Genomic DNA, 55886 nt, shown 5'->3' with positions numbered 1-55886 from the left:
AACCGGGTGGTGATCACCGCGACCCAGATGATGGAATCCATGATCAATGCGCCGCTGCCGACCCGTGCCGAGGTGATGGACGTCGCCAACGCCGTGCTGGATGGCACAGATGCGGTGATGCTCTCCGCCGAAACTGCCGCCGGCCAGTTCCCCATCGAGACAGTGACCTCCATGGCAAGCGTCTGCGTGGGCGCCGAGAAGCACCCGAGCCTGAACGTTTCCAACCACCGCATGAGTTACACCTTCACCTCGGTGGAGGAAGCCGTCGCCATGTCCACCATGTATGCGGCCAACCACCTGGAAGGGGTCAAGGCGATCGTGGCGCTGACCGAATCCGGCACTACCCCGCTGCTGATGTCCCGCATCAGCTCCGGTCTGCCGATCTTCGCCCTGTCACCGCACAACAAGACTCTGGCCTGGACCAATCTCTACCGCGGCGTGACCCCGGTGCTGTTTGACGGCGACGAGACCAAGCCGGTCTATGAAGTGTGCCGCGATGCGCTGGACGTGCTCAAGGCCAAGGGGCTGCTGCAAAGCGGCGACATGGTTCTGCTCACTCACGGCGACAAGATGGAAACCGTCGGTAGTACCAACACCTGCAAGGTGATGATGGTCGAATAAGGCCTTTCATCCGCCAAGGCAACCAGAAAGCTGTTCACCGCGAGGTGAGCAGCTTTTTTTATATTCGTCTGCCGTACCGGTTACGAGGACTCATTGGCGAAGAGGCCGGGGATATAATGTGGCTCTCTGGCCTAAGCGGCACCCCACGGCTAAAACATGGTATGGTTTGCTGTCACAGCTGAAGACAGATTGCTTGTTACACCGCGAAGCATACGAGGAGATCTGGCATGAATCCGGGTAAAAAATGGGTGATGGCCCTGTCGCTGGGGCTGGTGTTGTCACCGGCTCACGCGGACTGGGCCAAGTTGAAAGAGGCGGCGTCCGATCTTGGCACTGCGGTCAGCGAGACCAGCAAGGAGGTCTGGCAGGATGTCAGCGATTTCTCCAAGAAGAGCTGGGCCTCCGTCTCCGCCTGGGGCGAGGATGCCTTCAATACCGCCGGGGTCTGGACTGACAAGAGCATCGCCACCGGCAAGGAGTGGCTGGCGGTCGCCGACAAGAAGCTCGACGAGATGCTCGAACCCGAGACCCCGGAAGAGGCGCGCCTTGCCCTCAACACCATGGCCGATACCGCGCTGGTGAGGTTGTTCAATGAGCAACCTTCGGCCAAGTTGCTGTTTGACAAGGCATATGGCTATGCGGTGTTCGATTCGCGCAAGTTCTCCCTGATGCTCCATACCAACCAGGGGGCCGGGGTGGCAATCGATCGCACCACGGGCAAGCACACCTACATGAAGATGTTTGGCGCGGGTATTGCCGCGGGTCTGGGAGGCAAGTTTTACCAGCAGGTGATCCTGTTTGAAGACAAGGCGCGGTTTGATGCCTTCGTCACCCAGGGATGGGAAGCGACCTCGGAAGTGGGGGCCGTGGCCGGCAAGGAGAGCGCCGAGCTCACTGCCAAGTACAACGGTGGCATGGCCATCTACCAGATCGGCGAGAAGGGGTTGCTGCTGGACGCCAATATTTCCGGCTCCAAATACTGGATAGACAAGGATCTGACCCAGTGATTGCGCAGGCTTTGAGCAACCGCATCTTTTTCTTCGCTCACAGTGAATTGTTGTCTGTTTAAATGACGCAACTTGCAGTAAAAAGAGGGCCATCGGCCCTCTTTTTCATGGGCGCAAGCAGGATTTGTCAGCAGAACAAGGAGAGTGGCATGACACAAGCAGCAGAACAGGGCGGGATGGACGCGGCCCCGAGCTGGGACAAGCAGAGCGTCTATCTGCGTCTGCAGGATGGGATCCCCATGGCCTTCTGGGTCAAGGGGGAGCAGGTCTCTCCCCTCGAGCCCAGCCCTGAAGGATCGCAATATCGCGGGCATTTCGGCTGGGGGCGTGCCGATGAGGCGACCATGGCCCTGGCGGATGCCATCGTTGCCAGGCTGGTGGTGGAGAGACTGATCCCTCCCGAGCTGGCGGCGAGCCGCGCGGGTTACCTTCACAACGAAGTGCTGGTCAAGCTGCCCGCCGGGGAACACTACGATCTGCATCTGAGCTATCTGAGGTTGTTGTTGGGCGAGGGGGCCGTGCCGCGGCCGTAACTGGCGCCGGTTCGTCATCGCCTTCTGCGACCACCCAATCCCCTGGCCTGAGGGCATTTTTCCTAATTGGCACTCTTATTGCTTGGAGCCTGTCAGCGTCAATGATTTGTCTGGGGATGAAAAATGGAAATTAGTGCAAGCAGCCTGATGCAAGAGATGCAGGCCCTCAAGATTGAGGCAGGCGCCACACCGCTGACACAACCCGGTCGCCAGGTGACTTCCGATTTTGGCCAGTTGCTGCAGCAGGCACTTGGCAACGTCAACGAATTGCAAGGGGCTGCCAACGATCTGCGCACCCGTTTCGATATGGGTGACAAGTCGGTGGATCTGTCGGAAGTCATGATCGCAGGCCAGAAGTCCTCCATTGCCTTCGAGGCAACGGTACAGGTCCGCAACAAGATGGTCGATGCCTACAAGACCATCATGAACATGCCAGTGTAAGGATTTGAATCGTGGCTACTGACCAAAACGGCGAACTGCTGATGAACGATGAGGGCACCGCCGCCCTCGATGAAAATGAGCAGAAGAGTTCGGCGCTGGGCTTTCTGTCCAACACCGACGTGCTGCGGCAAATCACCCTGATCCTGGGGCTGGCCATCTGCCTGGCCATCGCCGTCTTTATCCTGTTGTGGGGCAAGGAGCCGGACATGCGTCCCCTCGGCACCTACACCACCCAGGAGCTGGTCAAGACCCTCGATTTTCTCGATCAGCAGAAGATCCCCTATCAGGTAGATGGCAAGAGCGTGCTGGTCAGCGCCGAAAACTACCCCAACATCAAGCTGGCCCTGACCCGTGCCGGTCTGGTCAATGCGAGCGACATGACCAATGACGGCGAAGATATTCTGCTCAAGGATTCCAGCTTCGGCGTCAGCCAGCGGATGGAGAGCGAGCGCCTGAAATTGAGCCGCGAGCGCCAGCTGGCCAGCGCCATCGAGCAGTTCCAGAGCGTGGCCAGTGCCCAGGTGCTGCTGGCCATCCCCAAAGAGAACGTGTTTGCCCGCAACGAGCGCAAACCCAGCGCGACCGTGGTACTCAAGCTCAAGGGCTCTGCCCTCAATCAGGGGGAGGTGGACTCCATCGTCGACATGGTCGCCTCCGCCGTGCACGGCCTGGTGCCGACTCGCGTCACTGTGACCGATCAGAACGGCCGTTTGCTCAACTCCGGTTCCCAGGATCCCGTCTCTGCCCAGACTCGCAAGGAGTTTGCGATGCAGCAGAAGCAGGAGCTCGAATACAAACAAAAAATTGACGCCATCCTGATCCCGGTGCTTGGCGCCGACAATTATACGGCGGAGGTCGATCTCTCCCTTGACTTCTCCCAGCAGGAGCAGACCCGCAAGACCTACAATCCCGACCTGCCGGCGGTGCGCTCCGAAATGACCCTGGAGGAGAACAGCTCCAGCGGCAGCAACGGCGGCATCCCGGGGGCTCTCTCCAACCAGCCCCCCGCCGCGTCCAACATTCCCGAGCAGGCGACCGGTGGCGAGTCCGGCTCCGCCGCCTCGGGCCGCTCCCGCAAGGAGGCGACCCGCAACTTTGAACTCGATACCACCGTCAGCCACACCCGTCGCCAGATGGGGGGCATTCGCCGCATGACCGTCTCGGTCGCGGTGGATTACAAGTCGGTGACCGGTGCCGATGGCAAGGTCACCCGCGAGGCGCGCACCCAGGCCGAGCTCGACACCCTGCGCCGTCTGCTCGGCGGTGGCCTCGGCTTTGACGTGACCCGGGGCGACACCCTGGAAGTGGTCGCCATTCCGTTCAACCGTCCCGAGCTGGAAGTGATGGGTGAGCCGCCGCTCTACGAACAGCCCTGGTTCTGGCGCGCAGTGCGCATCGCCGCCTCCGTGCTGGTCATCATCGTCCTTATCGTCACCGTGGTGCGCCCCATGCTCAAGCGCCTGCTCTACCCGGATGCCAAGCCGGAAGGGGAGCTGGATTTCGACAACCACACCGTGCTGGGTGGCGACGACGAACTGAGCCTGTTGGCAGCCCAGGCAGAAGCCGAGCCCGTGTTTGGACTGCGCGATGGTCAGCTCAAGCTGCCTGATCTGCACCGGGATGAAGACTTGCTCAAGGCGGTCCGTGCGCTGGTGGCGAACGAACCGGATCTGGCCGCTCAGGTCATTAAAGAATGGGTAACCAAAGATGCCTGAAGAGAATAAAAGCCAGGTCACCGGCAACGATATCACCGAAAGCCAGCGTCTGATCCTGGATCAGATGTCCGGCATGGAGATGGCGGCGGTATTGATGCTGAGCCTCAACGAGGAGGATGCTGCCCAGATCTTCCGCCACCTCGAACCCAAGCAGGTGCAGCGGCTCGGCATGTCGATGGCCTCCATGTCCGATTTCAGCCACGATCGGGTGGCTGCGGTGCACCGCCAGTTTATCGACGACATCCAGAAGTACACCAATATCGGTATCGGCAGTGAAGACTTCGTGCGCAAGGCGCTGGTGGCGGCCCTTGGCGAAGACAAGGCGAGCAACCTAGTGGATCAGATCATTCTGGGCTCCGGTGCCCGCGGCCTCGATTCCCTCAAATGGATGGATGCTCGCCAGGTGGCCAGCATCATCCAGAACGAGCACCCGCAGATCCAGACTATCGTGCTCTCCTATCTCGAGCCCGAGCAGTCCGCCGAGATCCTGAGCCAGTTCCCGGAGCAGGTGCGCCTGGATCTGGTGATGCGTATCGCCAACCTGGAAGAGGTGCAACCGGCGGCACTGCAAGAGTTGAACGACATCATGGAGAAACAGTTCGCCGGTGCGGCGGGCGCCCAGGCGGCCAAGATGGGCGGCCTGAAGGCGGCAGCCAACATCATGAACTATCTGGACACCAACATCGAAGGCCAGCTGATGGACTCCATCCGCGAGTCGGATGAGGAGATGAGCCAGCAGATCCAGGATCTGATGTTCGTGTTCGAAAACCTCATCGATGTGGACGATCGCGGCATCCAGACCATGCTGCGGGAAGTGCCCGGCGATCTGCTGCAACGGGCCCTCAAGGGCTCCGACGATCAGATGCGCGAGAAGATCTTCAAGAACATGTCCAAACGGGCCGCCGAGATGCTGGCGGACGATCTGGAGGCCATGGGCCCGATCCGGGTCTCCGAAGTGGAGGCGGCCCAGAAGGAGATCCTCTCCATCGCCCGCCGTCTGGCGGATGCCGGCGAGATCATGCTGGGCTCCGGTGGCGGCGACGAGTTCCTCTAAGCCATGATCAACAAGTGGTATGGTGATGGCGGGCCAGCAACTGGCCGCGACGAGGAGCGCTGCTGAAAGATGAACAACAAACTGCGTGGCTATGTGCGCCCGGACAACGATAACACCCAGGTAGAGACCTGGGGTTGGCCCGAGATGGAGGTCGAGTCCGAAGTCGAGACCAATGCGCTGGGACTCTCCCCTGACTGGTACCAGCAGGAAGAGGAGGTGGTGGAGCCGGAGCCCGAACAGGAGCCGACTCCCAGCATCACCGCCGAGGAGCTGGAAGCCATTCGCCAGGCTGCCTGGGAAGAGGGAATGGCCGAAGGCCGTGAGGCAGGATTTGCCAAGGGGCTGGAAGAGGGCAAGCTGGAGGGACTGCAACAGGGGCATGCTGCCGGCCTCGAACAGGGGCGCGAGGAGGGGCTGGCCATGGGCCGCGAGCTGGTGGAGCAGGAGATAGCCCACTGGCAGGAACTGGCCTCCCGATTGGCCAATCCCCTGAATGAGCTGGATCAGGCCGTGGAGCAGCAGCTCATCGCCCTGGTACAGCAGCTGGCCCGTGCGCTGATTCGCCATGAGGCCGAGACCTCGCCCCGTCTGCTGCTGGAGGCGCTCAAAGAGGGGCTGGCCCTGCTGCCCGCCGCCGAGCAGGGGGTCACCCTGATGCTCCATCCCGACGATGTGGTACGGATCGAGCAGGCGTTCGGGGCCGAAGAGTGCGCCAAGCGCCACTGGCGACTGCAAAGCGATCCCACCCTCTCCCCCGGCGATCTGCAGCTGGCGACCGAACTCTCCAGTATTGATCTGACCTTGGCTGGGCGTATTGATCAGCTGCTGCGCAACTTTCTGCGGGACAACGCATCCCGGGATCCCCATTCATGACAGCGTCCGGGTTGGCCGAGGCCGGCCCGGGCGTTTTTTCGTATCAGAGGAGGCCAGATGAGCGGCTCGTTGCTCAACCGGTTGCAAGGGTATCGGGTTCGCGATAGCGCGCCCAAGCCGCCCGTCGCCGGAAAATTGACCCGGGTGGTGGGGCTGACTCTGGAAGCCATAGGTTGTCGCGCCGCTATCGGGGCCCTCTGTCGCATCGATACCCTGGATGGCACTCTGGAAGCGGAAGTGGTCGGCTTTTCCGGTGATCGCCTCTACCTGATGCCGAGCGAGCAGCTCAAGGGGGTGATCCCGGGAGCCCGTGTGGTACCCATCACCGAGGAGCACGGCATTCCGGTCGGCATGAACCTGCTCGGCCGGGTCATCGATGGCATCGGCCAGCCCCTCGACGGCCTCGGTCCCATCCTCTCCTCCCACTCGGTGCAGTTCGCCCAGCATCGCATCAACCCGCTTTCCCGCCGTCCCATTCATCAGCCGATGGATGTGGGGGTGCGCGCCATCAACGCCGTGCTGACCGTGGGTCAAGGCCAGCGGATGGGGCTGTTCGCCGGCTCCGGCGTCGGCAAATCCGTGCTGCTCGGCATGATGACCCGCGGCTCGGTGGCGGACGTGGTGGTGGTGGGCCTCATCGGTGAGCGGGGCCGGGAGGTGAAAGAGTTTATCGAAGAGATCCTGGGGGAGGAGGGGCGTGCCCGCTCCGTGGTGGTGGCGGCCCCTGCCGATGCCTCGCCCCTGATGCGCCTCAAAGGGTGCGAGACGGCGCTCGCCATCGCCGAGTATTTTCGCGATCAGGGGCTCAACGTGCTGCTGCTGATGGATTCGCTCACCCGCTACGCCCAGGCTCAGCGCGAGATCGCGTTGGCGGTGGGCGAGCCCCCGGCGACCAAGGGGTATCCGCCCTCTGTGTTCGCCAAATTGCCGGCGCTGGTGGAGCGGGCGGGCAATGGCAGCGACGGCCAGGGCTCCATCACGGCGTTTTTTACCGTGCTGACGGAAGGGGACGATCTGCAGGATCCCATCGCCGATGCGGCGCGAGCCATCCTCGATGGCCACATAGTGCTGTCGCGCGAACTCGCCGATTCGGGCCACTATCCGGCCATCGACATCGAGAAATCCATCAGCCGGGTCATGCCCATGGTCACCTCGCCGGAGCACATGGAGCTGGCGCGCACCCTCAAGCAGTTCTACTCCCTCTATCAGCAAAACCGGGATCTCATCACCATCGGCGCCTACAGCCAGGGCTCGGATCCCCGCATCGACCGCGCCATCATCCAGAAACCCTATCTGGATCAGTTCTTGCAGCAGGGCATGCGCGAGGTCATCCACTATGACGATGGCCTGCAAGCCTTGCAGATGGTGGCCATGCCGCTGATGCGCTGACGACGGATGAGGGGAGAGAGCGGCGATGAGTAAAGGGTTGGTGTTGCTGGCCGAGCGGCTGGTCGAGGCCGAACAGCAGTGTGCGCTGGCGCTGGTCAAGGCGCAGCAGGATCTGAAGCTGTTCATGGATCAGCAAAACGCCCTCAACCAGTACCGCCAGATCTATCACCAGCAGTGGACCGATCGCGGCCTACAGGGGATCAGCGCCCAGCAAAATACCCAGTATCACGCCTTCATCAACAAGCTCGAACAGGCCGCCACCCAACAGAGCGAAGGGGTGCAGCAGGTGCGCCAGGCGCTGGAGCAGCGGCGGGAAGCCTGGCTGGCGGCCCAGCAGCGGCGCAAGGCGGTGGAGCTGCTGCTGGAGAAGCAGGCCAGCCGCGAGCAGCAGAAGGCCCAGCGTCAGGAGCAGAAGATGCTGGATGAGTACGCCATACTGAGGCGTTTCCATCAATCTGGCCTGTAACTTGCTTTGAACTGAACATTGCCGGTAGCCCTGACGTGGGCACCTCCAGAATTCAGGGATCCCATCATGATGCAGACAGTGTTGACACAGGCGCCTTCGACTCTGACGAATGGCTTGGAAAATGCCTCCCTGAACGGCGTGGCGGAAACCGGCGGCAGCGATGGCGGCAACCCGTCCGGACAGAGAGGGGATTTCGCCACCGAGATCGCCAAGGTTCAGGGGACGGGCTCGGCGCCAGAGCGCGTAAAGAGTGCCCCCGAGGCTTCTTCTTCCCAGACAGCCAAATCTTTGGCGACCGATGAGGTGTCGTCCGAGGTGGAGGCTGCCGGCTCTGACAAACCCGCCAAATCCGATAAATCCGACACGAAAGCAGAGGATCTACCCGCCAGCGATTTTCTGCTCCGTCTGCAAGACTCCCTCAAGCTCGACACCACCCTGGTCACGGCGCCGGCGGTGCCCTTGCCTGCACAAGTGGTGGCGGAACAAGACGCGGCTATCGACCCCGCTTTTGTGGCGAACGGCAATCTCTTGCCGCAAGAGGGGGAGGGTGACGTGCTGGCCGATAACGACGGGCTCTCGTCATCAGCGGGCAAGCTGGCCCAGACTCTGGTTGCAAAAGGCGGCGAGACATCCCTGCCAGCTTCGAGTGCTACGCCAATGCCTTCCGTGTCGTCAGCCTTGACGGAGGGGAGTCAGCCCACCGCGTCCCTGGTGGATGAAGCCGAGACCGTGCAGTCCAAGATGGCCCCGGCAGATGAAGGAAAAGGCGTATTGGCTGATGCCGTATTGGAGGGGGAAGATGACAAGGTCTCTCTCAAGGATGACCCACGGCTGCCTGGTGCCGTGAAAGGGGACAAGCCCCTCTCTGCCCAGGAGCGTCTGGCCCAGCTGGCTGGCCGCCTGCCCGGCGAGGAGCAGACGCCTCCCCTGAAGCAGGGTGAGGCAGTGCAGGGGAAAGAGGGCGAAGAGAGCAAGAGCAAACCCGACATCCCCCCCATGGCGAGCAAGGTGTCACCTGGCCAGGGTGCGCACCTGCAGGGGCCGGCCGCGGCGGCCAGGGCGTTCGGTGAAGGCATCAAGCAACCTGATGCCAGCGTGCAGGCCAGCGCCTCCGAGGCTCGGAGCAAGGGAGAGGAACCCGCTCAGAGTGGCCAGCAGGCCGCACCCGCCAATTCAGCCAGCAGTGATGCCAGCGCGGCCAAGGCGGCCAGCGCCAATGCCGCGGTACAGAGCAGCCCGGTGGCCGCCGGCGATGCGGGCACCACACCTCCTGTGATGACGGCGCCGCAACAGGCACTGGCCCAGGCTCAACCCCAGGGACCCCAGGCTCCGCTGTCGACCATCTCGGCCGGTATCCAGCAGATGGAGGTGACAGGTAGCAGCGAGCTACGCAAGGCGATGGCCCAGGAGGTGAAGCAGAAGGTCGCCGAGGCGAGCAAGAGCCGGTCGGGCGCCGCCTCCGCCAGCACTGGCAATGACGCCCAGAGCGTGCAGCCGGGGCAGGGTAGCCAGCCGCAACCCCAGGTAACGGAGAGCAAGGGGCCAACCATGCCGGAGGCTGGTGTGCGCCGTGAGCCGCAATCCTTGCCCCATCTGAACCTGGCCAGCAAGGATGCTCCCGCCGAGCTGCACCAGAAGGTCAATGTGATGCTGGCGGACAAGCTGCAGCAGGCTGAGATCCAGCTCGACCCCCTCGGCCTTGGCAAGATGAAGATCCAGATCCAGATCGGGGCCGACAGCCAGGCCAACGTCCATTTTGTGGTACAACATGGTCAGACCCGCGAGATGCTGGAGCAGACCATTCCCCGGCTGCGCGAAATGCTGGCCGGTCAGGGTATCCAGCTCGGTCAGACCCAGGTTCAGCAGCAGGCCCCCCAGCAGGGTCAACAGGGGCAGCAAGGCTTCAGTGGACAGGGTCAACAGGGCCAGCAGGGTGGCCAGTCAGGCGCTTCCGAGGGACAAGGTGGCGTCGAGGTGGCGAGTTCCGGCCGAAGTTTGCTGGCGGAATCGACAAACGGTTCCGGAATTGATTTCTATGCTTGATGCAATCCCGAGTAAGTTTATGATACCGAACAAGTTTGAGACTAGGGTGGACAAGGGATGGCTGACGATAACGAACTGACGCTAAAAGACCCCGCTGCGGGCAAGAAAAAAAAGCTGATCATTATCATTGCCCTGGCCGTCATCTTGCTGGCCGGTGGCGGTGCAGGGGCCTGGTTTATGCTCTCCGGCTCTGACAAACCGGCAGAGGGTGAGCAGAGTGAGCAGGCCGATGGCGCAGCGGCGAAGGATGCGGCGCCCCAACCGTCACTCTATGTCGGTATGCCCCGCCCCTTCGTGTTCAACGTGGCGGGGGCGCAGCGGGATCGACTGGTGCAGATCAAGATCCAGCTGATGGTGCGCGGCACCGCAGACGAGGCCTTGGCCAAGCAACATATTCCACTGATCGAAGGGACCCTGCTGCGGGTCTTCAGTGCCGCACCCGCCGAGCAGTTGATGACCTTCGAGGGCAAGGAGAAGCTGCGCAAGGATTCACTGGAAGAGTGCCGTCGGGTGCTCAATGACCTGGTCTCTTCCCCCGTTATCGAACAAGTGCTGTTTACCGGCTTTGTAATGCAATAGGTGAAGCGTGAGCGATCTGTTAAGTCAGGACGAAATTGATGCCCTCTTGCACGGTGTCGATGATGTCGAAGAGGAAGAGATAGGGGCGGCGGGGGATCCCGGCGTTGCCCAGTTTGACTTCTCCTCCCAGGACCGCATCGTCCGTGGCCGGATGCCGACCCTTGAGCTGGTGAACGAGCGTTTCGCCCGCCATATGCGCATCAGCCTGTTCAACATGATGCGCCGCACCGCCGAGGTCTCCATCAACGGCGTGCAGATGCTGAAATTCGGCGAGTATGTCCACACCCTGTTCGTGCCGACCAGTCTCAACATGGTGCGCTTTCGTCCCCTCAAGGGCACGGCGCTCATCACCATGGAGGCGCGTCTCGTCTTCATCCTGGTGGAGAACTTCTTCGGCGGCGACGGTCGTTACCACGCCAAGATCGAGGGGCGCGAGTTCACCCCGACCGAGCGACGCATCATCCAGATGTTGCTCAAGCTGGTCTTTGAAGATTACAAGGATGCCTGGGCGCCGGTGATGGACGTGGGCTTCGAGTACCTCGACTCCGAGGTGAACCCGGCCATGGCCAACATCGTCAGTCCCACCGAGGTGATCGTGGTGAGCTCGTTCCACATCGAGCTGGACGGCGGTGGTGGCGACTTCCACGTCGCCATGCCCTACTCCATGCTGGAACCCATCCGCGAGCTGCTCGATGCCGGTGTGCAGAGCGACAAGGGCGACACCGACGTGCGCTGGAGCAAGGCCCTGCGCGACGAGATCATGGACGTCAAGGTGGAGCTGAGGGCCAAGCTGCTGGAGACAGAGCTCACCCTGCGCGAGCTGATGGAGCTGCAGCCCGGTGACATCATTCCGGTGGAGATGCCGGAGAACCTGCTGGTGTTCGTGGAGGATCTGCCCACCTTCCACGCCAAGATGGGTCGCACCAAGGACAACGTGGCGCTCAAGATCACCGACAAGCTCAAACGCCCGGAAGGGGTCAAGACAGAGATGCATCTGGTGACCCGGGGCGGTGTACGCATTGATGGCGAAGCCGAGCTGGAAGAGCTCGAGCGCAGCATCGAAGATCAACAGCCATAATCGGCCTCTGAAGCGATTCAGGGGTCACGAAGTAGCATAAGGAACCAAGATGAGCGGAACTGATGAAGAGGATCTGATGGCGGATGCCTGGGCTGCCGCGCTGGAGGAGCAGGTAACGGCGGAAGCCAAGCCGGCCCCCCTCGAGGAGCTGAAGGACGATGCGCCAATCAGTGCCGAGGAGCGGCGCAAGCTCGACACCATTCTGGATATTCCGGTTACCATCGCCATGGAGGTGGGCCGCAGCCAGATCAGCATTCGCAACCTGCTGCAGCTGAACCAGGGCTCAGTGGTGGAGCTGGATCGCGTGGCAGGTGAACCGCTGGACGTGCTGGTCAACGGCACCCTGATCGCTCACGGTGAGGTAGTGGTGGTGAACGACAAGTTCGGTATCCGTCTGACCGATGTCATCAGCCAGATAGAAAGGATCAAGAAGCTCAAATGACAAGATTCTTTGTGTCGCCGATATGGGCTCCCCGGATGCTGACCAAGAAGTTCGGCATTCCTTCTGTGTTGGCCGATGCCATCAGTCAGATTGAACGGATCAAGAAACTCAAATGATGCGCCTGCTCCTGTTACTGCTGTTGCCCCTGCCCGCGCTGGCCGACGTCGGTGGGGCGGCCAATCCTCCCAGCCTGAGCTCCTGGCTGCTCTCCAGCCTGATGGTGATCGGCCTCATCCTGGTGCTGGGCTTTCTGCTCAAGAAGAGCAAGATTGCCAACGCCATGGGGGGCGGGCAGATGCGGGTTATCGCCAGCCTGCCGGTCGGCTACAAGGAGAAGCTGATGGTGGTCAAGGTGGGGGAGCAGCAGCTGCTGATCGGGGTCACCCCGCAGCAGGTCAACTTCCTCTATCGTCTGGAGGAGCCGCTGGACGAGAGCCAGCCCCAGGCGTTTTCCCAGCAGCTCGGCAAATTGATGGGCAAGCATGAACAAAGCTAACTGGATCTGGCTGCTGGTCGGCCTGCTGTCACCCCTTGCCATGGCCCAGGACGGCGGCATGTCGGCGGTGACCGTCAAGACCATGGCGGACGGCAGTCAGGAGTACAGCCTGACGCTGCAAGTGCTGGCTTTGATGACGGCGCTCTCTTTCCTGCCGGCCATGGTCATCATGATGACCTCCTTTACCCGCATCGTCGTCGTGCTCGGCATCCTGCGTCAGGCCATCGGTCTGCAGCAGAGCCCCTCCAACCAGGTGTTGATCGGCATCGCCCTGTTCATGTCGTTTTTCATCATGTCGCCGGTGCTGGATCGCATCAACAACGAGGCGCTGCAGCCTTATCTGGCGGAGACCATCCAGGCCAAGGAGGCACTCGAGCGGGCCCAGTTGCCCATCCATCAGTTCATGCTGGCCCAAACCCGGGTCAAGGATCTCAATACCTTCATGGAGATCGCCAACGTCCAGGCGGCCAAGCCCGCCGACGTGCCGCTGCGGGTGCTGATCCCGGCCTTTGTTACCAGCGAACTCAAGACAGCCTTCCAGATCGGCTTCATGCTGTTCCTGCCATTCCTTGTCATCGATCTGGTGGTGGCCAGTATCCTGATGGCCATGGGTATGATGATGCTCTCCCCGATGATCGTTTCCCTGCCATTCAAGCTGATGCTGTTCGTCATGGTGGATGGCTGGAACCTCATTCTGGGATCGCTGGCCAACAGCTTCGGACTGGGTGCCGGCTAAGCCGGCCAAGCGCAAGGAGCCCTGCATATGAGTCCGGAAACCTTTGTCGACGTCTTTCGTGAGGCGCTCTGGCTGGTGAACATCATGGTGAGCGCCGTGATCCTGCCCAGCCTGTTCGTCGGCTTGATGGTGGCCATCTTTCAGGCGGCCACCTCCATCAACGAACAGACCCTGAGCTTCCTGCCCCGTCTCATCGTCACCCTGTTTGCCCTGGGGGCGGGAGCCCACTGGGGCCTGCAGAGCCTGATGGACTTCTTTACCCTGATGGTCAGCCAGATCCCCGAGGTGGTGGGATGACCTACACAACCGCTCTTATCATGGAGTGGTTGTCTTCCATCCTTTGGCCACTGGCGCGGGTGAGCAGCCTCCTGATGGTGATGGCGGTGTTCGGCAGTCGCCTGACGCCAGCGCGCGTGCGCATGGGGCTGGCGCTGGCCATCACCTTTCTGATCTCGCCGCTACTACCCAAGATGCCGCCGGTCGAGCTCTTCTCCGTCGGCAGTTTTCTGGTGCTGGCCCAGCAGCTGCTCATCGGTGTGGCGCTGGGTCTGATGACCCAGTTTCTGATGGAGAGTTTCGTGATGGCCGGCCAGGTCATCGCCATGCAGACCAGCCTGGGTTTTGCCACCCTGGTGGATCCCATGAATGGCCAGTCGGCCCCCGTAGTGGGCCAGTTTTATCTGATGCTGGCGACCCTGGTCTTTCTCGCGGTGGATGGTCATCTCATCATGCTGCGCCTGGTGATCTTGAGTTTCGAGACGCTGCCGGTATCGGACACCGGGCTGTCGCTCCCCTCCATCCGGACACTGATCGGTTTTCTCGGGGTCATGTATCAGGCCTCTCTGGTGATGGCGCTCTCCGCCATCGTTGCGCTGCTCCTCATCAACTTCGCGTTTGGTGTCATGACCCGGGCGGCGCCCCAGCTCAACATTTTCAGCATCGGCTTTGCGGTCAGCATGATGTCGGGTCTGCTGATCCTCTGGCTCACCATCGGCGGCTTCCTCGGTCATTTCGATACCATGTGGGAGAGGGTGCAGGAGGTCAGCTGCGAGCTGATCGGCACCCAGTGCTTCGGAGGCACCCATGGCTGATACCGATCAGGAACGTACCGAACAACCCACGGGCAAACGACTGCAACAAGCCCGTGAAAAAGGGCAGATTGCACGCTCCAAGGAGCTGGGAACCGCCAGCGTGCTGCTGGCGGCCGTGTTCGGATTGCTGATGATCAAGGCTTCCCTGGCGACCGCCATGATCAAGGTGCTTACCATGGGCTTCACCCTGGATCGGGATCAAGCCTTCGATCCCGCGGCCATGATCGCCATGGTGCCGGCCCTGTTGTCGGAATTGATACTTCCCTTGGGGATGCTGTTTGCGCTGGTGGCCATCGCCGCCTTCGTCGGCAACATCTTGATGGGGGGGATGAACTTCTCCACCGAGGCCATGATGCCCAAGTTCAGCAAGCTGAGCCCCATCAACGGCTTCAAACGGATGTTCGGCGTGCAGTCTCTGATTGAATTGGTCAAGTCCATTGCCAAGGTGGTCTTCATCAGCCTGTTCGCCTGGTGGATGCTGTCGAGCCAGTTCAACCACCTGCTCAACCTCTCCCTGGAGGGCTTCCCCGGTGGCATCATAGACGCGCTGGAGCTGTTTTTGTGGATGCTGATCATCCTCTGCTGCGCCCTCATTCCCATCGTGGCCATTGACGTGCCGTTCCAGCAGTGGAACCACATGCGCCAGCTCAAGATGACCAAGCAGGAGGTGAAGGACGAATTCAAGGACAGCGAGGGCAAGCCCGAGGTGAAGGGGCGGATCCGCCGCCTGCAGATGGAGATGGCGATGCGCCGCATGATGGGGGAGATCCCCAAGGCCGATGTGGTGATCACCAACCCGACCCACTATTCGGTGGCGCTCCAGTATGAGGCGGGCAAGCCCGGTGCGGCACCCAAGGTGATCGCCAAGGGAACTGACGAGATAGCGATGAAAATTCGGGAAATCGCGCGGGAATACGAAATCCCCATCATGCCCTCTCCCGAGCTGACCCGGGCCATCTACCACTCCACCGAGCTCGGGCGCGAGATCCCGGAGGGGTTGTTTGCCGCAGTGGCCCAGGTGTTGGCCTATGTCTTCCAGCTCAAGAAATTCCGCCGTGGCCAGGGGCGTCGTCCGCAACCGTTGGCCAAGGATCTCCCCATCCCGCCTGAATATCGCAAATGACAAACTTCTGACGTCGTCAAAATAAAATCATTCAAAATCAATACATTGAATTGTTGGCTCAATGTTTGCTTTAATTTGCCATCTGCGAGTTGAAATTGAGAATGGCGATGGAATTCAAGGCATCATTGGGCCGTTTAAAAGAGTACAGAGGGCTGCTTGGCAAAGGGTTTGGCACCCCCTTGCTGGTGCTGGCATCCCTTGGCATGGTGGTGCTGCCCATCCCGCCGCTGATGCTGGATATCCTCTTCTCCTTCAACATAGCCCTCTCCATCGTCGTGTTGCTGGTGGCTGTCTATACCCGGCGTCCGCTGGAATTTGCCGCCTTCCCGACCGTATTGCTGGTAGCCACCCTGTTGCGACTGGCCCTCAACGTTGCTTCCACCCGGGTGGTGCTGCTGGAAGGCCATAACGGCAGCGCGGCGGCCGGTCATGTGATCGAGGCCTTCGGCAACGTGGTGATCGGTGGCAACTATGCGGTCGGCATCATCGTCTTCCTGATCCTGATGATCATCAACTTCGTGGTGGTCACCAAGGGTGCGGGACGGATCTCTGAAGTTAGCGCCCGCTTCACCCTGGATGCCATGCCCGGCAAGCAGATGGCCATCGATGCCGACTTGAACGCCGGCCTTATCAATCAGGAAGAGGCGAAGAAACGCCGTCAGGAGGTCACCCAGGAAGCGGACTTCTACGGCTCCATGGACGGTGCCTCCAAGTTTGTGAAAGGGGATGCCATCGCGGGCATCATGATCCTCTTCATCAACATCCTGGGTGGTTTCATCATAGGGATGGCCCAGCACAATCTGACCTTCGGCGAATCGGCCGAGATCTATACTCTGCTCGCCATCGGTGATGGCCTGGTTGCCCAGATCCCTTCGCTGCTGCTCTCCATCGCCGCCGCCATTATCGTAACCCGCCAAAATACCGATCAGGACATGGGCACGGCCGTGCTGGGCCAGCTGTTCGATAATCCCAAGGCGCTGATCATCTCCGCCGCCATCCTGTTGATGATGGGTCTGGTGCCCGGTATGCCGCACTTTGCCTTCCTGAGCCTGGGCGGCCTGGCGGCGCTGGGGGCCTGGTGGCTGCTGCGCCGCGAGAAGCTGGCTGCGGCCAAGGCGGCCAAGGGCGAGCTGATGCCTGCTACCGCAGAGCAGCCCCACGAGCAGAAAGAGCTGAGTTGGGATGACGTAATGCCGGTGGACATCATCGGTCTCGAGGTGGGTTATCAGCTCATCCCGCTGGTGGATCGCAACCAAGGCGGGGAGCTGCTCAACCGGATCAAGGGGGTGCGCAAGAAGCTCTCCCAGGAGCTGGGCTTTCTGGTGCCGGCGGTACACATTCGCGACAACCTGGATCTGGCACCCAACCAGTATCGCATTACTCTGATGGGGGTCAGCACCGGCGAGGCCAATGTCTACTATGACAAGGAGATGGCCATCAACCCGGGTCAGGTCTTTGGTCAGGTGCAGGGGATTGCCACCCGGGATCCCGCCTTCGGGCTGGAGGCGGTGTGGGTCGCCAAGGAGCAGGTCTCCCATGCCCAGACCCTGGGCTATACGGTGGTGGATACCGCCACCGTGGTGGCGACGCATCTGAGCCAGATCCTCGCCAACCATGCGGCCCTGCTGCTGGGTCATGACGAGGTGCAACAGCTGCTCGACATGATCGGCAAGCATCAGAGCAAGCTGGTGGAAGGGTTGGTGCCTGAGGTGATCAGCATGGGCAACCTGGTGAAGGTATTGCAGAATTTGCTCAATGAGGGCGTGCCAATTCGCGACATGCGCACTATCCTGCAGACCCTGGTCGAATACGCGCCGCGCAGCCCGGATCCGGAAGTGCTCACGGCCGCCTGCCGGATTGCCCTGCGCCGCCTCATCGTCCAGGAGATTGCCGGCCCCGATCCCGAGCTGCCGGTGATCACCCTGGCTCCAGAGTTGGAACGTATATTGCATCAATCACTGCAGGCAGGTGGTGGTGATGGAGCAGGGATTGAACCTGGCCTGGCGGAGCGGATGCAGCGCTCGCTGGTGGAAGCTACACAACGGCAAGAGCTGGAAGGTCAGCCTGCCGTGCTTCTGACATCGGGGATCTTGCGCAATACCCTGGCCAAATTTGTCAAGAATGCCATTCCTGGATTACGTGTTCTGTCTTATCAGGAAGTGCCTGACGACAAGCAGATTCGCATCGTCAGTGCGGTGGGACAGAACTAGTTAGCGGAGACGACGGGTGAAGATTAAGCGGTTTTTTGCCAAGGACATGCGAACGGCTCTGGCCGAGGTCAAGGAGACTCTCGGGCCCGATGCCGTCATCATGTCCAACAAAAAGGTCACCGGTGGGGTGGAGATAGTCGCGGCTGTCGATTATCAGTCCCAGGTACCGGGGCCCAAAGATGCGCCAGTTCGCCGTCAGTTGAACGATGAGAGCGTCAATATTTCGTCTGCCGCGCGGCAGATGAATCGCCCCGAACCTGCCCAGCCTCAGGGGCAGAACGAACATTATGCCGATACCCTGGCTGCCCTGCTGGCCCGCCAGCAAAAGCTCAAACCGGCCAGCCAGGCACCGCTTGGTGGCCAGCAGTCCGCCGGTCTGGCGGCGGCCAGTAGTGCTCCCAAAACCCTTGCCGAACAGGGACAGTGGGGGGCGGCTCCCGAGCCTGCCAGACCCAAGCCCCGAGTGGCGGCCGGTGGGCGTTCTTCTCAGCCTGCCCAGCGGGATCAGGAGATGGAAGGGATGCGCAAGGAGATGGCCAGCATCCGCAAACTGCTGGAGCACCAGATCTCCGGACTGATGTGGCAAGAAGTGGAGCGCCGCGAGCCGATGCGGGCCTTGCTCATCAAGGAGCTCAAGAAAATGGGCTTTGATGACGCTTTTGCTGATCAGCTGGCAGGCCTCATCCCGGAAGACATGCCCATTCATCAGGCGATGGCCCAGCTGGCCGAGGTGCTCACCGCCCAGCTCAAGATCAGCGAAGACGAGATCTTGCGCCAGGGCGGGGCCGTGGCCCTGCTTGGCCCGACCGGGGTGGGCAAGACCACCACCATCGCCAAGCTGGCGGCCCGTTTTGCCATGAAGTATGGCGCTGAGCAGGTGGCGCTCATCACCACCGACAACTACCGGATCGGTGCCCATGAACAGCTGCAGACCTATGGCCGCATCATGGGCTGCCCGGTTCGCCAGGTGCGGGATGCCGAGGAGCTGGCCAATGCGCTCTATCAGTTCCGTCATCGTCGTCTGGTATTGATCGATACCGCCGGGGTTGGTCAGCGGGATGTGCGGTTGACCGAACAGCTCGATACCCTGGTCAAGAATGCCAAGGTACGGATCCGCAACTATCTGGTGATGTCGGCGACCTCACAGCGTCGGGTGATGCAGGAAGCGGTAGACCATTTCCGGCGGATCCCGCTCAGCGGCTGCATACTTACCAAATTGGATGAAAGTCTGAATCTGGGCGAAGTGATTAACGTGTGTATCCAGAACGCCTTGCCGATCAGTTACATCACTGATGGCCAGCGGGTTCCGGAAGATATTCAGGTTGCCGATGCTGCGCAGCTCGTCGGCGCGGCCATGGGTTCGCTGGAGCGAGAAACGCAAGAGCCCTATTTCTGGGGCGCGGGCTTTGGCGAAGCCGAAGATTCGGAGTTTTATGAGTAACATGTATATGGATCAGGCAAGTGGTCTGCGCAAAATGCGTCAAAACAATCGAGTGAAAGTGATCGCCGTGTCCGGCGGCAAGGGTGGCGTGGGTAAAACCAACGTGACACTGAACGTGGCGGGCGCCATGGCGGCACAAGGCAAGCGGGTGATGGTGCTGGATGCCGACCTGGGTCTTGCCAACGTCGACGTCATGCTGGGGCTGAGGGTGCATCGCAACCTCTCTCACGTATTGGCCGGCGAGTGCACCATAGACGACATCATCGTCGAGGGGCCCTACGGCATGATGATAGTGCCGGCGACCTCGGGTACCCAGTCCATGGTAGAGCTTACGCCGGTGCAGCATGCCGAGCTGATCCGTGCCTTCAGCGAGATGAAGACCCAGGTCGACGTGTTGCTGGTGGATACCGCAGCCGGTATCTCTGACATGGTGCTGAGTTTCACTCGTGCGGCCCAGGACATCATGGTAGTGGTGTGTGATGAACCCACCTCTATCACGGATGCCTACGCTCTCATCAAGATCCTCTCCAAGGAGCACGGGGTGTTCCGCTTCAAGGTGGTAGCCAACATGGTGCGCAGCCTGCGGGAAGGACAGGAACTGTTCGCCAAGCTGACCCGGGTGACGGATCGTTTCCTGGATACCTCTCTCGAGCTGGTGGCCTGCGTGCCTTATGACACCAACCTGCGGGCTGCAGTACGCAAGCAGAAGCTGATTGTCGAGGCGTTTCCGAAGTCGCCGGCCGCCCTGGCCTTCCGGGCCCTTGCCAACAAGGCCGCCAGTTGGCCGGTGCCGAACCAGCCGGGAGGTCACCTGGAGTTTTTCCTGGAAAATCTGTTGCAAAAACCGGCCACCACACAGGAAGGTTCCCGTGAATAAAGCCCAAGCGTACTTGCGTCATCAGGATTCCTATGCGCTGGTGGAGCGTCACGCTCCCCTGGTCAAACGGATTGCCCAGCACTTGTTGGCTCGCCTGCCAAGCAGTGTCTTGCTGGATGACCTGATCCAGGCAGGTATGATTGGGCTGCTTGAAGCCTCCCGCAATTTTGACGGCAGCAAGGGCGCCAGTTTTGAAACCTATGCCGGGATCCGCATCCGCGGCGCCATGCTCGACGAGATCAGGCGTGGTGACTGGGTGCCTCGTTCCGTGCATCGCAACAGCCGGGCGATCGCCGAAGCCATCGAGAATGTGGAGCAGTCGCAGGGGCGGGATGCGCGTGATACCGATGTCGCGGCTCATATGGGGGTCTCGATCAACGAGTACCACGCCATGTTGCAGGATGTTTCTTGTGGAAAAATTATCGGTATCGAGGATCTCGGGGTCAGTGAAGACGTGATCGGGCAGCCCGATGACACTCCTGCCGGATCCGGATTCGATGAATTGGCCGCAGAACGATTTCAGATTGAATTATCCGAGCAAATTGGTCGCCTGCCAGAGAGAGAAGCCCTGGTTCTCTCTCTTTACTACGACGAAGAGCTGAATTTACGCGAGATTGGCGAGGTTTTGAGCGTCAGTGAGTCCCGGGTGAGCCAGATCCATAGTCAGGCAATGCACCGACTACGCGCCCGTTTGCGAGATTGGCATCTATAAGTGTCTGTACTGGCTACACTGAGGTGAAACACTAAGGCATAATCCGCAGGACACAACCCGTTTTTAGCATCATGTAAGTGAGCCGCCGAGGCGGCTATTTAGGAGGGAATTTTGGACAAGAACATGAAAATCCTCATTGTTGATGACTTTTCAACGATGCGCCGGATTATCAAGAACTTGCTGCGCGATCTGGGATACAACAATACCCATGAGGCGGATGATGGCAATACCGCATTGCCGATGCTGAAAAATGGTGATTTCCAGTTTGTGGTAACCGACTGGAACATGCCCGGCATGCAAGGTATCGACCTGCTCAAGGCCATTCGTGTCGATGACAAACTCAAGCACCTGCCGGTATTGATGGTAACGGCGGAGGCCAAGCGTGAGCAGATCATCGAAGCCGCTCAGGCTGGGGTCAATGGCTATATCGTCAAGCCTTTCACTGCTGCGACGCTCAAGGAAAAGCTCGATAAAATTTTTGAACGCATTGGCTAAGGGGTGGCAGGGATGATGGCCAAAACGAGAGCAATGATTTCGCTCGACCAGGCAAGGATGCTTGTTGCTCATCTGGAGCAAGGCGAATTTGAGTTGGCCGACGATTTGCTTGCGCAAGTGTGTGCCCCCAATGCCTCCGATCTGTTCGACAAGGTCGGTCAGCTGACACGACAACTGCACAATTCCCTGCAAGAATTTCGTCTCGATCCCCGTATTCCCGATCTGGCTACTCACGAAATTCCGGACGCGCGGGAGCGCCTCAGTTACGTCATCGACATGACGGACAAGGCTGCCAACCGCACCATGGATGCCGTAGAAGCCAGTTTGCCGATAGCGGATCGCCTCAACGACAATATCCAGCTGGTGTTGCCAAACTGGAATGCATTGATGTCCCGTGACATGAGCGTGGGCCAGTTCAAGGCGTTATGTCACCAACTCGATGATTTTATAAAGGCTTCTGAGGCTGATGCCGATAAATTACGGCAACTGCTGACTGAAATTCTGATGGCACAAGATTTTCAGGATTTGACCGGGCAGATGATCCGCAAGGTCATCAAGCTTGTTCAGGAAGTTGAAACAAAATTAATAGAAATGCTGACCATGTTTGGTGAAGCCTCTGCCGAGCATTCAACTCGTAGCCTTCCTGTCAACGGGATTGAAGCAGAAGGTCCCATCATGAACCCGGAAGCGCGTTCCGATGTGGTTAATGGTCAGGATGATGTGGACGATCTGCTGTCTAGCCTGGGATTCTAATGGAGTGACGCATGGCCTTCGAAGTTGATGAAGACATACTGCAAGATTTTTTGGTCGAAGCCTCCGAAATATTGGAACAGTTGTCTGAGCAGCTGGTCGACTTGGAAAAACGGCCAGATGACAAAAACCTGTTAAATGCCATCTTCCGCGGTTTCCATACCGTGAAAGGGGGCGCCGGGTTCCTGTCGCTGGGAGAACTGGTTGACGTATGCCACGGTGCGGAAAACGTCTTTGATATTTTGCGCAACGGCAAGCGTACCGTCACCGCAGAGCTGATGGATGTCATTCTGCAGGCACTGGATGCGATCAACGTTATGTTTGCCCAGGTCCAGAATCGCGAAGCACCAAGCCCTGCCTCCGACGATCTGCTCCATGACCTGCATGAGCTGTGCAAGCCTGAAGGGGAAGAGCAGTTGATCACTTCGGGTGGTGGTGCTGCGCCTGCTGTGGCAGAACCGGAGCCCGTAGTAGAACCTGAGCCCGTCATGGCTTCAGAGCCTGACGTCGCGGCTCCCATGGTTGACGATAATGAACCCGCACCGGTAAATGGCGGTGGTTCAATAGATGAAATTTCTGCGGACGAATTCGAACGTCTGCTGGACGAGTTGCATGGTGTCGGCGGAGCACCGACCAAGGCCGTTTCGGCCTCGGCCCCCGCTCCCGTTGCCAGCGATTCCGGTGATATTACCGATGATGAGTTTGAAGCTCTGCTGGATCAGCTTCATGGCCAAGGCCAGCATATTGGGGCGCCAGACATCAATCCGTTGAAATCGGTTCAAAAGGAAGTCGATGAACTGATTGATGATGACGAGTTTGAGCGCCTGCTGGATGAGCTGCATGGCCGCGGCCAGGGGCCGCAGAGCACAATGGCATCTGCAGCCAAGACCTCTTCACCTGTAACATCATCGGCGGCGCCCGCACCTGCTGCACCGACACCTGCTCCAGTCGCCAAACCGGCTCCAGCCGCTCCGGCGAAACCGGCCGAGACGTCCGCTAAAGCAGCACCAGCGCCTGCGAAGGCGGCGGCGCCGGCTGAAAACAGCGCGGTACAAAGCGATACCACGGTACGAGTCGACACCAAGACCCTGGACGTCATCATGAACATGGTGGGAGAACTGGTGCTGGTGCGCAACCGCCTGGTGAGCCTGGGTATTGCCAGCAATGATGAAGAGATGTCGAAGGCGGTCGCCAACCTTGATGTCGTGACTGCCGACTTGCAAGGTGCGGTCATGAAAACCCGAATGCAGCCCATCAAGAAGGTGTTTGGCCGCTTCCCCCGGGTTGTGCGCGATCTTGCCAGAACCCTCAAGAAAGAGATCGAACTGGTGATGGTCGGCGAAGATACCGACCTGGACAAAAATCTGGTTGAGGCGCTGGCGGATCCGCTGGTGCACCTGGTGCGCAACTCTTGCGACCACGGCGTCGAGATGCCGGATGTGCGCGAGAAAGCGGGCAAGCCGCGTCAGGGTACCATCACCCTGAGCGCTTCCCAGCAGGGAGATCATATCCTGCTGTGTATCGAAGATGATGGCGCAGGTATGGATCCCGAAAAACTCAAGTCCATCGCCATCAGTCGTGGTGTGCTTGATGCGGATACTGCTGCTCGCATGAGCGATAACGATGCTTATAACCTGATTTTTGCCCCCGGTTTCTCGACCAAGTCGGAGATTTCCGATATTTCCGGTCGAGGGGTCGGCATGGACGTGGTGAAGACCAGCATCGTCAGTCTCAACGGCTCTGTGCATATCGATTCCACCTGGGGCAAGGGCACTCGTCTTGAGATCAAGGTGCCACTGACATTGGCTATTCTACCGACCTTGATGGTTGAGGTTGGGGAACAGACCTTTGCACTGCCCCTTGGTTGTGTGAACGAGATTTTCCATCTGGATCTGAACAAGGCCAACATGGTCGATGGTCAGCTCACCATCATAGTGCGCGAGAAAGCCATTCCGCTGTTCTACCTGCACAAGTGGCTGGTGCGGGGGCCTAACAAGCGTTCCCGTCAGGATACGGGCCATGTGGTCATCGTCCAGATCGGTACCCAGCAGATCGGCTTTGTGGTCGACAGCCTGATTGGTCAGGAAGAGGTGGTTATCAAGCCGCTGGACAATCTGCTACAAGGGACGCCGGGCATGGCAGGGGCAACCATCACCAGTGATGGCGGTATCGCCCTGATCCTGGACGTGCCGAGTCTGCTCAAGGCATATGCGCGTAGACATTAATCACCCAGCTCCGAGGAGTTAGAAAAATAACAATGGCAGTCAAGGTATTAGTTGTCGACGACTCGAGCTTCTTTCGCCGTCGAGTGAGCGAAATCATCGCTCAGGATCCCATGCTGACGGTGATCGATACGGCCCAGAATGGCCGTGAGGCAGTCGAGAAGGCGATGTCACTGCGTCCTGACGTGATCACCATGGACATCGAGATGCCCGTGATGGATGGCATCAGCGCGGTGCGGGAGATCATGGCCAAGTGCCCGACTCCCATTCTGATGTTCTCCTCACTGACCCATGAGGGTGCCAAGGCGACGCTCGATGCCCTGGATGCCGGTGCGCTCGACTTCTTGCCGAAGAAATTCGAAGATATCGCCCGTGACAAAGACGAGGCGGTCAGGTTGCTGCAACAGCGGGTAAAAGAGATCTCCCGCAAGCGTTTCATGATGAGTTCGGCAGCACGCCCGAAGGCTCCCGAGCCTGCGACTCGCAGCCCGCTGGGCGGGGTTGCTCTGGCTCGTGGCATTGAACGTCAGGCGGAGCCGACCCGCGCAGCTCCCGCTGTGGCGTTCAAACGCAGTGGCAAGAGCTACCAGCTGGTGGCCATTGGCACTTCGACCGGTGGGCCCGTTGCTTTGCAAAATGTTCTGACCAAGTTGCCAAAGGATTTCCCTCATCCGATTTTGCTGATCCAGCATATGCCGGCGACCTTCACCGCCGCGTTTGCTGCTCGTCTCAATGGGTTGTGCCAGATTGGCGTCAAGGAAGCCGAAGATGGCGACGTACTCAAACCGGGACATGCCTATCTGGCGCCGGGTGGCCGGCAGATGCTGCTGGAAGGCCGAGGTGCCGGCGCACGCATCCGGATTGTCGATGGCAATGACAAGGTCAACTACAAGCCTTGTGTCGATATCACCTTTGCCTCCGCCGCCAAAACCTATGCCGACAAGGTATTGGCCATCGTCCTGACCGGGATGGGTGCCGATGGCCGGGATGGCGCACGCCTGCTCAAAGAGCAGGGATCCACCATCTGGGCTCAGGATGAAGCGTCCTGCGTGGTGTATGGCATGCCCCAGGCCGTTGCCAAGGCAGGCATTGCCAGCGAATCACTCCCTCTGGACAAGGTGGCTCAGCGTATTCTGGTCGAGTTGGGGCGCTGATCATGGGCCTGCTCGGTCTGCTCCTTGCGCTGGGAGCCATTGCCATTGCCCAGGTTTGGCATGGTGGCTCCCTGCTTACTCTGGTTGACGGACCCGCGTTTCTCATCGTGGTGGGCGGCACAATCGGTGCCGTGACACTGCAGACTCCCGCAAAATACATCATGCTTGCCATCCGGCAGACGTTATGGATGTTTTCCCCGCCCCATCAGGATCTCGCAACCCAGGCCGAGCGGTTGCAATCCTGGGCTGCATTTGCCCGGCAACAGGGATTGTTGGCGCTTGAGAACCAAGCGGAGCAGGAAGAGGATGAATTTACCCGTCTGGGGCTCGGCATGATAGTCGATGGGGTCTCGACGGAAGATATCCGCATGTTGCTGGAGGCGGATATCGATATCGAACAGGAACGCAACGAGCATGCCGCCAGAGTGTTTGAAGCCATGGGGGGATACAGCCCGACTATCGGCATCATAGGTGCCGTCCTTGGGCTTATCCAGGCCATGTTTCATCTGGAAGAGCCGTCAGCGCTGGGGGCGGGCATCGCGGTTGCGTTCGTGGCGACAATCTATGGGGTGGGGTTTGCCAACCTGATCTATCTGCCGCTCGCCAACCGGCTACGGGCTTTTCATTATCATTACGCGCTGTTCCAGGAGCTGACCCTGGAGGGGTTGATTGCCATTGCCCATGGTGAAAACGGCCTGCAGGTTGAACGGCGCCTCAGGGCCTATCTGAAAGGAGAGTAGCCATGCGCAAGCGCTATCGGTTGCACTTGCAGGGGCGTGAACACCTCGATCGCTGGCTGGTCTCCTATGCCGATTACATGACGCTGATCTTTGCCCTGTTCGTGGTGCTCTACTCGGTCGCGCTGGTCAACAAGGACAAGTATCGCGCCGTCATCGATGGCATGAGCCAGGCATTCAGTGTCATGCAATCTCCCAAAGATGGTTTGCTGGAAGGACAAGGGGATTCACTGCTCTCCAACCCCGTTTCTGCGGCCCCCTCCATTCTGGATGGCGCCACGGCGCCAGCTCCGTCGCTTGCGCCTGTCTCGGGGGTGCCGGTACTGCAGGATGGTACCACACTGGCCAAGCTCGACCTGCAACTGCAGGAGAACATGGGCTCTCTGGTGGACGCGGGGATCGTCAAGCTGACTCAGGATGAAAACTGGCTGACCATCGAATTGAGTGCCGGGCTGCTGTTTGGCAGCGGTAGCGCCTTTTTGGGCACAAATGCGGCACCCGTCATCAATACCATTTCAAGTATTCTCAAACCGGTCGATAACTATGTGAGAGTCAGGGGTTATACAGATAACCAACAGATTCATAATGAAATTTTTCGTTCAAACTGGGCTCTCTCAGCCGCCAGGGCCGAAGCGGTACTGAATGGGCTGATTGCCAATGGCATTGCGCCCGAGCGGCTTGCTTTCGAGGCATATGGCGAGTTCTCACCGTTTGCCGACAATGGTAGCGAACAGGGGCGAGTGCAGAACCGCAAGGTGGTGGTGGCAGTATCCAAGTTTGCATGGGTACCGCCCGCACCGACCAAGGTCTCGCCGGTGACCGTTGAACCCGTGCCAGAGGTTCAGAAGGCGGTGGATGCAGGAGAGGTCAGGGTGATCGCCTTGCCCGGTGGCGGCATACGTATAACAACAAGGCAGGATTGATACAGTGATTGTTTGGACGGTTGCCAACCAGAAAGGCGGGGTGGGGAAAACCACCACAGTGGTTTCGCTTGCCGGGATCCTGGCCCAACGTGGCCAACGAGTGCTGCTGATTGACACCGATCCGCACGCCTCGCTGACATCTTATCTGGATTATGATTCCGATCGCCTGGATGGCACTCTCTATGAACTCTTCCAGTCGGTGAAGCCGACCGCCGAACTGGTCAATAAACTGACTCTCAGGACCAAGTTCGAGAATATCCACCTGTTGCCGGCCTCCATCACGCTGGCGACCCTGGACAGGGTCATGGGCAATCGGGAAGGGATGGGGCTGGTGCTAAAGCGGGCTTTGCTGCGCATTCAGGATCAATACGATTACGTGTTGATCGATTGCCCGCCCGTGCTGGGGGTCATGATGGTCAATGCGCTGGCGGCCTGCGATCGCATCCTGGTGCCGGTCCAGACCGAATTTCTCGCCCTCAAGGGGCTGGAGCGTATGATGAAAACATTCGAGATCATGCAGCGCTCCAAGCGGGACAAGTTCCGTTATACCGTGATCCCGACCATGTTTGACAAGCGGACCCGTGCCTCCCTGATGACCCTGAAATCGATCAAGGAGCAATACGGTGATGCGGTGTGGAACGCGGTGATCCCCATCGATACCAAATTCAGGGATGCCAGCTTGCTGCATATTCCGCCCTCCATCTATTCACCTGGCAGTCGGGGAACCTATGCCTACGAGACACTGCTCAACTATCTCGATGCCCTTGAACGGCAGCGGGCGCAGGAGGTGATGGCATGAGAGACACCATTCAAGTCCGTGCTATGGACGACTATTTCCACTCCCTGCTGCTGGATGAAGCCCTCTCCCTGGATGAGGCCGACGAGCCTGAGCTGGCTCCCGTGGTGCAACTGCAGCGTCAGAGTGTGGTTGAACCACTGGTTGAGGCAGCCCCTTATCTGGAGGCGGATGCACGCCTGGCCCAGTTGAGTGAATTGCTGGCGCAAGTGGGTCAGGTGCAGTTCGAAATTGACGCCCTGTCCCATGAGGAACCCGTCAGCGAGCCGCTTGAAATCGTCGCCGAAGAGTCCTTGCTGCCCGTCGAGCCTGCCTGGCCTGAAGAGGTGGTGGCTGTCGCAGAACCTGTGACCACTGTCATCACCGAGACGGCGGTGGAGCTTGCCCCCGAACCGGCCCCCGAGCCGGTCAGCTGGCAGAATATCGATAGCGGCAATGAGTTTCAGGCCCTGTTTTTCGAAGTCGCCGGGGTGACCTTTGCGGTTCCCCTGACCGATCTTGGCGGGATCCACCAACTGGGGGAGGTGACCTCCCTGTTTGGTCAGCCATCCTGGTACAAGGGGTTGATGACTTCCCGCGAGCAGAAGATGAATGTGGTCGATACGGCTCAGTGGGTCATGCCGGGTCAGCATCTTGAGATGGACGAATACAAGTATTTGATTATGCTTGGGCAATCCCCCTGGGGCCTCGCCTGCCATCATCTCAGGGGAACCGAGCTGCTGCACCGGGATCAGGTAAAATGGCGCCATCAGGCGGGCAAGCGCCCCTGGCTGGCGGGCATGGTCAAAGAGAAAATGTGTGCCCTGCTGCATGTCAGCGAATTGCTCCTGTTGCTGGAGCGCGGGGTAAACATAGAAGGTCGCTGATAACTTCTGCAATCGAGTTGTTTTATTGCTAGTTTTTAGCAGTAGACGTTTTTATAAAAGGAATAAAACATGACAGAAAAGCGCAATATTGCACAGAATCTGGCCGAAGATGAAGTGCTGCAATGGGTAACCTTCCAACTGGAAAACGAGACCTACGGCATCAACGTGATGCAGGTTCAGGAAGTGTTGCGCTATACCGAGATCGCGCCTGTGCCTGGGGCTCCGGATTATGTGCTCGGTATCATCAACCTGCGTGGCAACGTGGTGACTGTCATCGATACCCGTTCCCGCTTCGGTCTGCCGTCCGGGGATGTCAGTGAAAATTCCCGTATCGTCATCATCGAGGCTGAAAAGCAGGTGATCGGCATCATGGTGGACAGCGTGGCGGAAGTGGTTTATCTGCGTTCTTCCGAGATTGATGCCGCACCTGCGGTAGGGACCGAAGAGAGCGCCAAGTTCATCCAGGGTGTGAGCAACCGTGATGGCCAGCTGCTGATCCTGGTCGATTTGAACAAGCTGCTCTCCGATGAAGAGTGGGACGAGATCGGTTCTCTCTAACAAGAAGGTGATGTTTTGATCATTGAGATTGTTGCCTTGGGGTTGTCCCTGATTGCACTGGTGTTTGCCTGTTTCATCTGGTTCAGGAGCAAACGAAGCAAGCAGGAGTCCGAGGCCAGCGTGGCGGCGCTGCAGGGCCAGCTCGAGAGTCTGCGCAAGCAGATGATGGAGCTTCATACCGGGGCCATCGGCATGGGCCAGCGGTTGCAGTCGGTGGAAGGGGCAATGCAGCAGATCAACGATCGTCAGCAGGAGCTGACCCTGCAGGATCCGGAACGCCGGCTTTACAGCCGTGCCGCCAAGATGGTCGAGCTGGGCGCCGATATCGACGAGGTCATGAGCGAGTGCGAATTGCCGAAGGCAGAAGCTGAGCTCCTGATTTCATTACGAAAAGGGCGCTCTTGATGAGTCAGGAAGGCAACTGCCTTCCTGATTTGTTTTGGCCGTTTTTCTAAGCGTTTGTGGCGCGATCTTCGCCACAAATCCTGCTGATTATTGGCATCTTTGAAAAGACCCCCTCCAATACTGTGTTAATATGCAGGCCGCTTCTTTCCACCTGACAACATCCTCATGCTGCTTCAAGTCAACAATCTGAGCTGCGTGCGTGAAGATCGCACCCTGTTTGAACATCTCTCCTTTACGGTAGCGCCTGGTGATCTGCTGCAAATCGAAGGTCCGAACGGAGTCGGCAAGACCAGCTTGTTGCGTCTGCTGACCGGGTTGTCACAGCCATTTGCAGGCGAGGTGTGCTGGAATGGAGAGAACATTCGCCACTGCCGCGATGAATATCATGCCAATCTGCTCTATCTGGGCCACCATGCCGGGGTCAAAGCGGCATTGACACCGTTTGAAAACCTCAAGTTCTATCAGCAGTTGCATCACCCTCAGCAACAGGACAGCGACCTGTGGCAGATCCTTGCCCGGGTGGGACTTGCCGGTTTCGAGGAGAATCCAACTGGCCAGCTCTCTGCCGGTCAGCAGCGTCGGGTCGCCCTGGCCCGCCTGTGGCTGTGCGACAAGCCGTCACTCTGGATCCTGGACGAGCCGTTTACCGCCATCGACAAGCAGGGGGTCAAGGTGCTCGAGCAACTGTTCCTGACTCATGCGGAGCGGGGGGGCATGGTGATCCTGACCACCCACCAGGATCTCACCCTGATGCAGGGACGTTTGAAAACCCTGTCGCTGACCCCTCTGTTGCAGGAGTAAGCTCATGCTGCGTGCCGTTATGCACCTTATTCACCGTGAACTGCTGATCGCCTTGCGCCAGCGTTCCGATATTCTCAACCCGATCTGGTTTTTCCTGATCGTCATCACCCTCTTTCCCCTTGGCATAGGGCCGGAGCCCAAGTTGCTGGCCCGTATCGCTCCGGGGATCATCTGGGTGGCGGCCCTGCTGGCGGCCATGCTGTCGCTGGAGCGGCTGTTTCGCGATGATTTCAGCGATGGTTCGCTGGAGCAGATGATGTTGATGCCTCATCCACTCGGGCTGCTGGCGCTGGCCAAAGTGGTTGCTCACTGGCTGTTGACCGGCTTGCCCTTGCTGCTGATCTCCCCCTTGCTCGCCATCTTGTTGTCGCTGGACATGAACACCTATCTGGCGGTGGTGGCGACCCTGGCACTGGGTACTCCAGTACTGAGCCTGCTCGGCGCAGTCGGGGTAGCCCTGACTGTCGGTCTGCGCAAGGGTGGCGTCCTGCTCAGCCTGCTGATCCTGCCGCTCTATATTCCGGTACTGATCTTTGCAACATCGGCCATCGATGCGGCTGGAATGAGCTTGCCCTATGGCGGCCAGCTCGCTATTTTGGCCGCCATGCTGGTGGGGGCCCTGACCCTGACCCCGCTGGCGGTCTCGGCAGCCCTGCGGGTCAGCCTCAACTGACTTCACAGTTAGTCAGATTGCAGAAGTCCCGAATGGGACGCTGTTTGAAAAAATTAAGTTGCGGTGGATCAAGGAGAGGCTCGCTTATCGCTTTCGGGGTATTTGATGTAAACCCGTGACAGGTATGGTAGGCCTCGCCAAACGATTAATAACAAAAGGTTTTGTGAGCTATGTGGAAATGGTTGCACCCTTACGCCAAACCGGAGCGGGCCTACCAGCTGGCTGGTACCCTGTTGCCCTGGTTTGCGGTGATTAGTCTGCTCTCGTTTATTATCGGCACCATCTGGGGATTGGCATTTGCCCCCGCCGATTATCAGCAGGGGGATTCGTTCCGGATCATCTATATCCACGTGCCTTCCGCGATCCTCTCCATGGGGGCTTACTCCACCATGGCCGTCGCTGCCTTTATCGGACTGGTATGGCAGCTGCGCATGGCCGACATGACGGTGGCCGCCATCGCGCCGGTCGGGGCCGTGTTCACCTTCATCGCGCTCTTTACCGGTGCCGCCTGGGGCAAGCCCATGTGGGGCACCTGGTGGGTATGGGATGCTCGCCTCACCTCGGAGCTCATCCTGCTGTTCCTCTACCTTGGTGTCATCGCACTCTACAACGCCTTCAGCGACAAGGTGCTGGCAGGTCGCGCCGCCGGTATCCTGGCGCTGGTGGGGGTGATCAACCTGCCCATCATTCACTACTCGGTGGAGTGGTGGAACACCCTGCACCAGGGCGCCACCATCACCAAATTCGACAAGCCCTCCATTTCGGCCGAGATGCTGTGGCCCTTGCTCATCATGATCCTGGCATTTGCCACCTTCCTCGGGGCCTTGACCCTGATGCGTTTTCGTAACGAGCTCTTGATGCGGGAGTGGCATCGCCCCTGGGTCAAAGAGATTGCAGAGCAGGAGAAGTAAGCATGCACTTTGCCTCTTTCAGTGACTTTCTGGCGATGGGCGGCTACGCCTTTTACGTCTGGCTCTCCTTCGGCCTGACCCTGCTTTGCCTGGTCGGTATCGTCATTTCTACCCGTATGAAAACCCGCAGCCTGCTCGGCGAATTGCGCAGCAAGCAGGCACGCGAGGCCCGTCGCAAGGCGGCCCAGCAGATGGAGAACACCCTATGAACCCGAGACGAAAAAAACGCCTCACCATTATCCTCGCCATCACCCTGGGACTGGCGACCGTGAGCGGCCTGGTGCTCTATGCCCTCAGCCAGAATATCGATCTCTTCTATACCCCGAGCGAATTGGTTGAAGGGAAAGGACCGGACAAGATCAAGCCGGAAGAGGGGCAGCGTCTGCGCATCGGGGGCCTGGTGGTGCCCGGTTCGGTGAAGCGGGATCCCCAGAGCCTCAGGGTGGCCTTCCAGCTGGTGGACAACGGCGGCCATCTGGTGACGGTCGAATATGACGGCATCCTGCCGGACCTGTTCCGCGAGGGGCAGGGCATCGTCGCCCAGGGCACCCTCAAGGATGCCACCACGGTGGAAGCCTTCGAGGTGCTGGCCAAGCACGACGAGAACTACATGCCGCCGGAAGTGGCGGAAGCCACCAGCGGCATGCACTACAAGCCGGAGTATACCGACGCGCAATTGAAGGGCTCCAAGCAATGATCCCCGTCGCTTTCGTTTCATCGTTTCGTCTCCGTGCCCCTGTCAGGGGCACGGCTCACCAGAAAGGAACCCGTCCATGATCCCGGAATTAGGACAGTTTGCTCTGATCATGGCTTTTGCCACCGCCCTGTTGCTGGGGAGCTACCCGCTGCTTGGCGCAAAATGGGGCCGTCTTGGCATGATGTCGGCGGCTCGCCCGCTCGCCTATGCCCAATTTTTGCTGTTGTTGTTGTCGTTCCTCTGCCTGACCTGGGCTTTTATCGACAATGATTTCACCGTGCAGTATGTGGCCACCAACTCCAACAGCCGCCTGCCACTGGCTTATCGCATATCCGCCGTGTGGGGCGCCCACGAGGGTTCCCTGCTGTTGTGGGTGCTGACCCTGGGGGGCTGGACCGCGGCCGTTGCCCTGTTCAGCCGCCGTCTGCCGCTGGATGCGGTGGCGCGTGTGCTCGGCGTGCTCGGCCTCATCTCGGTCGGCTTTACCGCCTTCGTGCTGTTCACCTCGGATCCCTTCACTCGCACGCTGCCCTACTTCCCGGTGGATGGGCGCGATCTCAACCCGCTGCTGCAGGATCCCGGTCTCATCTTCCATCCTCCCATGCTCTATATGGGATACGTGGGCTTCTCGGTCGCCTTCGCCTTCGCGATTGCTTCCCTGATGACCGGGCGCCTCGATGCTACCTGGGCCCGCTGGTCCCGTCCCTGGACCATGGCGGCCTGGGTTTTCCTGACGCTGGGTATCGTGCTCGGCTCCTGGTGGGCCTACTATGAGCTCGGCTGGGGTGGCTGGTGGTTCTGGGACCCGGTAGAAAATGCCTCCTTCATGCCCTGGCTTGCGGGGACCGCGCTGCTCCATTCGCTGGCGGTGAGCGAGAAGCGCGCCACCTTCAAGGCCTGGACCGTGCTGCTGGCCCTGTCGGCCTTCTCCCTGAGCCTGCTCGGCACCTTCCTGGTGCGCTCCGGCGTGCTGGTGTCGGTGCATGCGTTTGCCTCTGACCCGACCCGCGGCCTGTTCATTCTCGGCTTCCTGCTGGCGGTGATTGGTTCCTCCCTGCTGCTGTTCGCCTTCAAGGGCTCCCATGTGAAGAGCCACGGCAAGCACGAGCTGTGGAGCCGCGAGACCCTGCTGCTCGCCAACAACATCATGCTGGTGGCGGGTCTGCTCACCGTACTGCTGGGCACCCTGTTGCCGCTGGTGCACAAGGAGCTGGGGCTTGGCAGCATCTCCATCGGGACGCCCTTCTTCAACCACATCTACAGCTGGCTGATCATCCCGTTTGCCCTGCTGCTGGGGGTTGGCCCGCTGTTTCGCTGGCGCCGTCAGGAGCTTGGCGAGCTCAAGGGCAAGGTGATCCTGGCCCTGCTGCTGAGTCTGGCCGCCGCCTTGCTGTTGCCGCTCGCTTTTGCCGAGGCGTTCAAGCCCTGGGCTGCGGTGGGCATTGGCCTGGGTGTCTGGATCATCGTCACCAGTGCTCAGGAAACCTGGGCCCGTGCAACCCACAAGCACAGCTTTGCAGTCGGCGTGCGCCGCCTTGGCAACAGCCACTGGGCCATGATCCTGGGTCACGTGGGCCTTGCGGTCAGCATCATCGGCATTGCCTGTACCCAGAACTACAGCATCGAGAAGGACCTGCGGATGCAGGCCGGAGACAGGGTGCAGTTTGCCGATTACGAGTTCGTCTTTACCGGCATTGCCGAAAAGAACGGCCCCAACTACGACGGCTTCAAGGGCGTGCTGGAAGTGCACAAGAACGGCAAGCATGTCGGTACCCTCAAGCCCGAGAAACGGGTCTATACGGTGAGCCGCATGCCGATGACCGAAGCCGCCATCGATGCCGGCGTGACCCGGGATCTCTATGCCGCGCTCGGCGAGCCCCTCGACAACGGGGCCTGGGCGGTGCGCATTTACTATAAGCCATTCGTTCGCTGGATCTGGTTCGGTGGCGTCTTCATGGCCATCGGTGGCGTGCTGGCGATGCTCGACAAACGCTACCGCTTCGGCCGTCGTGAAGAGGAGGTGAAAGCATGACTCGCAAGACCTGGCTGTTTCTGATCCCCTTCGTGGTCTTCCTGTTGGGGGCTGTGTTCCTGTTCAAGGGGCTCTACTCCGATCCCACCAAGCTCGAATCCGTGATGGTGGGCAAGGAAGTGCCCGAATTTACCCTGCAGGACATCTACGATCTCGACAAACGGTACGATCGCAACATCTTCAAGGGGCGCCCCATGCTGCTCAACGTCTGGGCGACCTGGTGTCCGACCTGCTACGGTGAGCACACCTACCTCAAGCAGCTGGCGGGGCAGGGGATCACCATCGTCGGCATGAACTACAAGGATGAGCGGGACAAGGCGATCAAGTGGCTGAAAGAGCTCGGCAACCCCTACCAGATCAACCTGTATGATCCCGATGGCATGCTGGGGCTGGATCTGGGGGTGTATGGCGCGCCGGAAACCTTCTTCATCGACAGCCAGGGGATTATCCGCTACCGCCACGTGGGGGACATCAATCCCCAGAACTGGGCCTCGACCCTCAAACCCATCTTTGATGCCATGAAGTGAGGGCGCCCCGGATGAGAGTATTGATTGTATCCCTGTTGTTGCTGCTGGGTCTGGGCGTGCAAGCCCCGGCCATGGCCGCCATCGATGTCTACACCTTCGACAACGACAATCAGGAGCAGGTATTTCGCGAGCTGACCAAGGAGCTGCGCTGCCCCAAGTGCCAGAACCAGGACATCGCCGACTCCAACGCCGGGCTGGCCAAGGATCTGCGTGACAAGACCTACCAGATGGTGCGCGAGGGTAAGGACAAGGAGGAGATCGTGGACTACATGGTGGCCCGCTATGGCAACTTCATCCTCTACAATCCGCCGTTGATGGCCTCCACCCTGATCCTCTGGCTTGGCCCCCTGCTGGTCATCGTCATCGGCCTCGTGGTAGTGGTGATGCGCAGCCGCCGTCCCCCCGTGGCCGACAAGCAAGTGGATAATCACCTGAGCGAAGAGGAGCAGCGCCGCCTGGCCAAGCTGCTCAAAGAGGAAGAGAAACAATGACCGCCTTTTGGATAGTAATCGCGGCTCTGCTGGTGCTGACGAGTCTGGCGCTGGTACTGCCCCTGTGGCGCGGCGAGGGCAGGCAGAGCATCAGCCGTTCGGCCCTAAACAAGCAGCTTTATCGTCAGCGTCTGCTCGAAATTGGCGAAGAACGGGAACAGGGGGTGTTGGCGGAAGAGCCGGACTCGCTGGTCGAACTGCAGCGCAGCCTGCTGGACGACATTCCCGACGTGGAGCAGACCGCCCGTGGCGGCAAGAGCCTGATCTGGATCCCCGGTGTGCTGGTGCTCCTTATCGTGAGCCTGGGGCTCTACTACAAGCTTGGCGCCTGGCAGGAAGTGGCCCGCTGGCAGGATGCCAGCAGCCGCATCGGCGAGCTCAGCAATCGCATTCTGGTGGAGCGCAATGCCGAGGTGACCGAACAGGATCTGCTGGACTTCACCCTGGCCCTGCGCACCCGCTTGAAAGACGAGCCGAACGATTACCGCGGCTGGCTGCTGCTGGGTCGCCTGTCACTGGATGGCAACGATCCCGAGATGGCCCGTGAGGCGCTGGCTCATGCTTATGATCTGGCACCCCAGAAAGCCATGGTGGCGGTACCTTACGCTCAGGCCCTGATGATGACCGGGGATGAAGCCCAGGCTGATAGTCTGCTGAAGGCGGCTATTGCCGAGGAGCCGGGCAATATCGAGGCGCACTCCGTCTATGCCTTCATGGCGCTGCAAAAAGAGGATTTCCAGACCGCGCTGGCGCGCTGGCAGACCATGTTGCCGCTGATGGAAAAAGGGACGCCTCGCTATGTGATGGTGGAGCGCTCCATGGAATACGCCAGGGCGCAGCTCAAGGCGCGTGGCATCGCGGCGGCGCCAGTAGCCGAATCTGCCAGGCAGGCACAGGCTTCCCAGAGCCAGGTGAAGGAGGGAGAGTTCCCCCTGCACATCACCCTGGCCGAGGGCATTCAGTTGCCGCCTGATGCCCATCTGTTCGTGTTTGCGGTGGTGCCCAACGGGCCGCCCATGCCTATCGCGGTGAAGCGTATCGCCGGCCCCACTCTGCCTCTTACCCTCTCCCTCGGGGACGGGGATGCCATGATGGAAGGGAGCAAGCTGGAAGCCTATCCCGAGCTGCAATTCAAGGCGCGTCTCTCTCGTGGTGGCAACGTCATGAACAAGGAAGGGGCCTTCGAAGGGGTCTCTGCTCCGGTCAAAACGGCGACTATCCCATCAGCGCCGATTGACATCCGTATCGATCACGCCCTCTAATATACCTCTCTACCCGGCTCCCATCATGGGAGCCGGGTTGCCTATAATTCTGATTAATCAAAATAAAAATCTAGGACTTCCATATGTATCTGCGTTCAGGGGCCGTGCTGGCAGCCCTCTTGATAACAGGTTGCGCCGGCGGGCCGCCCAAGCCCGGCCCCGAGAGCCTGGATCTCGATCCCGGCATGAATGTGCCGGGTGCAACCAGTACGGCAGCCGATCCCCGCGATCCCTTCCAGGGGGCCAACCGGGCGATGTGGGCGGTCAACTACGACGTGCTTGAGCCTTATGTCGCCCGTCCCGTGGTGCATGCCTACGCCAACTATGTACCCGAGCCGGTCAAGGTTGGCATCGAAAACTTCGTGGAAAACTTCAACGAGCCGAGCAGCATGGTCAACCACCTGCTCTCGGGCGATCTGAAGGGGGCGGGCACCAACCTGGGGCGCTTTACCCTCAACACCACTGTGGGTCTGCTGGGTATCTTCGATGTGGCCAAACACGCCGGGCTTGAGCGTGACAAGCTGGAGCTCTCCACCGTGTTCGGGCGCATGAACATTGGCGAGGGGGCCTATGTCATGGTGCCCGTCTATGGCCCCACCACCACCCGCGAGATAGTGGGGGATACCATAGACGTGCTCTACTTCCCCTATGCACTGCTCACCTTCCCGCTCAAGGTGGCCCACTGGGCGCTGGATGGGCTGGGCTCCCGTGCCAAGCTGATCGATCAGGAGCGGATCATCGACAACGCACTCGACCCTTATGCCCTGACCAAGGACTTCTATCTGCAATACAACGAAAACAAGGTCACGGGTAGCCAGGGCGGCGTCCCCAAGCAGGATGAAGCCAGTGGCGATGATGCCAATCTGGACGAGTATCTGGATGAAATAGACCAGTAACTGCACATGCTGGAACACATGTACAAAAGAGGGCGCCTGCAGGCGCCCTCTGTGTTTTCATCGCCGGATGTCAAACATAAAAAAACGCCCTGCAATGCAGGGCGTTTTGGCAAGAGCGGCTATCAGGCAGCCAGATTCTTGGCCACGAATTCCCAGTTGACCAGGGCCCAGAAGGTTTCCATGTACTTCGGACGCAGGTTGCGGAAATCGATGTAGTAGGCGTGCTCCCACAGGTCGACAGTCAGCAGCGGGGTAGTACCGGCTTCGGTCAGCGGGCAACCGGCGTTGGAGGTGTTGACGATGGCCAGGGAGCCGTCAGCCTTCTTCACCAGCCAGGTCCAGCTGGAACCGAAGTTGCCGATGGCAGACTTGGTGAAGGCATCTTTGAACTCGGCGAAAGAGCCAAAGGATTTGGTGATGGCGTCGGCCAGGGCGCCAGTCGGCTCGCCACCGCCGTTCGGGGAGAGGCAGTGCCAGTAGAAGGTGTGGTTCCAGATCTGGGCTGCGTTGTTGAAGATACCGCCGCTGGAGGTCTTGATGATCTCTTCCAGAGACTTGCCTTCAAACTCGGTACCCGGCACCAGGTTGTTCAGGTTGACCACGTAGGTGTTGTGGTGCTTGCCGTGGTGGTATTCCAGAGTTTCCTGGGAGATGTGCGGTTCCAGAGCATTGATTGCATAGGGCAGAGCGGGAAGTTCGAATGCCATTTTCTACTCTCCATTGGCTGGACCGTGCGAAAGCGACGGTTGCAAGACATTGCGTGCTCTTTTCTTATTTGAAAAGAGATGTTTATAAAATGATGAGGCAGGATAGCCCAAAGCCAAGGGATTGTAGCAGCATCAAAGATGGGCTAACAACTCCTGATTGGCGCCATGATCGCGATCAATGCAGGTGCAATTCTCTGTGCAATTCATATGCACATTTCCCTTTGTGAGTTTGTGCTCAGGCCAGATTGCAGTAGAATGGCCGCCGAAATCGCTCTAGTGAGGCATCTATGGAAACTATTGAAAAGATTAAGCAGCAGTTGGCTGACAACCCCATCATCATCTACATGAAAGGGTCTCCCAAGCTGCCCAGCTGTGGCTTCTCTGCCCAGGCCTCCCAGGCGCTGATGTCCTGTGGCGAGCCGTTTGCTTATGTCGATATCCTGCAAAACCCGGATATCCGTGCCGAATTGCCGAAATTCGCCAACTGGCCGACCTTCCCCCAGCTGTGGGTCGAAGGTGAGCTGATCGGCGGCTGCGACATCATGATCGAGATGTTCCAGGCCGGCGAGCTGCAGACCCTGATCAAGGAAACTGCCGCCAAGTACAAGAAAGATGACGCGGCCGCCGAATAAGGCTGCTTCAGTATCATGAAAAAGGGGAGCCAATGGCTCCCCTTTTTATTGTGGCGGTACTATCAGGCGATCCGCTCGATACGCGCCATATAGAAGCCATCGAAACCAGTGGCGGCGGGGCTCACGGTGTGATCGTCACGCAGCCGGAAATTTTCGTTGGCGGCGAGGAACTTGTCCACCTGCTGGCGGTTTTCCTGGGGCAGGATGGAGCAGGTCGCATAGACCAGCAGACCGCCGACCTTCACCATCTGGCTGTAGCGCTGCAGAATTTCTTCTTGCAGGGCCACCAGCACCGGCAGGCGCTCGGCGGTGTCGCGCCACTTGGCATCCGGATTGCGCTTGAGTACGCCAAGACCGGAGCAGGGCACGTCGAGCAGGACGCGGTCCGCGCTCTCTTTCAGGCGCTTGACGGTCTTGCTGCTGGTGATGACCCGGGTCTCCACGTTGTGAGCCCCGGCGCGGCGGGCGCGCTGCTTGAGGTTCTCCAGCTTCCACTCTTCCACATCCATCGCCAGCAGTCGGCCCTTGCCGTTCATCATGGCGGCCAGATGCAGAGTCTTGCCACCGGCACCGGCGCAGGCGTCGATGACGCGCATGCCCGGGGTGACCTCCAGGGCGGCGGCCACCAGCTGGGAGCCGGCATCCTGCTGCTCGAACCAGCCATCGGCAAAGGCGTTGGTGCGGAACAGGGCGGCATCCGAGGTGACCTGCAGGGCACTCTCGACCCCTTCTACCGGGACCGTGGTGACATGTTCTTTCGCCAGTGCGGCCTGCAGCTCATCCTTGTTGCACTTGAGGGTGTTGACCCGCAGGTAGCGCTTGGGCATGGCGGTAAGGGCGGCACGCTCGGCAGGCCAGGCTTCACCCAGCTGCTCGCTGCCGAGTTTTTCCAGCCAGCCAGGGCAGCCATCCATCAACACCGGATTCTTCTTGGCCTCGGCCAGACGACGGCGAAACGCCTCTTCATTGAAGCGATCCAGGGTCGGATGGTTGGGTTGGGCAATCTTGTGGAAGGCGTGCCAGCTGTGCAGCAGCGGCCAGACGTTCTTGGCGGCCTGACGGACCTGAATGCCGGTCAGGGCGCAGTAGAGACTGAGACGACGCAGCAGGTCGCCGGTGACCAGGGCAATCCTTGCCTGTTCTTGCGGTTTGAGATCGATGCCGGAGAAGTGACGGGCATAGGCGCGATCGAGGGTCAGGCCCTGCGCCAGTACATCGTCAACGATGGCAACGACCAGATCCCCGAAACGGGGCAACAGTGGGGATTTGAGCATGAGATTAACCTTGGCCAGATAAGGATGAACCGCCTTCTCGCGAGCGCGGTTCTAAAACGGATAAATCCGCGCAATGATAGGGGGAAGGGTCATGGTGTGCAAGGTGGATGTACGTTGTGCTCTCCGCTTGCATCCCTTGCTCGGCTCCCTGAATGTGGCGCCAGTCATGATGGTTAAGACATTGGCCTGTTATGGCTTGTCACTGGGAAGTTGCCGGAGCACAATGCCTGCATCGCTCTTTTGATGGTTGTGGAGCCATCATTTACTTAAGGAAAATCAAGATGATGGATGTGGCTGATCTGCGCCGCGAATATACCCGGGGCGGATTGCACCGGGCCGATCTGCCGGCCGAACCACTGGCGTTGTTCGAGAAGTGGCTGGCTCAGGCCTGCGAGGCCAGATTGACGGATCCGACCGCCATGGTGGTGGCTACCGTGGATGCCGACGGCCAGCCCTGGCAGCGTACCGTACTGCTCAAGCACTACGACGCTCAGGGGATGGTGTTCTACACCAACATGGGCAGTCGCAAGGCACATCAGCTGGAGGGTAATCCCCGCATCAGCCTGCTCTTCCCCTGGCATCCCCTGGACAGGCAGGTGCACGTGACTGGCCGGGTGGAGAAGCTTGGCACCCTTGAGGTGATGAAGTATTTCCACAGCCGTCCCAAGGACAGCCAGATAGCCGCCTGGGTCTCCAAGCAGTCGACCCGCATCTCGGCACGCGGCGTGCTGGAAGCCAAGTTTCTCGAGCTCAAGCAAAAATTTGCCAGCGGTGAAGTGCCCCTGCCGAGTTTCTGGGGCGGCTACCGGGTGGTGATCGACACGGTCGAATTCTGGCAGGGGGGCGAGCATCGCCTGCACGATCGTTTCTACTACACCCGTGAGGGGGATGGCTGGCACATCGAGCGTCTGGCCCCCTGATTATTCAACCTGGTTTCAACCCCCGTTTCACAAGGAGTGTGTATGCGTCTGTATGGTGATTTGCGATCCGGCAACTGTTACAAGGCATGGCTGCTGGCCCACTGGCTCGAGTTGCCCCTGACCTGGGTCAATGTGGATATTCAGGCGGGGGATACCCGAATTCCCGAGTTTCTGGCGCTCAATCCCAACGGCAAGATCCCGGTGCTGGCCATCGGTGAGGGGGACGCACTGGCCGAGTCCAATGCCATTCTCTTTTATCTGGCGCAGGGCTCCGCGCTCTGGCCATCGGATCCTCGCCAGCAGGCGGAAGTGCTCAAGTGGATGTTCTTCGAGCAGTACAGTCACGAGCCCTATATCGCGGTCGCCCGTTTCATCGTCCACTATCTGGGCCGACCGGAATCCCAGGAGGCGCGACTCGATGGCCTCAAGGCTGGCGGTGAGAAGGCACTGGCGGTGATGGAGCAGCAGCTTAAACAAAGCCCCTATCTGTGCGGCGAGGCGCCGACCATCGCCGATATCGCTCTCTACGCCTACACCCATGTGGCGGAGGAGGGGATTTTCTCCCTGCAGGGGTGGCCGGCCATTCGCGCCTGGATCGACCGTATCGAGTCACACCCCCGCCATCTGAGCCTGCCGGCTGCCTGTCAGGCAGAGTAAGGCGAGTCTGACAAAACCATCGGGCGCACCCAGGGTACGCCCGGCATTTCTATCTCATCCCTTTGTGTGGAAGAGCCTGGCCACGGGTCGATCCGCGTTCACTTTCTCTCCCTCGTCAGAGGTATGCCAATCGTTTTCCTGAGTGCACACTCCCATTTCTGGATAAAGGCGCTCAGGCCGCTCGCCACTTGTGTGGAATAATGGCCGCTCCGCTGTACGAGGAGTAACGCTGTATGTTGAGAACCGAGCGCCCTGGCGACATGTTGCCGGTCTATGAGCTGGTGAGCGCCGCCTTTGGCCGTTGCGATGAGGCCGAGCTGGTCAACCGTCTGCGCGAATGCGGCGCCGCCGTGGTGACCATGGTCGAGGAGGAGGAGTACGAGTTCATGGGGCACCTGATGCTGAGCCCGATCACCATTGCGGGTGAGGAAGGTCCCTGGCTCGGGCTGGCTCCGGTGGCGGTACATCCCGACTGGCAGGGGCAGGGCATAGGTTCGGATCTGATCCGCGAAGGACTGGATACGGCGCTGGAGATGGACTGGAAGGCGGTGGTGGTGCTCGGCGATCCCGCCTATTACAGCCGCTTCGGGTTTCGTCCGGCCAGCGAGTTCGGCCTGCACTGCATCTACGAGGTGCCCGCCGACTGCTTCATGGCGATGGAGCTGCAACCGGGGGGCCTCGAGGGCGTTGCCGGGGAAGTGCTCTACCACCCCCTGTTTGATGAACTGCCTGATGAAGTGGCGGAAGAACACCAGGAAGCGTGTGAATAGCAAAAAGCCCTCGATGAGGGCTTTTTTCATCTGCATTGATGGGGATCAGGCCATGATGTCGAGCAGGTTGCCCCGCTTGTCGCCCTGGCCGACCATCTCCCCCATCTGCTGACCGAGGGGGCTCTGCCTGAACTGCAGGTAGTCGCCGAGCTGCTGTTGCTGCTGGTGGCGCTCTTCCATCCGGTAGATATCGGCGGCCGTCGGGGTGCTCTGCCCGTCGCTCTCCTGGCCGCTGGCTTGCAGATAGCGATCCACCGCGGCTTTGTCCTGCTGCTGCTCGGTATAGGAGACTGCCAGGGTGCGGCGGGTAGTCTCCTTCTCCTCCTGCTTCGCCACATACTCATCTTTCTTGTCCAGTGCCTTGTCGCGGCCCTGGCTGATCTGCTCCGGGGTCAGCTTGGGATAGGCGTTGTCATAACCGGGCAACGGTATGGGACGAGTGCTGATCTGCATAGGATACCCTCTCTTCTAAACCTGTCTGCTTGGACAATGACCGCATGATACGAGCTTTCACTTGTGCAAAAAAGCATCATCAGGTGCGCCGTCAAGAGTGGGTTCAGCTTCGAAAGTCAGTTGTGGAGCAGGCAAGAAGTGAAAAGAGCCGCTGGGTCGGCCTGGTTGGCAGCAGATGATGTGAAGTCGGTGACCACAGAGATAAAAAAGGCGCCCGAAGGCGCCTTTTGTCACAGCGAGAGGATCAGTTGAAGAACCAGTAACCGCGGTTGACCAGACGGGTCAGCAGCTGCAGGAAGCCGGCCTGATCGGCAAGTTCCACCATGTCGGCCTGGGTGACCATGTCCTTGTCGCACAGCAGCGAGATGGCCGCAGCATCCTCGCTCGGCAGGGTCCAGGCTTCGCCGTCGATGTAGCAGGTCTGGCTCTCGCCGCTGAACCAGACAGAGCGCAGCCCCGGCACCTTGATGGCGGGCTCGCCCTGGGTCAGCAGATCGGCCACCTCGTCGGCGCTGTAGTCCGGCTCCACCGGATTGACGTCCAGATCGTGCTTGGCCTCGGAGATCATGGTGCCGAACCACTCCTTGAACAGGGTCTCGTCATCGAGGGCCTGTTGCATCAGCTCGCGCAGGCGGTGCAGCTCGTGGGGCTGAATTTCGCCGTGGCGGGCGCGGGGCTTGAGGTCGGGATCACCGTAGCGCTCGGTACGCAGGTCGTTGTCGATCAGATGGTCGGCAAAGGAGGAGATAAGCGCTTTGGCGTCCGGTGCACGGAAGCCCACCGAGAAGTTCAGGGAAGGCTCAATGGCGTAGCCCTCGTGGGGGAATCCGGGCGGAATGTAGAGGATATCGCCCGGCTCCATGATGACGTCGATGATCGCCTCGAACGGCTCGCAGTGCAGCAGGGCGGCGTGGGCGGCGAACTCATTGCGCGGTGTGGCATCGCCGACGCGCCAGTGGCGCTTGCCCTGACCCTGGGTGATGAAGACGTCGTAGTTGTCGATATGGGGACCGACACCGCCATGGGGGGTGGAGAAGCTCACCATCACATCGTCAAAGCGCCAGCCCGGGATGAACTGGAACGGCAGTGCCAGCTCGTTGACCTCGGGCGCCCAGTGGTTGCAGGCCTGCACCAGTATGGTCCAGTTCTCTTCCCCCAGGTGATCGTAGGATTCGAAGGGACCGTGGGCTGCCTCCCACTTGTTGTTGAAGCGGGTGACGAGGCGCGATTCAATCACCTCTTCCATGGCCAGACCCGCCAGCTCGTCCGGGCTGATGGGATCCTGAAAGTCGGTGAAGCCGCCCTTGATAAGGAGCGGGCGCTTCTGCCAGTAGTGCTCGAGGAAGTGAGCGATATCCAGATTGAGTTGGTACATGGTGCTTCTCGTATCTTGTGAGAGAGGGCTTGCCCAAGACGGGCTTGGGCAAGGCCACTCGGTTGAACATAACTACGTAGTTGAACACAGCTACGTAGTTGAGCATGGCTGCGTCGTTGAACATAGTGACGCAGGTCGAAAATGGTGACCCGGGTCGAAAATAACAGGGGCCCTGTGACAGAGTATGCACAGGGCCCCTGTTCGTTGGTTATCCGCTTATTTCAGCAGATCGACCAGACGCTGGGCGTCACCGATATAGTTGGCCGGAGTGAGCTTTTTCAGCTCGACCTTCACGTCCTCGGGCAGTTCCAGGGTGTCGATAAAGGTACGCATCCCTTCGGCGTCCACGCGGCGGCCACGGGTCAGCTCCTTGAGCTTCTCATAGGGCTTCTCGATGCCGTAGCGGCGCATCACGGTCTGGATCGGTTCGGCCAGCACTTCCCAGTTGGCGTCCAGATCGGCAGCCATGGCGTCCGCGTTGGCTTCCAGCTTGGAGATGCCCTTCAGGGTCGCCTGATAGGCAATCAGGGAGTAACCCACCGCCACGCCCAGGTTGCGCAGCACGGTCGAGTCGGTCAGATCACGCTGCCAGCGGGAGATGGGCAGTTTGCTCGCCAGGTGCTGGAACACGGCGTTGGCCAGACCCAGATTGCCTTCGGAGTTTTCGAAGTCGATGGGGTTGACCTTGTGCGGCATGGTGGAGGAGCCGATTTCGCCGGCGATGGTACGCTGCTTGAAGTGGCCCAGGGAGATGTAGCCCCACACGTCGCGATCGAAGTCGATCAGGATGGTGTTGAAGCGCGCCATGGCGTCGAACAGCTCGGCGATGTAGTCGTGCGGCTCGATCTGGGTGGTGTAGGGGTTCCAGGTCAGGCCCAGAGAAGTGACGAACTCCTCGGAGAACTGGTGCCAGTCCACATCCGGGTAGGCGCTGAGATGGGCGTTGTAGTTGCCCACGGCGCCGTTGATCTTGCCGAGGATCTCGACAGCCATGATCTGCTTGAGCTGGCGCTCCAGACGGTAGGCGACGTTGGCCATCTCCTTGCCCATGGTGCTCGGGGTGGCCGGCTGACCGTGGGTGCGCGATAGCAGCGGCATGTCGCGATACTCATGGGCCAGGCGCTTGATCTCGCCGATGAGCTTCTCGCAGTAGGGCTTTATCACCTCTTCCCGAGCGGTTTTCAACATCAGGCCGTGGGAGTTGTTGTTGATGTCTTCGGAGGTGCAGGCGAAGTGGATGAACTCGCTGACGGCGGCGAGCTCGGGGTTCACTTCCACCTTCTCTTTCAGGAAGTACTCCACCGCTTTCACATCATGGTTGGTGGTGCGCTCGATCTGTTTGATGCGCGCGGCGTCGCTCTCGTTGAAGTTGCTGACGATGCCGTCGAGCAGGGCACTGGCAGCCGCGCTCAGGGCAGGGACTTCCGGGATCCCGGCGTGGCTGGCCAGTTTCTGCAACCAGCGCACTTCGACTTCGACGCGAAAACGCAGCAGGCCGAATTCGGAGAAGATGGGACGCAGGGCATCGGCCTTGTCGCCATAACGACCGTCAATCGGGGAAACAGCAGTCAGCGCTGACAGCTCCATGTGGTGAACTCCTGATGTGTGTGGGGGATTCGAATCCACTCGCGCGCTTGCAGTGGTTATCAAGGCTGATGTGCGGCTGTTCACCTTGATGTCGACCTCTCTGCCCGGGCGCGAGCGATGATTAGTAACGTTTGGCCAGTTCGACCATCTTCTTGCGGGCGAAGATGATCTGGGTGCGGCTGCCGCCCAGCTGGCGCCACAGCACCACGGCGCGAATACCGGCCAGCAGCAGGGCGCGCACCTTGTGCTGCACCAGCGGCTGTTGCAGGAACAGCGGGGTGCCCGCTACCTGGATGCGCGGCCCGATGGGGCTGATAAGATCGCTGTAGATGCTCGCCATGTTGGCCAGGATCTGCTCGTCGAGCAGATCGAAATGCTGTTGCTGGCGGCCGATCTGGCTGATCCGCTCGCCCAGCATGTTGAGAATGTCCTTGCGCTTGGCCAGTTTGCGTTCCAGCGCAATCAGGCTCACCACGTAACGGGTCAGCTCGGCGTTTTTCTGGCTGCCGTCGGCGCCCAGTTGATCGACCAGGGCGCGGTAGCCATCGCGAATGGCCAGGTGGTTGCCGAACACGTCCAGCGGCTGCTTGGGATCGGTGACCAGGATGCTTTGCAGGCTCTCGCGCAGGGAGGCCTCGTCGCAGGTACCGTCACGGGCCACCTTCTGTACCAGATAGGCGGCCTGGCAGATGCCGGCGAAGGCCATGGTTCTGTCTTGGAATTTGTCGCTCACGTATGCTGCCTTCTATTTGTGCTGTTCAACCGGATGACGGGTTTCGGGGCGCTGGCGTCAGACTTTGCCCCGAAACGGCAGTCTCATTCCTTAGACCGGATGGCTGAAACGCTGTTCGATAATGCCGCCGCCCAGGCACACTTCCCCGTCGTAGAAGACGGCGGACTGGCCCGGGGTCACCGCAGCTTGGCTTTCGTCGAAGATCACCCGGATGGTCTCGTCGTCGATGGGCTGGATCAGGCAGGGGATATCCTGCTGGCGGTAACGGGTCTTGACGGTGCAGCGGCGCGGCTCGCGAATGGGTGTGCGATCCACCCAGTGCAATTGGCTCGCGATGAGGCCGTCGGAGTAGAGACGGGGATGTTCGCCTTGGGCGACCACCAGCACGTTGCGCTCCACCTCTTTATCCACCACGTACCAGGCCTCTTCGGTGGCATCCTTGCGGCCACCGATGCCGAGCCCCTTGCGCTGGCCCAGGGTGTGATACATCAATCCCTGGTGGGTGCCGATCACCTTGCCATCCACGGTCTCGATGTCGCCGGGTTGGGCGGGCAGGAACTTGGCCAGGAAGTCCTTGAACTTGCGCTCGCCGATAAAGCAGATGCCGGTGGAGTCCTTCTTCTTGGCGGTAATCAGGTCGAGCTGCTCGGCGATGCGGCGCACCTCGGGTTTTTCCAGATCGCCGACCGGGAACAGGCTTTGGCCCACCTGCTTTTCACTCAGGGTGTAGAGGAAGTAGCTCTGATCCTTGTTGGTGTCGAGACCGCGCAGCAGGCGCGGACGGCCGGTGCTGTCGTCACGGCGCACATAGTGGCCAGTGGCGATGTAGGTGGCACCCAGCTCTTCGGCGGCAAACTCGAGGAACGCCTTGAACTTGATCTCCTTGTTGCAGAGGATATCCGGGTTCGGCGTGCGCCCCGCCTTGTACTCTTCCAGGAAGTGCTCGAACACGTTGTCCCAGTACTCGGCGGCGAAGTTGATGGTGTGGAGTTTGATCCCCAGCTTGTCGCAGACGGCCTTGGCATCAGCCAAATCCTGGGCGGCAGAGCAGTACTCGTCCGTGTCGTCTTCTTCCCAGTTCTTCATGAACAAGCCTTCGACCTGATAGCCCTGCTGCTGGAGCAGGTAGGCCGAGACGGAAGAATCCACGCCGCCGGACATGCCGACGATCACCTTGATTTGGCTGTTGTCTGTCATTAGTCGAAGTTACCAGTTCGTTTAAACGGGGCGTATTCTACCAGAGTTTTGCGCCCCCGGTCACATCTCCATGCCGCCGTTCCCATCAGGAACCGTGCAGTAGGAAATCGTTTTTCCCTCCATTGCCTCACGAGTCGGCAATCGGCGTCAAATGGCCTCAGATAAAGGCCTTGAGCGCAGAGAGGGGCAAGCGGGTGCCCGCCAGATAGTCCTGGATGCACTGCCACACCAGGGGGCTGCGCAAAGAGGATTTGCACTCGCCAAGCTCCTCTAGTGTCAACCAGTGGCAGGCCAGCACGTCGCCGTCGGGATCCTCTGGATGGTGCTGCCCCGGGGCTTTTTCAAGGTCGAACACCATGGCGATGCGCACATAGGTGGCCTCGCTGTCCGCCGGCTTGTAGAGATAGGTACCCAGCCAGGCGGCGGGGCTGGCGATGAGCCCGGTCTCTTCCTTCAGCTCGCGGCAGGCCGCTTCAAGCAGGTTTTCCCCCGGCTCCACATGGCCGGCAGGCTGGTTGAAGCGTCGCTGACCCCTTATCTCCTCTTCGACCATCAGAAAACGGCCCTGCCAGTGCACCAGAGCAGCGACGGTGAGGCGGGTAGGCAGCGGTGGATGATCGCTCATAGGGACTCCTTGTCTCGTTGATTCATTCAGGATTGGCCGCCGCGGGCCGGTCGGCGCGCGCTGCCCCGGCCACCGCTGCGGGGCTTGTTGCTGGCAGGGGCCGGGTTTGTGGTTTGAGTTTGCCCCCGTGGTTTGCTGCCTGCGGGGCGCACTGTCCGGGGGGGATGCGGTTTGCCGGTCTGGTCGCTGCGACGGGGCGATGAGTGGGCAAGGGGAGCCAGTTCCGGCGCCGGCAGGCTGCGGCTCTCGCCGGGCGCCAGATCATCGAGGGTCCAGTCGCCGATGGCGTAGCGGATAAGACGCAAGGTGGGGTGGCCGATATGGGCGGTCATGCGCCGCACCTGGCGGTTGCGCCCCTCGATGATCTTGATCTCGAGCCAGCAGGTGGGGATCTCCTTGCGCTCGCGTATGGGCGGATTGCGTGGCCACACGTCGGGCTCATCCATGATGCGCGCCTCGGCGGGCAGGGTCATGCCGTCATTAAGCTCTACTCCTGCGCGCAGGGCCTTCAGTGCCGCTTCGCTCGGCACTCCTTCCACCTGGACCCAGTAGGTCTTGGGGGTCTTCTCCCCCGGCTGGGTGAGGTGTGCCTGCAACTTGCCGTCATTGGTGAGCAGCAAGAGGCCCTCGCTGTCGCGGTCGAGCCGACCCGCGGCATAGATGCCGGGCTCTTTGATGTAATCCTTGAGGGTCTTCCGCCCGGCCTCGTCGGTGAACTGGCAGAGCACCATGTAGGGCTTGTTCAGCAACAGCAGCTTGCGATCGGCCGGGGCCACCTGTGGCTTGCGAGGCGCGGAGGAGACTCGGACCCCCTTGTCACGGGGCGGGCGCGCAGAGAGGGAGAGGCGGGAGCGGGCAGATTTCATCGGATACACACGTCAAATGAACAATGGCAGCGAGTGTATCACAGGGGCTTGTCGGCGAGATGAACGGGGGCGCTTTTCAGCCGAGCAGGCTCTCGACGACGATGGCCTGGCGGGCAGGGGATGAACTTGCCTTGAGCAGGGCGCTGGCGATGACGTCGTCCAGCATGGCGCGGGCCAGCCGGGTGAGGGGAAGCAGGGTCTCGCGCGGGCTACCGGCGGGGATCGCCAGCAGGATGAGGGTCTGTACCGGCCCTATCCGGGAGCCCCACTCGATGGGGGCCTTGCTGGCCAGCAGGGCCAGCGCGGGCCGGGTCACCCTTGAGCTCAGCACATGGGGCATGGCCAGCCCCGGACGTATGATGGTGGCGGCGATCTCTTCGCGGGCGGTCAGCTCGTCGGCCAACCCGGCGCTGTCGGTGACCAGCTGCGCAGGCAGCAGATCGATAAGCTGCGAGAGGGCCTGGGGCTTGTCCAGCCCTGTCTGGCTGTGGCCAAGCTGGGCCAGGGTAAAGCAATAGTCGGGCAGGGCGCCAGCCAGGCGCTGCTCGGCCAGGGCGGCGGTTGCCGGGCGCACCAGTGGCTGGCCCAGCTCGCCGCACCAGCAGGTAAAGGCCATGTGGGCCAGCTCGGCGTCGTTCCCCTCTATCTGCAACTGGCAGAGATCCCCGGGCTGGATGGCCAGGGTGAGCAGGGAGAGCTGGTTGCTCACCGTTACGGTTTGGCGGCGGGTGAGATTGGCGCCGCGAATGCAGGATTTGAACATCCCCGCCAGCCGGCTCAGTTGCTTGGCCTGGGTGATGCTCATGCCCTGATGGCAGTAGAAGGTGATCTCGCGGGTCAGCATCAGGCCTGCAGCGGCAGCCCCCTGAGCACGGCCTGGGCATTGAGCAACACGGTCTCGAGGCGCACCTGATGGGTGCGACAGCCGAGAAAGCGCTCTTTTTGCTCGATCTCGATGTCCGAGGCGATCAGCACCAGTTCGGCGGCGGCGATGTCCCGGGCGGTCAACATATTCTCCATCCCCATGGCTCCCTGGGTCTCGACCTTGATCTTGAGACCAAGGGCGGTAGCGGCTTTTTGCAGGGCCTCGGCGGCCATGTAGGTGTGGGCGATGCCGGTGGGACAGGCGGTGACGGCGACGATCTTCATCAGCTCTCTGTTTTGTTGGCAAAAGGGTGCCACAAGATAGCGCCAACTCCGGACGCTTGCCAAAGGCGGGGGCTGAAAATGGGATCTGGAGTGGGACCTGACCTTGTGTCTGTACACGTAGTGTGCAGGGGTGGGGTCATTTGATGATGGCAAAGACTGATAAAAAACCGGCCCGTCAACTGGACGGGCCGGATGGACACAAGAGCGTGTATGGAGTAGGAACTCTGTCCCTTAGGCGGACTGGGTTGCCAGCTCGGCGGCTTTCAGCTCGCGCTTGAGGCGGCGGATCTTGCGCTCTTCCGCGATGGCCACACAGGCCATCAGCACCAGACAGGCGGCTGCGGCAATGTCGAGCGCGGCGAAGGTGCCGCTCCAGCCGGTCAGGCCGAAGATGGGGGTACCGTCGGCGATCATGCCCAGACCCAGTTTGGCGAAGCTGTCACCGATGAGGTAGGCGAAGGTACCCTTGACGCCATCGGCCACACTGATCCCCTGCTTGGGTACGAAGCCCACGGCGGCCACGCCGATCAGCAGTTGCGGACCAAACACCAGGAAGCCCAGCAGGAACAGGGAGCCCAGGAACATGAACTGGGTGGTGGCGTGCTGGTAGAGACCCAGGGTGGCGATGATGAGTGCCAGTGCCACGCAGGCCACCAGACCACGACGACCGTTTGCCAGATCGGAGAGGTAACCCCACATCAGGGTGCCGACCAGGGCGCCCACTTCGAAGAAGGTAAAGCCCTGGATGGCGACGTCCTTGGAGAAGCCGAGCTCCTGGTGGGCATAGACGGTGGACCACTGGTCGATACCGATGCGCACCACGTAGAGGAAGATGTTGGCAAAGCAGAGCAGCCAGATCACCTTGTTCATCAGCACGTACTTCACGAAGATCTGCCACTTGGTCAGCTTCTGCTCTTCGGTGGCGACGTCCTCTTCGCTCGCCGCTTCGTCAAACAGCTCTTCCACCTTGCCAAGGCCGTAGGCTTCCGGTGAATCGCTACCAAAGCGCAGGCCGATAAAGCCGACGATCAGCGCAATGATGGAGGGGAAGATGAACATGCCGAGCACGTTGCCATCGAACAGGTAGTTGGCACCGAACAGCGCCACACCGGCCGCACCGGCGCCGCCCACGTTGTGGGAGAGGTTCCACATGCCCAGATAGGTGCCGCGCTTGTTGCGGGGGGTCCACTTGGTGATGGTGGAGTAGCTGCAGGAGCCGCCACAGCTCTGGAAGAAGCCGCTCAGGGCGTAGAAGAAGATCATCAGGTAGAGGCTAAAACCCGTGCCACCCATGCTGGCACTGAAGCCTAGCATGCACAGGGCGGAGAGGATCAGCATCAGCGGCAGGAACTGCTTGGTGTTCTTGCCGTCGGCATAGTAGGAGAGGATGGTCTTGCCCACGCCGTAGGTGATGGAGAAGCCGAGGCCGATCATGCCAAGCTCGGTCATGGAGAGACCGTAGGTCTGGATCATGTCGTTCTGCGCAATGTTGAAGTTCTTGCGGATCAGATACATGGTCAGATAGCCGATGAATACAACCAGATAGGATTGCATAAACGGCTTGAACCAGAGTTTGCGCCGGGCTTCGACCGGCAGATCTAGGGTGGGCACCCGGACCTGTTGGAGCAGTTTCAACATCTTCGTTCATCCTCTGCGAGATAGACGCTATTTCCGCCGTGCCTCCCGCCTGTTTATTGGTCGTTGTTCAAGCGTTGGAAGAGGTCACGTCATGAAAGGGGGTGGCTAGCGGGGCGCTCGGCCGCCGCTTTGTCCATATGAACCCGGGCCCGGCACGGGAGCTGCGGAGCTTTCGCCACGCGCTGTGCGGGTCACGACATCAGGTGAGCTGACTCTAGTCAGGGGGGAAATAAATGGCTTGAGAGCCATCCCTAGCAGGGGTAGGAAATTTTCCTAGTTTTGTCCGATTTCGCCATCAAGCGTGAAGATGATCACATTGCGCCAAGGGCAATCGGAGCTGAGCGGGCCGGGATGAGTAGAGGGCGCAACCATTTTTGTTTGAGCCGTTTGTCCACTGACGCAAAGAAGCCACCCTGGGGTGGCCTCTTGTTATGACTGACGGTCACTGACGGGGGAGCGCTCAGGCCGCTTTGGCGAGCATGGCCTCATCGCTCTTCTTCATGCGCAGTTTTTTCAGGGCAACCGCCACCACGCCGGTGACGATGGCGCCGCAGATCATGCAGAGCAGTGCCAGCAGCGGCTTGTTGACCGCACCCAGCAGGGCCACGATGGGGCCACCGTGAGCGACGCTGTTGGTGATGCCAAACAGGAAGGCCATCACGGCGGCGGTCATGCTGCCCAGTACGTTGGCCGGAATGACGGCGAGCGGGTCGCGGGCGGCAAACGGGATGGCGCCCTCGGAGATCCCCACCAGACCCATGGCACCGGCGGCCTTGCCCGCTTCGATTTCAGAGGCATCGAAGATGCCGAGCTTGCGACCGAGTACGGTGGCCAGCGACATGCCAAGGGGGGCGACCGGGATGGCGCAGGCCATGGCACCCATGAACTGGGTCTGGCCGGAGGCGATCATGCCCACCGAGAACAGGAAGGCTACCTTGTTGACCGGGCCACCCATGTCAAAGCCGGCCATGCCACCGAGCACAATCCCCAGCAGTACCAGGCTGCCACCGCTCATGGAGAGCAGCATGGCGTTCAGACCCGTCATCATGTCGGCGATGGGGGCGCCGATGATGAAGATAAAGACGGCGGCGATAAAGAGCGACCCGACGATGGGGGCGATCAGGATCGGCACCAGCGGCTGTACCATCTTGTGGTACTGGCGGGTGGCAATCCAGCGCACCAGATAACCGACCAGGAGGCCCGCGATGATGGCGCCGATAAAGCCGGTGCCGGCGTCGGCGCCGTAGAAGCTGCCGTTGTTGGCGATCCAGCCGCCGATAAAGCCCGGCGCCAGCGCCGGACGATCACCGATGGCGTAGGCGATATAGCCCGCCAGGATGGGGATCATCAGGGTAAAGGCGGCCACGCCCACGTTGAGGATCTGGTTCCACATGCTCCCTTCCGGGATCTGCATGCCGCTCGGGGTCGGGTTGCCGCCGATGGCGAGCGACAGGGCAATGAGCAAGCCCCCCGTGACTACAAACGGGATCATGTGGGAGACACCGTTCATCAGATAGCGGTAGAGATCCGAACTGCCGCTGGTGCTCTTCTCCTCACTCTTGCGCTCATCCTTGTCCGCCACAAAGGCGGGGGCCTTCAGGGCCTGCTCGATCAGCCCCTTGCCATCCTTGATGGGCGCCTTGACTCCGGTCTTGATGAGCGGTTTGCCATTGAAGCGGGCCATGTCCACGTGCTTGTCGCAGGCCACCACGATGGCGCTGGCGCGGGCGATTTCGTCCGCGGTAGGGCTGTTCTTGACGCCGATGGAGCCGTTGGTCTCCACCTTTACTTCGTAACCGAGTTCACGGGCGGCGCGCTCCAGGGATTCCGCCGCCAGATAGGTGTGGGCGATACCGGCCGGGCAGCCGGTAACGCCGATGATCAACCCCTTGCTGGTGGTCGCAGTGACGGCTTGCTCCTCTTTTTTCTCAAGCAGCAGCGCCAGTGCCTCGGCCGGACTCTTGGCCGCCAGCAATGCATCGATAAAGCCCTCTTCAATCAGCTTGGCGGAGAGCTCGGCCAGCACCTCGATATGGTGGTTGGCGCCCCCGTCGGGGGAGGCGATCATGAAAAAGAGGTGGGACGGCTTGCCATCTTCGGCGCCGTACTCGATGCCGGTGCGGCTGATGCCGATGGCCACCGCCGGGGTGCTCACCGCCGCGCTCTTGGCGTGGGGCAGGGCCACTCCTTCCTCGAAGCCGGTGTTACCGAGTTCCTCACGGGCCCACAAGTCCTTGATAAAGGCCTGCTGGTCGCTGACCTTGCCTTGCGCCGCCAGCAGGGCGGCCATCTCGTGGAAGACCCCCTCCTTGTGCGTCGCTTTCAAATCGAGATTGATCAGATGTTCATTGATCAGTGTGGTGATCATGGCGCTCTCCCCGCTCCCTTGATGGAGCTGTTGGTATGCCGCCCTTGTGCGGCCGGCATGCAGACAAAACTTGACCTGGCTATTATCGCGCCGGGGAGTCAGTCACCCTATCGGACAAATGTGCGAATAACTGGATTTTTGTGCGGTTATGGCCTGAGTGTGACCCTGATCTCACCGCAGAGCCGCTGACAAAATGGGTCTGAATTGAATCGATGAGTGATTTTTTATTTTTAAAAATCAGCGCCTTGAGTTTTATTCTTTCAACGTGCTTTTGTGATGGAGGGGGATGTTATCCGGCCAGGAAACGGTGTAAAACTATAAATTTGTGAGGTGAAAAGAGAGCGTAGGGTGTGAGCTGACGCACATAAATGGCGGTGATAAGGCGCTTGATAAGGGGAGGCCGGCGAGGGGATAGGTGGAGAAATGGGTTGGACCATCAGAGGGGGATAGACCACCTTTGTGGGCATGTGGAGCCATAGGAATGGTGCCCGTAGGGTGCAATAAACGGAGTGAATTGCACCGCTGATATGGTGGCTGGAAGGTAGAGGTGTAATGCGCTGCGCTTATTACACCCTACCGGGTTGATTACGCGAATATCCGAATACGCTTCGTGACTCGAAACTAAGCACTAATTCTTTGCGATTAGGGTATTCCCCTCGACTCTGAGAAGAGCCGGTGTGTTGACCCCGTGTAAATGGGGGTGTAGTGGTCAACTAAATCCGGACACTTGGTTAGGCCGATCTTCGGCTTTTGCTGGCGGTATCCCGTCATTGTGTTGATGTGGACGCCGCCAGTTGTAGTAATCCATCAGG

Annotated in this window: 59 protein-coding genes (1 of these 59 running past the window's edge); 46 read left to right on the top strand and 13 right to left on the bottom strand. The window is 60.0% G+C overall.

What is annotated here, in order from left to right; all coding sequences use genetic code 11:
* From pyk to ACB034_RS18620, 42 genes are all read left to right on the top strand, one after another.
* On the top strand, nt 1-621 hold the end of the coding sequence (gene pyk / locus ACB034_RS18825) for a pyruvate kinase (RefSeq protein WP_026456067.1). The gene continues 819 nt to the left of window position 1, outside the view; the window shows 621 of its 1440 coding nt (coding positions 820-1440); its start codon lies beyond the left edge, outside the window; the stop codon is at nt 619-621.
* A 227-nt stretch (nt 622-848) separates the two neighbouring features.
* Entirely contained in the window at nt 849-1628 is a 780-nt protein-coding gene (locus ACB034_RS18820; RefSeq protein ID WP_201976922.1) for a hypothetical protein, read from the top strand.
* A 149-nt stretch (nt 1629-1777) separates the two neighbouring features.
* A complete protein-coding gene (locus ACB034_RS18815) occupies nt 1778-2161 on the top strand; it encodes a hypothetical protein (RefSeq protein ID WP_026456069.1) in 384 nt (127 codons plus the stop codon).
* Nucleotides 2162-2284: 123 nt separating this feature from the next.
* A complete protein-coding gene (gene fliE, locus ACB034_RS18810; protein ID WP_026456070.1) occupies nt 2285-2602 on the top strand; it encodes a flagellar hook-basal body complex protein FliE in 318 nt (105 codons plus the stop codon).
* A gap of 11 nt (nt 2603-2613) precedes the next feature.
* The gene (gene fliF / locus ACB034_RS18805) at nt 2614-4317 is read left to right on the top strand and encodes a flagellar basal-body MS-ring/collar protein FliF (protein ID WP_371173479.1); all 1704 of its coding nucleotides are present in this window, start codon (nt 2614-2616) and stop codon (nt 4315-4317) included.
* On the top strand, nt 4310-5371 hold the full coding sequence (gene fliG / locus ACB034_RS18800; RefSeq protein WP_026456071.1) for a flagellar motor switch protein FliG: 1062 nt from the start codon (nt 4310-4312) through the stop codon (nt 5369-5371). The genes fliF and fliG overlap by 8 nt, the downstream gene beginning before the upstream one ends.
* A 69-nt stretch (nt 5372-5440) precedes the next feature.
* Nucleotides 5441-6244: a flagellar assembly protein FliH gene (fliH, locus tag ACB034_RS18795; protein ID WP_042072167.1), complete on the top strand. Its 804-nt coding sequence runs from the start codon at nt 5441-5443 to the stop codon at nt 6242-6244.
* Nucleotides 6245-6301: 57 nt separating this feature from the next.
* Nucleotides 6302-7633, top strand: a complete 1332-nt coding sequence (fliI, locus tag ACB034_RS18790; RefSeq protein ID WP_026456073.1) for a flagellar protein export ATPase FliI — start codon at nt 6302-6304, stop codon at nt 7631-7633.
* 25 nt (nt 7634-7658) lie between these two features.
* Entirely contained in the window at nt 7659-8099 is a 441-nt protein-coding gene (fliJ, locus tag ACB034_RS18785) for a flagellar export protein FliJ (protein ID WP_026456074.1), read from the top strand.
* Between the two features lie 66 nt (nt 8100-8165).
* Nucleotides 8166-10142 (top strand): flagellar hook-length control protein FliK, encoded by a 1977-nt coding sequence (locus ACB034_RS18780; protein ID WP_371173478.1) that lies wholly within the window; start codon nt 8166-8168, stop codon nt 10140-10142.
* A 57-nt stretch (nt 10143-10199) separates the two neighbouring features.
* Nucleotides 10200-10721 carry a flagellar basal body-associated protein FliL gene (gene fliL, locus ACB034_RS18775; protein ID WP_042072164.1) on the top strand — a complete coding sequence of 174 codons (522 nt, stop codon included), beginning with the start codon at nt 10200-10202 and terminating at the stop codon, nt 10719-10721.
* Nucleotides 10722-10728: 7 nt separating this feature from the next.
* Nucleotides 10729-11799 (top strand): flagellar motor switch protein FliM, encoded by a 1071-nt coding sequence (fliM, locus tag ACB034_RS18770; RefSeq protein ID WP_042024822.1) that lies wholly within the window; start codon nt 10729-10731, stop codon nt 11797-11799.
* A 49-nt stretch (nt 11800-11848) separates the two neighbouring features.
* Nucleotides 11849-12241, top strand: a complete 393-nt coding sequence (gene fliN / locus ACB034_RS18765; protein ID WP_011705280.1) for a flagellar motor switch protein FliN — start codon at nt 11849-11851, stop codon at nt 12239-12241.
* Nucleotides 12242-12353: 112 nt separating this feature from the next.
* Nucleotides 12354-12737, top strand: coding sequence for a flagellar biosynthetic protein FliO (gene fliO, locus ACB034_RS18760; RefSeq protein WP_042024823.1), 384 nt, complete (start codon nt 12354-12356; stop codon nt 12735-12737).
* A complete protein-coding gene (fliP, locus tag ACB034_RS18755) occupies nt 12724-13473 on the top strand; it encodes a flagellar type III secretion system pore protein FliP (protein ID WP_371173477.1) in 750 nt (249 codons plus the stop codon). The genes fliO and fliP overlap by 14 nt, the downstream gene beginning before the upstream one ends.
* Before the next feature lie 27 nt (nt 13474-13500).
* Nucleotides 13501-13770 (top strand): flagellar biosynthesis protein FliQ, encoded by a 270-nt coding sequence (gene fliQ / locus ACB034_RS18750; protein ID WP_042024825.1) that lies wholly within the window; start codon nt 13501-13503, stop codon nt 13768-13770.
* Complete coding sequence (fliR, locus tag ACB034_RS18745; RefSeq protein WP_201976925.1) at nt 13767-14564, top strand: flagellar biosynthetic protein FliR; 798 nt, start codon at nt 13767-13769, stop codon at nt 14562-14564. The genes fliQ and fliR overlap by 4 nt, the downstream gene beginning before the upstream one ends.
* Nucleotides 14557-15687 carry a flagellar biosynthesis protein FlhB gene (flhB, locus tag ACB034_RS18740; protein WP_026457795.1) on the top strand — a complete coding sequence of 377 codons (1131 nt, stop codon included), beginning with the start codon at nt 14557-14559 and terminating at the stop codon, nt 15685-15687. The genes fliR and flhB overlap by 8 nt, the downstream gene beginning before the upstream one ends.
* 107 nt (nt 15688-15794) lie before the next feature.
* Nucleotides 15795-17897, top strand: coding sequence for a flagellar biosynthesis protein FlhA (gene flhA / locus ACB034_RS18735; protein WP_124240498.1), 2103 nt, complete (start codon nt 15795-15797; stop codon nt 17895-17897).
* 16 nt (nt 17898-17913) lie between these two features.
* On the top strand, nt 17914-19338 hold the full coding sequence (flhF, locus tag ACB034_RS18730) for a flagellar biosynthesis protein FlhF (RefSeq protein ID WP_201976926.1): 1425 nt from the start codon (nt 17914-17916) through the stop codon (nt 19336-19338).
* A 34-nt stretch (nt 19339-19372) separates the two neighbouring features.
* Nucleotides 19373-20215 (top strand): MinD/ParA family protein, encoded by an 843-nt coding sequence (locus tag ACB034_RS18725; RefSeq protein WP_371143494.1) that lies wholly within the window; start codon nt 19373-19375, stop codon nt 20213-20215.
* The gene (locus tag ACB034_RS18720; protein WP_042024829.1) at nt 20208-20927 is read left to right on the top strand and encodes an RNA polymerase sigma factor FliA; all 720 of its coding nucleotides are present in this window, start codon (nt 20208-20210) and stop codon (nt 20925-20927) included. Before ACB034_RS18725 ends, ACB034_RS18720 begins: the two co-directional genes overlap by 8 nt.
* A 111-nt stretch (nt 20928-21038) precedes the next feature.
* The gene (gene cheY / locus ACB034_RS18715; protein WP_026457229.1) at nt 21039-21422 is read left to right on the top strand and encodes a chemotaxis response regulator CheY; all 384 of its coding nucleotides are present in this window, start codon (nt 21039-21041) and stop codon (nt 21420-21422) included.
* 12 nt (nt 21423-21434) lie between these two features.
* Nucleotides 21435-22175 carry a protein phosphatase CheZ gene (locus ACB034_RS18710; RefSeq protein ID WP_026457228.1) on the top strand — a complete coding sequence of 247 codons (741 nt, stop codon included), beginning with the start codon at nt 21435-21437 and terminating at the stop codon, nt 22173-22175.
* Nucleotides 22176-22186: 11 nt separating this feature from the next.
* Nucleotides 22187-24397, top strand: coding sequence for a chemotaxis protein CheA (locus ACB034_RS18705; protein ID WP_371173476.1), 2211 nt, complete (start codon nt 22187-22189; stop codon nt 24395-24397).
* A gap of 32 nt (nt 24398-24429) precedes the next feature.
* Nucleotides 24430-25548 (top strand): chemotaxis response regulator protein-glutamate methylesterase, encoded by a 1119-nt coding sequence (locus tag ACB034_RS18700; protein WP_371173475.1) that lies wholly within the window; start codon nt 24430-24432, stop codon nt 25546-25548.
* Between the two features lie 2 nt (nt 25549-25550).
* On the top strand, nt 25551-26288 hold the full coding sequence (locus ACB034_RS18695) for a flagellar motor protein (protein ID WP_042024832.1): 738 nt from the start codon (nt 25551-25553) through the stop codon (nt 26286-26288).
* Between the two features lie 2 nt (nt 26289-26290).
* Nucleotides 26291-27208 (top strand): flagellar motor protein MotB, encoded by a 918-nt coding sequence (locus ACB034_RS18690; RefSeq protein ID WP_371173474.1) that lies wholly within the window; start codon nt 26291-26293, stop codon nt 27206-27208.
* 4 nt (nt 27209-27212) lie between these two features.
* On the top strand, nt 27213-28007 hold the full coding sequence (locus ACB034_RS18685; RefSeq protein WP_026456541.1) for a ParA family protein: 795 nt from the start codon (nt 27213-27215) through the stop codon (nt 28005-28007).
* Nucleotides 28004-28870 (top strand): chemotaxis protein CheW, encoded by an 867-nt coding sequence (locus ACB034_RS18680; protein ID WP_224211304.1) that lies wholly within the window; start codon nt 28004-28006, stop codon nt 28868-28870. The genes ACB034_RS18685 and ACB034_RS18680 overlap by 4 nt, the downstream gene beginning before the upstream one ends.
* A gap of 69 nt (nt 28871-28939) precedes the next feature.
* Nucleotides 28940-29428 (top strand): chemotaxis protein CheW, encoded by a 489-nt coding sequence (locus ACB034_RS18675; RefSeq protein ID WP_026456542.1) that lies wholly within the window; start codon nt 28940-28942, stop codon nt 29426-29428.
* 18 nt (nt 29429-29446) lie between these two features.
* Nucleotides 29447-29833: a DUF2802 domain-containing protein gene (locus ACB034_RS18670; RefSeq protein WP_371173505.1), complete on the top strand. Its 387-nt coding sequence runs from the start codon at nt 29447-29449 to the stop codon at nt 29831-29833.
* Nucleotides 29834-29998: 165 nt separating this feature from the next.
* Nucleotides 29999-30634 (top strand): cytochrome c biogenesis heme-transporting ATPase CcmA, encoded by a 636-nt coding sequence (gene ccmA / locus ACB034_RS18665; protein WP_042024836.1) that lies wholly within the window; start codon nt 29999-30001, stop codon nt 30632-30634.
* A gap of 4 nt (nt 30635-30638) precedes the next feature.
* Nucleotides 30639-31307, top strand: a complete 669-nt coding sequence (gene ccmB, locus ACB034_RS18660; RefSeq protein ID WP_026456545.1) for a heme exporter protein CcmB — start codon at nt 30639-30641, stop codon at nt 31305-31307.
* 170 nt (nt 31308-31477) lie between these two features.
* Nucleotides 31478-32218, top strand: coding sequence for a heme ABC transporter permease (locus tag ACB034_RS18655; RefSeq protein WP_026456546.1), 741 nt, complete (start codon nt 31478-31480; stop codon nt 32216-32218).
* Nucleotides 32219-32220: 2 nt separating this feature from the next.
* The gene (gene ccmD, locus ACB034_RS18650) at nt 32221-32427 is read left to right on the top strand and encodes a heme exporter protein CcmD (RefSeq protein WP_005298845.1); all 207 of its coding nucleotides are present in this window, start codon (nt 32221-32223) and stop codon (nt 32425-32427) included.
* Nucleotides 32424-32915, top strand: a complete 492-nt coding sequence (gene ccmE / locus ACB034_RS18645; protein WP_026456547.1) for a cytochrome c maturation protein CcmE — start codon at nt 32424-32426, stop codon at nt 32913-32915. Before ccmD ends, ccmE begins: the two co-directional genes overlap by 4 nt.
* Before the next feature lie 76 nt (nt 32916-32991).
* Nucleotides 32992-34947, top strand: coding sequence for a heme lyase CcmF/NrfE family subunit (locus tag ACB034_RS18640; protein ID WP_042024837.1), 1956 nt, complete (start codon nt 32992-32994; stop codon nt 34945-34947).
* Nucleotides 34944-35474, top strand: a complete 531-nt coding sequence (locus tag ACB034_RS18635) for a DsbE family thiol:disulfide interchange protein (protein ID WP_371173473.1) — start codon at nt 34944-34946, stop codon at nt 35472-35474. Before ACB034_RS18640 ends, ACB034_RS18635 begins: the two co-directional genes overlap by 4 nt.
* Before the next feature lie 11 nt (nt 35475-35485).
* Complete coding sequence (locus ACB034_RS18630) at nt 35486-35965, top strand: cytochrome c-type biogenesis protein (RefSeq protein WP_371173472.1); 480 nt, start codon at nt 35486-35488, stop codon at nt 35963-35965.
* Nucleotides 35962-37227 carry a c-type cytochrome biogenesis protein CcmI gene (ccmI, locus tag ACB034_RS18625; RefSeq protein ID WP_371173471.1) on the top strand — a complete coding sequence of 422 codons (1266 nt, stop codon included), beginning with the start codon at nt 35962-35964 and terminating at the stop codon, nt 37225-37227. The genes ACB034_RS18630 and ccmI overlap by 4 nt, the downstream gene beginning before the upstream one ends.
* An 83-nt stretch (nt 37228-37310) precedes the next feature.
* Nucleotides 37311-38123, top strand: a complete 813-nt coding sequence (locus tag ACB034_RS18620; RefSeq protein ID WP_185378277.1) for a VacJ family lipoprotein — start codon at nt 37311-37313, stop codon at nt 38121-38123.
* Nucleotides 38124-38245: 122 nt separating this feature from the next.
* Here ACB034_RS18620 and sodB read toward each other — a convergent pair whose 3' ends face one another.
* Nucleotides 38246-38830, bottom strand: a complete 585-nt coding sequence (gene sodB, locus ACB034_RS18615; RefSeq protein WP_026455806.1) for a superoxide dismutase [Fe] — start codon at nt 38828-38830, stop codon at nt 38246-38248.
* Between the two features lie 287 nt (nt 38831-39117).
* Here sodB and ACB034_RS18610 point away from each other — a divergent pair, with 287 nt between their 5' ends.
* A complete protein-coding gene (locus tag ACB034_RS18610; protein WP_026455805.1) occupies nt 39118-39462 on the top strand; it encodes a Grx4 family monothiol glutaredoxin in 345 nt (114 codons plus the stop codon).
* Nucleotides 39463-39524: 62 nt separating this feature from the next.
* Here the strand turns inward: ACB034_RS18610 and ACB034_RS18605 are convergent, their stop codons facing one another.
* Nucleotides 39525-40736, bottom strand: a complete 1212-nt coding sequence (locus tag ACB034_RS18605; RefSeq protein ID WP_042024841.1) for an RsmB/NOP family class I SAM-dependent RNA methyltransferase — start codon at nt 40734-40736, stop codon at nt 39525-39527.
* A 281-nt stretch (nt 40737-41017) separates the two neighbouring features.
* On the opposite strand from ACB034_RS18605, the gene pdxH reads away from it, so the two are divergent.
* From pdxH to ACB034_RS18590, 3 genes are all read left to right on the top strand, one after another.
* Entirely contained in the window at nt 41018-41656 is a 639-nt protein-coding gene (gene pdxH, locus ACB034_RS18600) for a pyridoxamine 5'-phosphate oxidase (protein ID WP_224211308.1), read from the top strand.
* 42 nt (nt 41657-41698) lie between these two features.
* Nucleotides 41699-42313, top strand: a complete 615-nt coding sequence (locus ACB034_RS18595; protein ID WP_371173470.1) for a glutathione S-transferase family protein — start codon at nt 41699-41701, stop codon at nt 42311-42313.
* A gap of 233 nt (nt 42314-42546) precedes the next feature.
* Nucleotides 42547-43083: a GNAT family N-acetyltransferase gene (locus ACB034_RS18590; protein WP_371173469.1), complete on the top strand. Its 537-nt coding sequence runs from the start codon at nt 42547-42549 to the stop codon at nt 43081-43083.
* Between the two features lie 45 nt (nt 43084-43128).
* On the opposite strand, the gene ACB034_RS18585 is transcribed toward ACB034_RS18590, so the two are convergent.
* The 11 genes from ACB034_RS18585 to ACB034_RS18535 all read right to left on the bottom strand — a co-directional run bounded on the left by ACB034_RS18585 (nt 43129) and on the right by ACB034_RS18535 (nt 55074).
* A complete protein-coding gene (locus ACB034_RS18585) occupies nt 43129-43536 on the bottom strand; it encodes a hypothetical protein (RefSeq protein ID WP_371173468.1) in 408 nt (135 codons plus the stop codon).
* 244 nt (nt 43537-43780) lie between these two features.
* The gene (locus tag ACB034_RS18580) at nt 43781-44911 is read right to left on the bottom strand and encodes a JmjC domain-containing protein (protein ID WP_371173467.1); all 1131 of its coding nucleotides are present in this window, start codon (nt 44909-44911) and stop codon (nt 43781-43783) included.
* 216 nt (nt 44912-45127) lie between these two features.
* Nucleotides 45128-46498 carry an adenylosuccinate lyase gene (gene purB / locus ACB034_RS18575; RefSeq protein ID WP_371173466.1) on the bottom strand — a complete coding sequence of 457 codons (1371 nt, stop codon included), beginning with the start codon at nt 46496-46498 and terminating at the stop codon, nt 45128-45130.
* 121 nt (nt 46499-46619) lie between these two features.
* The gene (gene hflD / locus ACB034_RS18570) at nt 46620-47231 is read right to left on the bottom strand and encodes a high frequency lysogenization protein HflD (RefSeq protein ID WP_026455796.1); all 612 of its coding nucleotides are present in this window, start codon (nt 47229-47231) and stop codon (nt 46620-46622) included.
* Between the two features lie 90 nt (nt 47232-47321).
* The gene (gene mnmA, locus ACB034_RS18565) at nt 47322-48428 is read right to left on the bottom strand and encodes a tRNA 2-thiouridine(34) synthase MnmA (RefSeq protein WP_342016901.1); all 1107 of its coding nucleotides are present in this window, start codon (nt 48426-48428) and stop codon (nt 47322-47324) included.
* Nucleotides 48429-48585: 157 nt separating this feature from the next.
* On the bottom strand, nt 48586-49053 hold the full coding sequence (locus tag ACB034_RS18560; RefSeq protein WP_371173465.1) for an NUDIX hydrolase: 468 nt from the start codon (nt 49051-49053) through the stop codon (nt 48586-48588).
* A 26-nt stretch (nt 49054-49079) separates the two neighbouring features.
* Nucleotides 49080-49919: a pseudouridine synthase gene (locus tag ACB034_RS18555; RefSeq protein WP_371173464.1), complete on the bottom strand. Its 840-nt coding sequence runs from the start codon at nt 49917-49919 to the stop codon at nt 49080-49082.
* 76 nt (nt 49920-49995) lie between these two features.
* The gene (locus ACB034_RS18550) at nt 49996-50763 is read right to left on the bottom strand and encodes a PTS sugar transporter subunit IIA (protein ID WP_371173463.1); all 768 of its coding nucleotides are present in this window, start codon (nt 50761-50763) and stop codon (nt 49996-49998) included.
* The gene (locus ACB034_RS18545; protein WP_216992775.1) at nt 50763-51068 is read right to left on the bottom strand and encodes a PTS fructose transporter subunit IIB; all 306 of its coding nucleotides are present in this window, start codon (nt 51066-51068) and stop codon (nt 50763-50765) included. Before ACB034_RS18545 ends, ACB034_RS18550 begins: the two co-directional genes overlap by 1 nt.
* Before the next feature lie 231 nt (nt 51069-51299).
* Nucleotides 51300-52706 carry a hexose-6-phosphate:phosphate antiporter gene (uhpT, locus tag ACB034_RS18540; RefSeq protein WP_042024852.1) on the bottom strand — a complete coding sequence of 469 codons (1407 nt, stop codon included), beginning with the start codon at nt 52704-52706 and terminating at the stop codon, nt 51300-51302.
* Nucleotides 52707-53166: 460 nt separating this feature from the next.
* Nucleotides 53167-55074 (bottom strand): fructose-specific PTS transporter subunit EIIC, encoded by a 1908-nt coding sequence (locus tag ACB034_RS18535; protein ID WP_371173462.1) that lies wholly within the window; start codon nt 55072-55074, stop codon nt 53167-53169.
* Nucleotides 55075-55886: the final 812 nt, after the last annotated feature.

The sequence above is a fragment of the Aeromonas sp. S18(2024) genome (genome assembly GCF_041402525.1).
Taxonomy (GTDB): domain Bacteria; phylum Pseudomonadota; class Gammaproteobacteria; order Enterobacterales; family Aeromonadaceae; genus Aeromonas; species Aeromonas enteropelogenes.
The sequence above is the reverse complement of the archived record's forward strand: the minus strand, read 5'-3'. Positions and strand labels throughout refer to the sequence as shown.

What these genes read in the sequence shown, in the direction of transcription:
- ACB034_RS18705 (WP_371173476.1), top strand. Translation starts at nt 22,187, where the DNA reads ATGGCCTTCGAAGTTGATGAAGACATACTGCAAGATTTTTTGGTCGAA.
- ACB034_RS18680 (WP_224211304.1), top strand. Translation starts at nt 28,004, where the DNA reads ATGAGAGACACCATTCAAGTCCGTGCTATGGACGACTATTTCCACTCC.
- ccmA (WP_042024836.1), top strand. Translation starts at nt 29,999, where the DNA reads ATGCTGCTTCAAGTCAACAATCTGAGCTGCGTGCGTGAAGATCGCACC.
- fliH (WP_042072167.1), top strand. Translation starts at nt 5,441, where the DNA reads ATGAACAACAAACTGCGTGGCTATGTGCGCCCGGACAACGATAACACC.
- ACB034_RS18630 (WP_371173472.1), top strand. Translation starts at nt 35,486, where the DNA reads ATGAGAGTATTGATTGTATCCCTGTTGTTGCTGCTGGGTCTGGGCGTG.
- ACB034_RS18610 (WP_026455805.1), top strand. Translation starts at nt 39,118, where the DNA reads ATGGAAACTATTGAAAAGATTAAGCAGCAGTTGGCTGACAACCCCATC.
- ACB034_RS18580 (WP_371173467.1), bottom strand. Translation starts at nt 44,911, where the DNA reads ATGTACCAACTCAATCTGGATATCGCTCACTTCCTCGAGCACTACTGG.
- ACB034_RS18635 (WP_371173473.1), top strand. Translation starts at nt 34,944, where the DNA reads ATGACTCGCAAGACCTGGCTGTTTCTGATCCCCTTCGTGGTCTTCCTG.
- ACB034_RS18545 (WP_216992775.1), bottom strand. Translation starts at nt 51,068, where the DNA reads ATGAAGATCGTCGCCGTCACCGCCTGTCCCACCGGCATCGCCCACACC.
- sodB (WP_026455806.1), bottom strand. Translation starts at nt 38,830, where the DNA reads ATGGCATTCGAACTTCCCGCTCTGCCCTATGCAATCAATGCTCTGGAA.
- ACB034_RS18620 (WP_185378277.1), top strand. Translation starts at nt 37,311, where the DNA reads ATGTATCTGCGTTCAGGGGCCGTGCTGGCAGCCCTCTTGATAACAGGT.
- pdxH (WP_224211308.1), top strand. Translation starts at nt 41,018, where the DNA reads ATGATGGATGTGGCTGATCTGCGCCGCGAATATACCCGGGGCGGATTG.
- ACB034_RS18695 (WP_042024832.1), top strand. Translation starts at nt 25,551, where the DNA reads ATGGGCCTGCTCGGTCTGCTCCTTGCGCTGGGAGCCATTGCCATTGCC.
- ACB034_RS18550 (WP_371173463.1), bottom strand. Translation starts at nt 50,763, where the DNA reads ATGCTGACCCGCGAGATCACCTTCTACTGCCATCAGGGCATGAGCATC.
- ACB034_RS18710 (WP_026457228.1), top strand. Translation starts at nt 21,435, where the DNA reads ATGATGGCCAAAACGAGAGCAATGATTTCGCTCGACCAGGCAAGGATG.
- ACB034_RS18655 (WP_026456546.1), top strand. Translation starts at nt 31,478, where the DNA reads ATGTGGAAATGGTTGCACCCTTACGCCAAACCGGAGCGGGCCTACCAG.
- flhB (WP_026457795.1), top strand. Translation starts at nt 14,557, where the DNA reads ATGGCTGATACCGATCAGGAACGTACCGAACAACCCACGGGCAAACGA.
- ACB034_RS18590 (WP_371173469.1), top strand. Translation starts at nt 42,547, where the DNA reads ATGTTGAGAACCGAGCGCCCTGGCGACATGTTGCCGGTCTATGAGCTG.
- ACB034_RS18675 (WP_026456542.1), top strand. Translation starts at nt 28,940, where the DNA reads ATGACAGAAAAGCGCAATATTGCACAGAATCTGGCCGAAGATGAAGTG.
- flhA (WP_124240498.1), top strand. Translation starts at nt 15,795, where the DNA reads ATGGAATTCAAGGCATCATTGGGCCGTTTAAAAGAGTACAGAGGGCTG.
- fliQ (WP_042024825.1), top strand. Translation starts at nt 13,501, where the DNA reads ATGAGTCCGGAAACCTTTGTCGACGTCTTTCGTGAGGCGCTCTGGCTG.
- ACB034_RS18640 (WP_042024837.1), top strand. Translation starts at nt 32,992, where the DNA reads ATGATCCCGGAATTAGGACAGTTTGCTCTGATCATGGCTTTTGCCACC.
- fliE (WP_026456070.1), top strand. Translation starts at nt 2,285, where the DNA reads ATGGAAATTAGTGCAAGCAGCCTGATGCAAGAGATGCAGGCCCTCAAG.
- fliL (WP_042072164.1), top strand. Translation starts at nt 10,200, where the DNA reads ATGGCTGACGATAACGAACTGACGCTAAAAGACCCCGCTGCGGGCAAG.
- ACB034_RS18605 (WP_042024841.1), bottom strand. Translation starts at nt 40,736, where the DNA reads ATGCTCAAATCCCCACTGTTGCCCCGTTTCGGGGATCTGGTCGTTGCC.
- ACB034_RS18595 (WP_371173470.1), top strand. Translation starts at nt 41,699, where the DNA reads ATGCGTCTGTATGGTGATTTGCGATCCGGCAACTGTTACAAGGCATGG.
- fliP (WP_371173477.1), top strand. Translation starts at nt 12,724, where the DNA reads ATGAACAAAGCTAACTGGATCTGGCTGCTGGTCGGCCTGCTGTCACCC.
- ACB034_RS18780 (WP_371173478.1), top strand. Translation starts at nt 8,166, where the DNA reads ATGATGCAGACAGTGTTGACACAGGCGCCTTCGACTCTGACGAATGGC.
- fliR (WP_201976925.1), top strand. Translation starts at nt 13,767, where the DNA reads ATGACCTACACAACCGCTCTTATCATGGAGTGGTTGTCTTCCATCCTT.
- ccmE (WP_026456547.1), top strand. Translation starts at nt 32,424, where the DNA reads ATGAACCCGAGACGAAAAAAACGCCTCACCATTATCCTCGCCATCACC.
- ACB034_RS18690 (WP_371173474.1), top strand. Translation starts at nt 26,291, where the DNA reads ATGCGCAAGCGCTATCGGTTGCACTTGCAGGGGCGTGAACACCTCGAT.
- fliG (WP_026456071.1), top strand. Translation starts at nt 4,310, where the DNA reads ATGCCTGAAGAGAATAAAAGCCAGGTCACCGGCAACGATATCACCGAA.
- ACB034_RS18820 (WP_201976922.1), top strand. Translation starts at nt 849, where the DNA reads ATGAATCCGGGTAAAAAATGGGTGATGGCCCTGTCGCTGGGGCTGGTG.
- ACB034_RS18585 (WP_371173468.1), bottom strand. Translation starts at nt 43,536, where the DNA reads ATGCAGATCAGCACTCGTCCCATACCGTTGCCCGGTTATGACAACGCC.
- fliJ (WP_026456074.1), top strand. Translation starts at nt 7,659, where the DNA reads ATGAGTAAAGGGTTGGTGTTGCTGGCCGAGCGGCTGGTCGAGGCCGAA.
- ccmD (WP_005298845.1), top strand. Translation starts at nt 32,221, where the DNA reads ATGCACTTTGCCTCTTTCAGTGACTTTCTGGCGATGGGCGGCTACGCC.
- ACB034_RS18535 (WP_371173462.1), bottom strand. Translation starts at nt 55,074, where the DNA reads ATGATCACCACACTGATCAATGAACATCTGATCAATCTCGATTTGAAA.
- ACB034_RS18555 (WP_371173464.1), bottom strand. Translation starts at nt 49,919, where the DNA reads ATGAAATCTGCCCGCTCCCGCCTCTCCCTCTCTGCGCGCCCGCCCCGT.
- purB (WP_371173466.1), bottom strand. Translation starts at nt 46,498, where the DNA reads ATGGAGCTGTCAGCGCTGACTGCTGTTTCCCCGATTGACGGTCGTTAT.
- mnmA (WP_342016901.1), bottom strand. Translation starts at nt 48,428, where the DNA reads ATGACAGACAACAGCCAAATCAAGGTGATCGTCGGCATGTCCGGCGGC.
- fliO (WP_042024823.1), top strand. Translation starts at nt 12,354, where the DNA reads ATGATGCGCCTGCTCCTGTTACTGCTGTTGCCCCTGCCCGCGCTGGCC.
- fliI (WP_026456073.1), top strand. Translation starts at nt 6,302, where the DNA reads ATGAGCGGCTCGTTGCTCAACCGGTTGCAAGGGTATCGGGTTCGCGAT.
- ACB034_RS18725 (WP_371143494.1), top strand. Translation starts at nt 19,373, where the DNA reads ATGCGTCAAAACAATCGAGTGAAAGTGATCGCCGTGTCCGGCGGCAAG.
- fliN (WP_011705280.1), top strand. Translation starts at nt 11,849, where the DNA reads ATGAGCGGAACTGATGAAGAGGATCTGATGGCGGATGCCTGGGCTGCC.
- ccmB (WP_026456545.1), top strand. Translation starts at nt 30,639, where the DNA reads ATGCTGCGTGCCGTTATGCACCTTATTCACCGTGAACTGCTGATCGCC.
- ACB034_RS18560 (WP_371173465.1), bottom strand. Translation starts at nt 49,053, where the DNA reads ATGAGCGATCATCCACCGCTGCCTACCCGCCTCACCGTCGCTGCTCTG.
- ACB034_RS18815 (WP_026456069.1), top strand. Translation starts at nt 1,778, where the DNA reads ATGACACAAGCAGCAGAACAGGGCGGGATGGACGCGGCCCCGAGCTGG.
- ccmI (WP_371173471.1), top strand. Translation starts at nt 35,962, where the DNA reads ATGACCGCCTTTTGGATAGTAATCGCGGCTCTGCTGGTGCTGACGAGT.
- uhpT (WP_042024852.1), bottom strand. Translation starts at nt 52,706, where the DNA reads ATGTTGAAACTGCTCCAACAGGTCCGGGTGCCCACCCTAGATCTGCCG.
- ACB034_RS18700 (WP_371173475.1), top strand. Translation starts at nt 24,430, where the DNA reads ATGGCAGTCAAGGTATTAGTTGTCGACGACTCGAGCTTCTTTCGCCGT.